The 55461-nt window shown below is 66.6% G+C and carries 57 protein-coding genes and 1 tRNA gene (2 of these 58 only partly in view); 31 read left to right on the forward strand and 27 right to left on the reverse strand.

Going from position 1 to position 55461, the window contains the following annotated elements; translation table 11 throughout:
• From OJF58_RS12545 to OJF58_RS12555, 3 genes are all read right to left on the reverse strand, one after another.
• Window positions 1-1075, reverse strand: the 5' portion of a protein-coding gene (locus OJF58_RS12545) for a nitrous oxide reductase family maturation protein NosD (RefSeq protein WP_300784741.1). Its footprint begins 236 nt before the window's first position; the window shows 1075 of its 1311 coding nt (coding positions 1-1075); the start codon lies at window positions 1073-1075; its stop codon lies beyond the left edge, outside the window.
• Window positions 1076-1079: 4 nt separating this feature from the next.
• The gene (gene nosZ, locus OJF58_RS12550) at window positions 1080-3053 is read right to left on the reverse strand and encodes a TAT-dependent nitrous-oxide reductase (protein WP_300784743.1); all 1974 of its coding nucleotides are present in this window, start codon (window positions 3051-3053) and stop codon (window positions 1080-1082) included.
• A gap of 80 nt (window positions 3054-3133) precedes the next feature.
• Window positions 3134-5368 (reverse strand): NosR/NirI family protein, encoded by a 2235-nt coding sequence (locus OJF58_RS12555; protein ID WP_300784745.1) that lies wholly within the window; start codon window positions 5366-5368, stop codon window positions 3134-3136.
• A gap of 236 nt (window positions 5369-5604) precedes the next feature.
• Between OJF58_RS12555 and OJF58_RS12560 the strand changes: the two genes are divergently transcribed.
• The 3 genes from OJF58_RS12560 (at window position 5605) to OJF58_RS12570 (ending at window position 7263) form a co-directional block, all read left to right on the forward strand.
• Window positions 5605-6453 (forward strand): ferritin family protein, encoded by an 849-nt coding sequence (locus OJF58_RS12560; protein ID WP_300784747.1) that lies wholly within the window; start codon window positions 5605-5607, stop codon window positions 6451-6453.
• Between the two features lie 25 nt (window positions 6454-6478).
• Window positions 6479-6859 carry a cytochrome c family protein gene (locus OJF58_RS12565; protein WP_300784748.1) on the forward strand — a complete coding sequence of 127 codons (381 nt, stop codon included), beginning with the start codon at window positions 6479-6481 and terminating at the stop codon, window positions 6857-6859.
• A 68-nt stretch (window positions 6860-6927) separates the two neighbouring features.
• Window positions 6928-7263: a ferredoxin family 2Fe-2S iron-sulfur cluster binding protein gene (locus OJF58_RS12570; RefSeq protein ID WP_300784749.1), complete on the forward strand. Its 336-nt coding sequence runs from the start codon at window positions 6928-6930 to the stop codon at window positions 7261-7263.
• 109 nt (window positions 7264-7372) lie between these two features.
• On the opposite strand, the gene OJF58_RS12575 is transcribed toward OJF58_RS12570, so the two are convergent.
• The gene (locus tag OJF58_RS12575; RefSeq protein ID WP_300784751.1) at window positions 7373-7849 is read right to left on the reverse strand and encodes an Rrf2 family transcriptional regulator; all 477 of its coding nucleotides are present in this window, start codon (window positions 7847-7849) and stop codon (window positions 7373-7375) included.
• A gap of 298 nt (window positions 7850-8147) precedes the next feature.
• Here OJF58_RS12575 and OJF58_RS12580 point away from each other — a divergent pair, with 298 nt between their 5' ends.
• The 7 genes from OJF58_RS12580 to OJF58_RS12615 all read left to right on the forward strand — a co-directional run bounded on the left by OJF58_RS12580 (window position 8148) and on the right by OJF58_RS12615 (window position 12600).
• The gene (locus tag OJF58_RS12580) at window positions 8148-8408 is read left to right on the forward strand and encodes a DUF2249 domain-containing protein (RefSeq protein WP_300784753.1); all 261 of its coding nucleotides are present in this window, start codon (window positions 8148-8150) and stop codon (window positions 8406-8408) included.
• A 56-nt stretch (window positions 8409-8464) separates the two neighbouring features.
• A complete protein-coding gene (locus OJF58_RS12585; protein ID WP_300784754.1) occupies window positions 8465-9820 on the forward strand; it encodes a hypothetical protein in 1356 nt (451 codons plus the stop codon).
• Between the two features lie 19 nt (window positions 9821-9839).
• The gene (locus tag OJF58_RS12590) at window positions 9840-10373 is read left to right on the forward strand and encodes a DUF2249 domain-containing protein (protein ID WP_300784756.1); all 534 of its coding nucleotides are present in this window, start codon (window positions 9840-9842) and stop codon (window positions 10371-10373) included.
• Between the two features lie 21 nt (window positions 10374-10394).
• Entirely contained in the window at window positions 10395-11045 is a 651-nt protein-coding gene (locus OJF58_RS27140) for an iron-sulfur cluster assembly protein (protein WP_366526832.1), read from the forward strand.
• Entirely contained in the window at window positions 11042-11278 is a 237-nt protein-coding gene (locus OJF58_RS12605) for a hypothetical protein (protein WP_300784758.1), read from the forward strand. The genes OJF58_RS27140 and OJF58_RS12605 overlap by 4 nt, the downstream gene beginning before the upstream one ends.
• Window positions 11279-11332: 54 nt before the next feature.
• Window positions 11333-11629 carry a DUF6522 family protein gene (locus OJF58_RS12610; RefSeq protein ID WP_300784760.1) on the forward strand — a complete coding sequence of 99 codons (297 nt, stop codon included), beginning with the start codon at window positions 11333-11335 and terminating at the stop codon, window positions 11627-11629.
• 173 nt (window positions 11630-11802) lie between these two features.
• Entirely contained in the window at window positions 11803-12600 is a 798-nt protein-coding gene (locus OJF58_RS12615; protein ID WP_300784762.1) for an FkbM family methyltransferase, read from the forward strand.
• Window positions 12601-12635: 35 nt separating this feature from the next.
• Here OJF58_RS12615 and OJF58_RS12620 read toward each other — a convergent pair whose 3' ends face one another.
• Window positions 12636-13478 (reverse strand): TauD/TfdA family dioxygenase, encoded by an 843-nt coding sequence (locus tag OJF58_RS12620; RefSeq protein ID WP_300784764.1) that lies wholly within the window; start codon window positions 13476-13478, stop codon window positions 12636-12638.
• Window positions 13479-13545: 67 nt separating this feature from the next.
• Here OJF58_RS12620 and OJF58_RS12625 point away from each other — a divergent pair, with 67 nt between their 5' ends.
• A complete protein-coding gene (locus tag OJF58_RS12625) occupies window positions 13546-14199 on the forward strand; it encodes a TetR/AcrR family transcriptional regulator (protein WP_300784766.1) in 654 nt (217 codons plus the stop codon).
• A 7-nt stretch (window positions 14200-14206) separates the two neighbouring features.
• Here the strand turns inward: OJF58_RS12625 and OJF58_RS12630 are convergent, their stop codons facing one another.
• Window positions 14207-15097: a LysR family transcriptional regulator gene (locus OJF58_RS12630; RefSeq protein WP_300784768.1), complete on the reverse strand. Its 891-nt coding sequence runs from the start codon at window positions 15095-15097 to the stop codon at window positions 14207-14209.
• Window positions 15098-15195: 98 nt separating this feature from the next.
• Between OJF58_RS12630 and OJF58_RS12635 the strand changes: the two genes are divergently transcribed.
• Both OJF58_RS12635 and OJF58_RS12640 read left to right on the forward strand, forming a co-directional pair.
• Window positions 15196-15618 (forward strand): PaaI family thioesterase, encoded by a 423-nt coding sequence (locus OJF58_RS12635; RefSeq protein WP_300784770.1) that lies wholly within the window; start codon window positions 15196-15198, stop codon window positions 15616-15618.
• Entirely contained in the window at window positions 15615-16112 is a 498-nt protein-coding gene (locus OJF58_RS12640; protein ID WP_300784771.1) for a PaaI family thioesterase, read from the forward strand. Before OJF58_RS12635 ends, OJF58_RS12640 begins: the two co-directional genes overlap by 4 nt.
• Window positions 16113-16123: 11 nt before the next feature.
• Here OJF58_RS12640 and OJF58_RS12645 read toward each other — a convergent pair whose 3' ends face one another.
• A complete protein-coding gene (locus OJF58_RS12645) occupies window positions 16124-16510 on the reverse strand; it encodes a cupin domain-containing protein (protein ID WP_300784772.1) in 387 nt (128 codons plus the stop codon).
• 83 nt (window positions 16511-16593) lie between these two features.
• Between OJF58_RS12645 and OJF58_RS12650 the strand changes: the two genes are divergently transcribed.
• Window positions 16594-17253 (forward strand): TetR/AcrR family transcriptional regulator, encoded by a 660-nt coding sequence (locus tag OJF58_RS12650; protein ID WP_300784774.1) that lies wholly within the window; start codon window positions 16594-16596, stop codon window positions 17251-17253.
• Here OJF58_RS12650 and OJF58_RS12655 read toward each other — a convergent pair.
• The 3 genes from OJF58_RS12655 to OJF58_RS12665 form a co-directional block, all read right to left on the reverse strand.
• Complete coding sequence (locus tag OJF58_RS12655; RefSeq protein ID WP_300784776.1) at window positions 17206-17907, reverse strand: helix-turn-helix transcriptional regulator; 702 nt, start codon at window positions 17905-17907, stop codon at window positions 17206-17208. The genes OJF58_RS12650 and OJF58_RS12655 overlap by 48 nt on opposite strands.
• A gap of 79 nt (window positions 17908-17986) precedes the next feature.
• Window positions 17987-18346, reverse strand: coding sequence for a DUF6285 domain-containing protein (locus OJF58_RS12660; RefSeq protein ID WP_300784778.1), 360 nt, complete (start codon window positions 18344-18346; stop codon window positions 17987-17989).
• A gap of 2 nt (window positions 18347-18348) precedes the next feature.
• A complete protein-coding gene (locus tag OJF58_RS12665; RefSeq protein ID WP_300784780.1) occupies window positions 18349-19374 on the reverse strand; it encodes a phosphotransferase family protein in 1026 nt (341 codons plus the stop codon).
• A 67-nt stretch (window positions 19375-19441) separates the two neighbouring features.
• On the opposite strand from OJF58_RS12665, the gene OJF58_RS12670 reads away from it, so the two are divergent.
• From OJF58_RS12670 to OJF58_RS12710, 9 genes are all read left to right on the forward strand, one after another.
• A complete protein-coding gene (locus tag OJF58_RS12670; RefSeq protein ID WP_300784782.1) occupies window positions 19442-19888 on the forward strand; it encodes a MaoC family dehydratase in 447 nt (148 codons plus the stop codon).
• Window positions 19889-19895: 7 nt separating this feature from the next.
• Window positions 19896-20822 carry a bifunctional riboflavin kinase/FAD synthetase gene (locus OJF58_RS12675; protein ID WP_300784784.1) on the forward strand — a complete coding sequence of 309 codons (927 nt, stop codon included), beginning with the start codon at window positions 19896-19898 and terminating at the stop codon, window positions 20820-20822.
• Between the two features lie 249 nt (window positions 20823-21071).
• Complete coding sequence (ileS, locus tag OJF58_RS12680; protein WP_300785258.1) at window positions 21072-23882, forward strand: isoleucine--tRNA ligase; 2811 nt, start codon at window positions 21072-21074, stop codon at window positions 23880-23882.
• Window positions 23879-24361, forward strand: a complete 483-nt coding sequence (gene lspA / locus OJF58_RS12685; protein ID WP_300784785.1) for a signal peptidase II — start codon at window positions 23879-23881, stop codon at window positions 24359-24361. The genes ileS and lspA overlap by 4 nt, the downstream gene beginning before the upstream one ends.
• Window positions 24362-24405: 44 nt before the next feature.
• Complete coding sequence (locus OJF58_RS12690; RefSeq protein ID WP_300784786.1) at window positions 24406-24981, forward strand: DUF3035 domain-containing protein; 576 nt, start codon at window positions 24406-24408, stop codon at window positions 24979-24981.
• A gap of 149 nt (window positions 24982-25130) precedes the next feature.
• Window positions 25131-26351, forward strand: coding sequence for a pitrilysin family protein (locus OJF58_RS12695; RefSeq protein WP_300784787.1), 1221 nt, complete (start codon window positions 25131-25133; stop codon window positions 26349-26351).
• Window positions 26348-27664: a pitrilysin family protein gene (locus tag OJF58_RS12700; RefSeq protein ID WP_300784789.1), complete on the forward strand. Its 1317-nt coding sequence runs from the start codon at window positions 26348-26350 to the stop codon at window positions 27662-27664. The genes OJF58_RS12695 and OJF58_RS12700 overlap by 4 nt, the downstream gene beginning before the upstream one ends.
• A gap of 72 nt (window positions 27665-27736) precedes the next feature.
• Window positions 27737-29569: a DNA mismatch repair endonuclease MutL gene (mutL, locus tag OJF58_RS12705; protein ID WP_300784791.1), complete on the forward strand. Its 1833-nt coding sequence runs from the start codon at window positions 27737-27739 to the stop codon at window positions 29567-29569.
• Complete coding sequence (locus tag OJF58_RS12710; protein ID WP_300784792.1) at window positions 29566-29979, forward strand: hypothetical protein; 414 nt, start codon at window positions 29566-29568, stop codon at window positions 29977-29979. The genes mutL and OJF58_RS12710 overlap by 4 nt, the downstream gene beginning before the upstream one ends.
• Window positions 29980-29984: 5 nt before the next feature.
• Here the strand turns inward: OJF58_RS12710 and OJF58_RS12715 are convergent, their stop codons facing one another.
• From OJF58_RS12715 to OJF58_RS12745, 7 genes are all read right to left on the reverse strand, one after another.
• A complete protein-coding gene (locus tag OJF58_RS12715; RefSeq protein WP_300784794.1) occupies window positions 29985-31385 on the reverse strand; it encodes an MATE family efflux transporter in 1401 nt (466 codons plus the stop codon).
• A 52-nt stretch (window positions 31386-31437) separates the two neighbouring features.
• Entirely contained in the window at window positions 31438-32055 is a 618-nt protein-coding gene (locus OJF58_RS12720; RefSeq protein ID WP_300784796.1) for a histidine phosphatase family protein, read from the reverse strand.
• A complete protein-coding gene (gene rsmD, locus OJF58_RS12725) occupies window positions 32052-32621 on the reverse strand; it encodes a 16S rRNA (guanine(966)-N(2))-methyltransferase RsmD (RefSeq protein ID WP_300784797.1) in 570 nt (189 codons plus the stop codon). Before rsmD ends, OJF58_RS12720 begins: the two co-directional genes overlap by 4 nt.
• Window positions 32621-33406 (reverse strand): pseudouridine synthase, encoded by a 786-nt coding sequence (locus OJF58_RS12730; RefSeq protein ID WP_366526833.1) that lies wholly within the window; start codon window positions 33404-33406, stop codon window positions 32621-32623. Before OJF58_RS12730 ends, rsmD begins: the two co-directional genes overlap by 1 nt.
• Complete coding sequence (locus tag OJF58_RS12735) at window positions 33403-34119, reverse strand: gamma-glutamyl-gamma-aminobutyrate hydrolase family protein (protein WP_300784799.1); 717 nt, start codon at window positions 34117-34119, stop codon at window positions 33403-33405. Before OJF58_RS12735 ends, OJF58_RS12730 begins: the two co-directional genes overlap by 4 nt.
• A 148-nt stretch (window positions 34120-34267) precedes the next feature.
• Complete coding sequence (locus OJF58_RS12740; protein ID WP_300784801.1) at window positions 34268-35527, reverse strand: acyl-CoA dehydrogenase family protein; 1260 nt, start codon at window positions 35525-35527, stop codon at window positions 34268-34270.
• An 11-nt stretch (window positions 35528-35538) separates the two neighbouring features.
• Window positions 35539-36669, reverse strand: coding sequence for an acyl-CoA dehydrogenase family protein (locus OJF58_RS12745; RefSeq protein WP_300784803.1), 1131 nt, complete (start codon window positions 36667-36669; stop codon window positions 35539-35541).
• A 66-nt stretch (window positions 36670-36735) separates the two neighbouring features.
• Here OJF58_RS12745 and OJF58_RS12750 point away from each other — a divergent pair, with 66 nt between their 5' ends.
• A complete protein-coding gene (locus OJF58_RS12750) occupies window positions 36736-37167 on the forward strand; it encodes a nucleoside deaminase (protein ID WP_300784804.1) in 432 nt (143 codons plus the stop codon).
• Here OJF58_RS12750 and queG read toward each other — a convergent pair.
• Together queG and queF are read right to left on the reverse strand one after the other, a co-directional pair.
• Window positions 37151-38329 carry a tRNA epoxyqueuosine(34) reductase QueG gene (gene queG / locus OJF58_RS12755; protein WP_300784805.1) on the reverse strand — a complete coding sequence of 393 codons (1179 nt, stop codon included), beginning with the start codon at window positions 38327-38329 and terminating at the stop codon, window positions 37151-37153. The genes OJF58_RS12750 and queG overlap by 17 nt on opposite strands.
• Window positions 38330-38350: 21 nt before the next feature.
• Entirely contained in the window at window positions 38351-38806 is a 456-nt protein-coding gene (gene queF / locus OJF58_RS12760; protein WP_300784807.1) for a preQ(1) synthase, read from the reverse strand.
• A gap of 28 nt (window positions 38807-38834) precedes the next feature.
• Between queF and OJF58_RS12765 the strand changes: the two genes are divergently transcribed.
• From OJF58_RS12765 to OJF58_RS12775, 3 genes are read left to right on the forward strand one after another with little or no spacing between them, the layout of a single operon-like run.
• Window positions 38835-40019 carry an FAD-dependent oxidoreductase gene (locus OJF58_RS12765; protein WP_300784809.1) on the forward strand — a complete coding sequence of 395 codons (1185 nt, stop codon included), beginning with the start codon at window positions 38835-38837 and terminating at the stop codon, window positions 40017-40019.
• A 41-nt stretch (window positions 40020-40060) separates the two neighbouring features.
• Entirely contained in the window at window positions 40061-41632 is a 1572-nt protein-coding gene (locus tag OJF58_RS12770) for an ABC transporter substrate-binding protein (RefSeq protein ID WP_300784812.1), read from the forward strand.
• Window positions 41633-41675: 43 nt separating this feature from the next.
• The gene (locus OJF58_RS12775; RefSeq protein WP_300784814.1) at window positions 41676-42485 is read left to right on the forward strand and encodes a methyltransferase domain-containing protein; all 810 of its coding nucleotides are present in this window, start codon (window positions 41676-41678) and stop codon (window positions 42483-42485) included.
• Between the two features lie 6 nt (window positions 42486-42491).
• On the opposite strand, the gene OJF58_RS12780 is transcribed toward OJF58_RS12775, so the two are convergent.
• Complete coding sequence (locus OJF58_RS12780; RefSeq protein WP_300784816.1) at window positions 42492-43307, reverse strand: N-acyl homoserine lactonase family protein; 816 nt, start codon at window positions 43305-43307, stop codon at window positions 42492-42494.
• Window positions 43308-43477: 170 nt separating this feature from the next.
• Between OJF58_RS12780 and OJF58_RS12785 the strand changes: the two genes are divergently transcribed.
• Window positions 43478-43744, forward strand: a complete 267-nt coding sequence (locus tag OJF58_RS12785; RefSeq protein ID WP_300784817.1) for a hypothetical protein — start codon at window positions 43478-43480, stop codon at window positions 43742-43744.
• Window positions 43745-43817: 73 nt separating this feature from the next.
• On the opposite strand, the gene OJF58_RS12790 is transcribed toward OJF58_RS12785, so the two are convergent.
• From OJF58_RS12790 to OJF58_RS12805, 4 genes are all read right to left on the reverse strand, one after another.
• Entirely contained in the window at window positions 43818-44492 is a 675-nt protein-coding gene (locus OJF58_RS12790; RefSeq protein ID WP_300784818.1) for an aspartate/glutamate racemase family protein, read from the reverse strand.
• Entirely contained in the window at window positions 44489-45121 is a 633-nt protein-coding gene (locus tag OJF58_RS12795; protein WP_300784819.1) for a glutathione S-transferase, read from the reverse strand. The genes OJF58_RS12790 and OJF58_RS12795 overlap by 4 nt, the downstream gene beginning before the upstream one ends.
• Complete coding sequence (locus OJF58_RS12800; RefSeq protein ID WP_300784821.1) at window positions 45118-45987, reverse strand: NAD(P)-dependent oxidoreductase; 870 nt, start codon at window positions 45985-45987, stop codon at window positions 45118-45120. The genes OJF58_RS12795 and OJF58_RS12800 overlap by 4 nt, the downstream gene beginning before the upstream one ends.
• A 75-nt stretch (window positions 45988-46062) precedes the next feature.
• On the reverse strand, window positions 46063-47490 hold the full coding sequence (locus OJF58_RS12805) for an L-lactate permease (RefSeq protein ID WP_300784823.1): 1428 nt from the start codon (window positions 47488-47490) through the stop codon (window positions 46063-46065).
• 124 nt (window positions 47491-47614) lie between these two features.
• Here OJF58_RS12805 and OJF58_RS12810 point away from each other — a divergent pair.
• Window positions 47615-47690 (forward strand) — tRNA-Thr (locus tag OJF58_RS12810).
• A gap of 979 nt (window positions 47691-48669) precedes the next feature.
• On the opposite strand, the gene OJF58_RS12815 is transcribed toward OJF58_RS12810, so the two are convergent.
• Window positions 48670-49020 carry a hypothetical protein gene (locus tag OJF58_RS12815; RefSeq protein ID WP_300784825.1) on the reverse strand — a complete coding sequence of 117 codons (351 nt, stop codon included), beginning with the start codon at window positions 49018-49020 and terminating at the stop codon, window positions 48670-48672.
• Between the two features lie 145 nt (window positions 49021-49165).
• Between OJF58_RS12815 and OJF58_RS12820 the strand changes: the two genes are divergently transcribed.
• Window positions 49166-49771 carry an exopolysaccharide biosynthesis protein gene (locus tag OJF58_RS12820; protein ID WP_300784827.1) on the forward strand — a complete coding sequence of 202 codons (606 nt, stop codon included), beginning with the start codon at window positions 49166-49168 and terminating at the stop codon, window positions 49769-49771.
• Between the two features lie 888 nt (window positions 49772-50659).
• Here the strand turns inward: OJF58_RS12820 and OJF58_RS12825 are convergent.
• Window positions 50660-51613 carry an enoyl-ACP reductase gene (locus tag OJF58_RS12825; protein WP_300784829.1) on the reverse strand — a complete coding sequence of 318 codons (954 nt, stop codon included), beginning with the start codon at window positions 51611-51613 and terminating at the stop codon, window positions 50660-50662.
• Window positions 51614-51940: 327 nt separating this feature from the next.
• Here OJF58_RS12825 and OJF58_RS12830 point away from each other — a divergent pair, with 327 nt between their 5' ends.
• Window positions 51941-54190: a polysaccharide biosynthesis tyrosine autokinase gene (locus tag OJF58_RS12830; protein ID WP_300784830.1), complete on the forward strand. Its 2250-nt coding sequence runs from the start codon at window positions 51941-51943 to the stop codon at window positions 54188-54190.
• 15 nt (window positions 54191-54205) lie between these two features.
• Here the strand turns inward: OJF58_RS12830 and OJF58_RS12835 are convergent, their stop codons facing one another.
• Window positions 54206-55461, reverse strand: the 3' portion of a protein-coding gene (locus OJF58_RS12835; RefSeq protein ID WP_300784832.1) for a transporter substrate-binding domain-containing protein. It continues 310 nt past the right edge of the window; 1256 of the gene's 1566 nt are visible here — the last part of the coding sequence; its start codon lies off the right edge, out of view; the stop codon is at window positions 54206-54208.

A 55461-nucleotide genomic window follows, 5' to 3' on the forward strand; every position in this document is an offset into this window, starting at 1 on the left:
CAATCCCGTCGCCATTGAGATCGAAGGCCGGATCGTCGCTCCAATAGTTGCCTCGTCCATTGTGCGACCAATCGAGGAAGCGCGTCCCGACATAGAGGACCTGCGTCTGGTTGCCGATGAAGGCATTCTCCAAGATGAGATTGCGCTCGGATCCGGCCGTAAAATGAATACCGATCCTGCAGCCTTCGAAGCTGTTGCGCCGGAATGTGTTCTTGTTCGCGTTGTAGATGAAGACGCACTTCTGGTTGCCGTGCAGCACCGCGTTGCCTTCGATGTCCGAGCCGTTTTCGTAGTTCAGCAGGATGCCGTGATCACGATCGCCGACGGAAACGTTGTTCAGGACGCGGATTCGATCGGAGTACATGAGCACATAGCCGGCATGATTGCCGACCGAGATGTTGTCGCTCACTTCGCTGTCGTTGGTGTACATGTAATGAACGGCGAAGCGAACGCCTTGTAGCCGGTTTCCCCGGAAGACGTTGTTCCGGCTGGTGACGGTGAAAATCCCGTCGCGGCCGCCGGTGATATGGTTGTCGAGGACCTGTGCGCCCGGCGCGTTCCAGACGTAGACGCCGTTGCCGTCTTCGTTCAGTCGCAAATCGGTCCGGCCAGCAATTCGATTGCCGCGGACGATCGCATCCTGTGCGCCGTGAACGTAGACCCCGGTCAGGTTTCCGTCGATGTCGTTGTCCTCCACGAGCGCGCGCGTTGCCGTTCGGGCCAGGAACACCGCGCCGTCCATGCGATCGAGGCTGGCGCCGGAACCCCGGATCGTCAGTTTGCGTATGGTGACGTCCGGAGCGGTCACCTCGATCGTGCGGCCTTTGCCATGGGCATCGACGATTGCGCCGGAACGGCCCTCGAGAATCAGCGGCCTGTCGATTGTGACCGGACCATCATGGATACCCGGTCCCACGACCAGCCTGTCGCCGGGAGCTGCCGAGGCGATGGCCTGTCGCAGACCATCGGCTCCTGCAGGCACTTCGATCGTGGCAGCCGAGGCCCAAGGGCCAGACCACAGCGATCCCGCGGCAGCAAGCGCCGCGGCCAGCGTAAGGCATCGCCGGCCGCCCATCTTGTCAGGCCCTCTTGGGCTCGACGAGCATGCGGCCCGACATCTCCATGTGCAGGGCATGGCAGAACCACTGGCAATACCACCAATGGACCCCGGGCCGGTCGGCGATGAAGGTCACGGAAGCAGTGGCCTGCGGCCCGATCTCCATGGCGATGCCGTAGCGCACGATCGTGAATCCGTGCGTGAGGTCTTCGACGTCGTCCATATTGGTGATGTAGACGGTGACCTCGTCGCCTTCGTTCACCGTGAACTTTTCGAGGCTGTAGGTCGGCGCGATGGAGTGCATATAGACCCGCACCTTCTTGCCGTCCCGGATGACGTTCGCGGCCTCTTCGAGCTTGACGCCGTCCTTGGCCGCCTGGGCGGTCGCTTCCGCCCACATCGGATCATTTCGCTTGTAGATGCTTATGGGATTGATCTTCGAGCGGTGCATGATGCAGATGTCATGCGGTTCGGCAAAGCTCGGGCCGTCGTGGACCAGCTTCATTTCCCGGCCGGAGATATCGATCAACTGGTCGTTCTCAGGCTTCAGGGGACCGACATTCAGGAAGCGGTCCTTCGAGAACTTGTTGAGCGAGATGAGCCACCGACCGTCCGCTTCCTTGGTTTCGCCCATGCTGGTGTGGTTGTGTCCGGGCTGGTAGTGGACATCGAGCTTCTGGATGACCGGGTCGACCTTTTCGCCGCGGAACGCCCGCTTGGCCTTCTCCATGTCCCACTTGACCATCTGGCTATCGATGAAGGTCGTGGTGTAGGCGTTGCCCTTGCCGTCGAAGGCGGTGTGCAGGGGGCCGAGTCCCAGTTCGGGCTCCGCCACCACAACCTCCCGCGGCTTGATCTTGTCGTTGAAGAGGTCGTCGAACTTGCGCACGTCGAGGAGGCTGACCGTGGGCGACAGCTTGCCGTTGATGGCCACATGGATCCCGTCGGGTGCCGTGTTGCAGCCGTGCGGGTTGTTGGGAATGGGAACGTAGCGGGTGTACTTGGAGCCGTGGCGCCCGTCGATCACGGGCACGCCCTGCATCTCCTTGTAGTCCTTGCTCTTTACCGCCTCCTCGATGCGGGCGATGTTGAAGATCACCACCCAATCCTGCTCCGCCGAGGTCATGTCGGCTGTCGTCACTCCCTTCTCGGAGTTGTAGCAGGTCGAGAAGGCATACTTGCCCTGATAGTCGGCGTCGCAATTGTCGAGATTGCCGTCGACCATCACCTGCCAGGCCACTTTCATGGTGTCGCCGTCGATCGCCGTGAAGACCGACCAGTAATTCTTCGGATCGTCGAGGATCTTGCCGTCGTTCGGGATCGGAATGATGTGCTCGCTGTTGGCGAAGACATAGCCCGTGCGCGGAAACTTCTGCGGTCGCATGCCATGGATGTCCGAGGCGTTCGGGACTTCGATGATCTTGTCGCATTTCATGATGTCGCAGCGGATGCGCGCGACGCGGCAATTGGCCTTGTCGTTGATGAAGACGTAGCGCCCGTCGTAGGTCCCGTCGGTGAATGACATATGCGGGTGATGGGCGTCGCCGTTCATGAAGATATCGCCGCGCGTTTTCAGGAACTCCCTGGTCGCCGGCAGCAGGCCTTCGGTCAGGATCTTGCGGCTCTCGTTGGTTTGGCCCCAGCCGGTGGCGCTGCAGCGATTGAAGACGGGGATGCGCATCAGTTCGCGCATGGAGGGAATACCGATGATGCGGACTTCCCCCGTCTGGCCGCTGGAAGAGAAACCGACATATTCGTCCAGATCGCCCGGCCGCACCTCGCTCGTCTGCTGGCCTGCCGGGGCCTGCCGGGGCGGGCGCGCCTGGCCCAGCGCCTGCCGCCCGAATGCCGCCAGGCCGGCGCCGCCGATCGTGCCTGCCGCGCCGGCAAGGCCGGCGATCTTCGCCGTATCTCCGATCAACGATCGTCTGCTGACTTCGTTGCCCTGCCGGGTTCCGTTGGCCGATGGACGATCGCTGTCATTTTTCGATGTCATGGATCTCCTCCTGCGGCGATCTGATCTGGAGCTGCCTGGTCCTCAATCGTTTCCCGATCGCGCCTCCGCCTTGATCTCGATCAAGGCGGAGGCTCGGCGCCCGCCGGTCGCATGCTCGGACTGGCCATTGCGAGCCGCTTCTCGCGGCGCAACCGCCGCTGGATGACCACCGGACACTTGTAGGCATGGTGGTAGAGCATCTGGCAGTGCAGACACTGAATGCACTCGTTGGGATTGATGTTCCCTTCGGGATGAATCGACTGGACGGGGCATTCGGTGGCGCATCGCTGGCAGGGATTGCCGCATTCCCGGTAGCGCTTCAGCCAGTCGAACATGCGCAGGCGGGCTGGAATGGCCAGCGCCGCGCCGAGCGGGCAGAGGTAACGGCAGAAGAAGCGTTCGATGAAAAGGCCCGCGGCCAGTAGCACCACCGCGAACAGGACGAACGGCCAGCTGCGTACGAAGCGCAGAACGATCGCCGTCTTGAACGGCTCGATCTCGGATGCCTGCTCGCTCCAGGACAACGAATAGAGGGACAGGCCGAACAACACCAGGAAGATGATGTATTTGATCGGCCAGAGCCGTTGGTGCAGGCCGAAGGGCACTTTGTACTGCGGCACGTGCAGCAGGCGCGCGAGCTTGTTCAGGAGCTCCTGGAGGGCGCCAAAGGGGCACAGCCAACCGCAGAAGGCGCCGCGACCCCAGAAGAGGAGTGATGCCGCCACCGCCGACCACAAGATGAAGATCAGCGGATCCATCAGAAAATAGTCCCAACGGAAATCGGTGCGCAGTGCATTGGTGAAGGTCAGGATGTTGACGACGGAGAGCTGGGCCTGGGCGTACCAGCCGATCCAGAACAGGGTGAAGGCGAGAAAGCCGAGCCGAACGCGGTCGTACAGGACGGGCCGGCGCACGAGGGCGTCCTGAAAAAAGAAAATCGCCGTGAGCACCAGCAGCGCGACCAGGAGAGTGGCGATCTCGGGAATCTGGCTGCGCCACATGCGCATCCAGAGCGCCTCATTGAGCGGCTCCGTCTGTTCTGCTTCCTGTGCGCGCGATGAGGTCGCCGCCGGCGGTTGTGATGCCGCAGGCGCAGGCACTACCGCGGCGGGCGTTTCGATCTTCAGATACTTGTTCGGCAGGCTGTACCCGAGATCGTAGGTCAGGAAAGCCTTGTCGCGCGCGCCCATGGTGCGCTGTACAAGAAGCTTGAGCCGCCACGGCTCGGTCGGATCGAAGGCCTCCCCCTCGGGGATTACGAAGAGGCCGATGTCGCGGAAGTCCGGTGCGCCGTCGGCCGCCAGGTCCCCGAGCCTGGTGTGGTTGCGGTCGCGGAAGCGAACGATGTTGTCGCCCTGGACCAGCTCGATACGGTCGAAGATGCCGCCCCGCACATAGCCGGATCCCTTGAAGGAATAGATGCCGTTGCCGGCCACGAGAATGGCTTGCTGGCCAGGCTTGAGGCGCTCTTGCAGCCGTTCGTACTCGGTCTGGCCGAGCAGGCTGAGGCCGATCGCGGGAACGCTTACCTGCGCCGCGTACAGATCGACAAAAGTGTCTTCAGCACGGCCTCGTTGCGGATAGCGCGCGGCCTCGGCATTGCCGGAGTTGGCAAAGCTTTCATTTAGGTCTCCCACCGTAATGGACAGTCGGCGTACCGAGCCATCGCCCAGCAGCGTCGTCCAATCCTCGACATTGCGATAGGAGAGGTCGATCTTCTTTGCTGCGGCCGGCGGCGCGGGAACCTGTGCCGTAGAAGCACTGCCCAAATGGCGCGATCGCGCCAAACGGATCGCGGACTTCGTGATACTGTCGCCGATCACCATCATCGTGACCGTCGCCCCGCTGACAATATCGACCGGCGGCCCGCTGGCGGCCTTCGACGGCGATTGCAGGAAGTTCAGGCCGACATAGCCGTGAATGAAGTTCTCCACCTTCTCGAGCGGGACGCCGATCAGGACGATTGGTTCATGGTGGTCGACAAGCTTCGCGCCGACGATCTTGCCGCTGAGGTCCAGCCCAACGACGATGCTGATCGGGCGTCCGGAATAGCCCGTCGAATTGACGATATCGGAATTGAGGAACACATAGCCCAACAGTGTGGTGCCTCGGTAGGCCGCCGCTGCCGGCGGATTTCCCTCGATCGGACCCAACCGGTCAGCGGACGGAAAGACATCCGGGAGTTGAACCGAATTCAGATACTGGCCGAGGCGGGACGTCTGTGCGGCCACGGGCGCGGCGACCAGCGCAAAGCCACAGACAACCATGACAACCACGCAAACGAACGCGGCTGAGCTGCGCAAACGTTTCAGCATCGATCGCACATCCGTCAGACGGCCGACAAGAGCTGGGCCGAACGCTCTCAGCCGGCATTGAAAGACGCTTGTTCAAAAAAATTGTATAGAGTTATGCTGCCCTAGCAAGCATTCTGGATGCAGGCCTCGTTCATCGGATGAGGCACCGATCCAAGGCAAGTCCGGTGGTGCAGCGAAGACGCAACACAACGCCACTGAGGGTGGAGCCCTCGATCACCATTGGATCGGTCGCCGAGATGTTGGCGGTCGCCACGGCGATGGAAGACGAGGCCGGCCGCCGCTATCGCCAAATGGCAGAGCGCATGCGCTTGCAGGGCCAGCAGACATTGGCCGCTCTGTTCATATTTCTCGCCGGTATCGAAGAGAGGCATGCCGCCCAGCTCCGACGACGATCCGAGCACATGATCGGTCGTCTTCCCGAAACGGCAGCCGTCGCGTGGGAACTGCCGGAAAAATTCGAGGAAGAGGAGGGCAGGTCTTACCTGCTCACGCCCTATACGGCGCTCGCCATTGCCGTCAGAAACGAGGACCGCGCTTTTGCTTTTTTTGCATATCTGGCTTCCCACGCGACGACGCCTGCAATCCGGCAACTCGCGGAGGAACTCGCCAAGGATGAGCTGGAGCACGCGGCCCTGCTACGCCGTGAGCGTCGCCGCGCATGGCGGAAGGAGCGACCCCGTGACTTCGTCGAGCCGGTCGAGGTCCATTCGTTCCTTGCACGCGTGGCGGCGATCGAAACGTTTTCGGCCAAGGCCCACCGGGAACTGTCCACCAAGCTCGGCCGTGAAGGCCATCCATTCGAGGCGACTTTGTTCGAGAAGATCGCAGGCGATGAGGAACGCTGCGCGGCGGACGCCGTCGAACAGGGCGCCGCTGCGCCCGTTCGACCCATCGAGGGTGTCAGGCCGGAAACCATCCGCGACGGACTTCGTTTACTGGAATACGCATTCGACCAATACGCAGAAATCGCTGAGCGGGCGAACGATGAAGCGGTGCTGAGCGCGGCCCAGGAGTTTCAGAGGCGCGCCCTTGAACGCCTTGCTTACGCCCAGGGTGCAATTGGAGACCCGCTGGTAGGCCGGTGAGCAACGACGATGACGGAGGAAGACGATGCGGCGGATGGTCGGTGTGGTAGCGATGCTTGCGTTTCTTGCGGCTGGAGATATCGCCAGGGCGCAGGACGATCACGAGGCTGAAGAGGGCGCGAAGGTATTCAAGCGCGTCTGTTTCATCTGCCACACCAGCGAAGCGGGCAAGAACAAGATCGGCCCCTCCTTGTTCGGTATCGTTGGCCGCAAGGCCGGGACAGTCCCGGGCTTCGCCTATTCCGAAGCGATGAAATCGTCCGGCATCACCTGGGACGAGCAGACGATCGACAAGTACATCGAGGATCCCAAGAAATTCGTGCCGGGTAACAAGATGGCGTACGCCGGCGTGAAGAAGAAGGATGAACGCAAGGAAATCATCGCCTATCTGAAGACGCTCCGGTGAAATGGCGCGTGGAGAGCCGCGAATCCAGGGAAAGCGATGGCCGGGGCGAAGGCCATCACGATGCTTGAATGCCCAGGATGACGTTTATCCTGCAGGACGGATCGTGCAGGGAAGTGGATGCACCAGCAGGCCTTTCGGTGCTCGAGATCGCGCAGCGCAATGGAGTGGAACTCGAAGGTGCCTGCGGCGGCTCGTGCGCCTGCTCGACCTGCCACGTCATCGTGGGCGAGGCGTGGTTCGCCAAGCTGGAGCCTGCGAGTGAGGAGGAAGAGGATATGCTCGACCTTGCTTTCGGCCTCGCCCTTACCTCGCGGCTTGGCTGCCAGATCCGCATGCGCGAGGCCCTCGATGGACTCGTGGTGACGCTGCCGGCGGCTACGCGCAACATGATGGTCGACCAGTAGGAGCGCGTGTCGGCCGCCGTCGATGCCGGCCATACTATTGGTCGGAGACGAATGGTCGGCGACGAAGAGAAGCAGAAAGATCGGCTTGTCACATGGCAGAGGCGCCGCACTACTTGCCGTCACGCGCCGCCGCCAAATGGGGGCCGCGAACGCGCTTGATCGGTCGCTTGGGTGGCAGGAAATCGTGCCGGGCGAGCGCGATGTCGGCAAGCGTATAGCGGTCGAAGACGCCGATGAACGCGTTCAGCGCTTCGTTCAATACGTTGGGCAGTTGGCAGCGCGGGGTGATCATGCACCGATTGCCAGTCGCAAAACACTCGACGAGAGCAAAGTCCGGCTCCGTCGCGCGCACAACAGCCCCCAGGTTGATGGCTTCGGGCGGCTTTGCCAGGGTGAATCCGCCGGAGCGTCCTCGCACGCCCTTGAGGTAGCCGGTTCGGGTCAGGATGTTGACCACCTTCATAAGGTGGGCCCGTGAGATCTTGTAGATCCTGGCGGTCTCCTCGATGGTGATAAGACGATCGCCTGCCGCGGCGGCATACATCAGCACGCGCACGGCATAGTCCGAAAAAGTGGTCAGCCGCATGTGACGACCCGAACCCGGCGCGACGAGCCGCTCGTTCGCCGCGTCGATAATGGCATTAGCGATCTTCCGGCGCAGACCGTCGCAGCCTGGCCAGACGAAGCAGTTAAGCGTCCGGTTTCTCTCATTCCAAATATCGTGAGTACTACGAATCCTTCTGTCTTGTCCAAAGGGCGACGGCAAAAGATATATTGACAATATATGTTTTGTAAGAAACATTGGCCAAGTGATTGGAGGCGGTCGGCGGGAGATCGCAAGCGCCGCATCGCCGTCACGACACTTGCACTAGAGGAGCTTGCACATGCCTGAGGCCGTCATCGCACCGGATCCCCACGTCATCGACGTACGCACCCTCGTGCCCGCGCAGCGACATCAGAAGATCTTTCAACTGGTCAACGAGCTCGTGCCGGGCGCGTCCTTCGTCCTCGTTAACGACCACGATCCGAAGCCGCTCTACTACCAGCTCGAGGCCGAGTATCCGAAGCAGTTCTCGTGGACCTATCTCGAGCGCGGGCCCGAGGTGTGGCGAGTGGAAATCGGCAAGCGCGCGCAGGCAGCTTGAATCCGACGCCGGGCCGCGCCGGCGCTTCGCGCCGGCGCGGCCCTCCAGGGGGTCTCATGATCGGCGTTTCGCTCTCCCGATGGACCATGTCCTATTTTGCCGCTGCGCTGCTCGCCCTTGTCGCGGCGGAGGTCATGATGGCCATAGGGTACGGGTTTCCGAGCGCGGCGCTTCGGGCGCCCGAAACGCTCATCCTCGTCCACATGGTGGCGATCGGCTGGCTGAGCCTTCTCATGTGCGGCGCACTGTTCCAGTTCGTGCCCGTCCTCGTCGCCCGGCCGCTCCACAGCAACACGCTGCCGCTGCCGACGCTGCTTTTGCTGCTCGCCGGCTTCGCGGCGCTGATCCTGGGATTCCTGCAGCTCGCCGGCGACGTCGATCCGTCGCCGCCCTGCTTCGTGCTGGCCGGCGCATTGCTGGGCCTAGGCTTCGCGCTCGTCCTGTGGAACCTCGCGCGCACGTTATGGGCAGCATCGACGCGGCCACTGCCGGCGCGCTTCGTCGTCGTCGGGCTGATCGGTGTTGCGGCAACCGCGGCCCTTGGGATCATCTTTGCGCTCGTCTTCGGGGGCGCGACGAGCTACGGGCCGTTCGTCCTGCTGATGGAGAAGGGGCTGCCCCTTCATGTGATCGCCGGCCTCGGCGGCTGGCTCACCTTCACGGCCATCGGCGTAAGCTACCGGCTGCTGGCCATGTTCATGCTGGCGCCGGAACTCGACCGGACCAGTACGAAAGCCGCGCTCCGTCTGGGGGCGGCCGCACTCGGCGTGGCGGTCTTGGGCGGGACAGCCGCGGTTCTGCTCGGCGTGGACGTGGAGTTCGTGCTGCTGGCCGCCGGTATTCTCGGCCTCGCCTCGCTGGCACTCTATGGTGCCGACGTCCTTCACCTCTACCGCACGCGCAAGCGCCGCAACATCGAGCTCAACAGCCGGATGGCGATTCCGGCTCTCGCTTCGCTTGCGGCGTCCGTTGTCCTGACGGTCGTCCTGCTTGCGTTCGGACGGCTGCCCGAGCATGTCGGTGCAGTCGTTTTCCTGATGGCCTTCGGGTGGCTCTCCGGTCTCGGTCTCGCGCAACTCTACAAGATCGTGGCTTTCCTGACCTGGCTCGAGTGCTACGGCCCGGTCCTCGGCAAGATGCAAACGCCGCGCGTCCAGGATCTTGTCGTCGAAGCCCGCGCGCTCAAATGGTTCCGGCTGTATTTCCTCGCCGTCTGGTCGGGCACCATCCTGCTCGTCGTCGGTTACGCCCCCGCCTTCCAGGCGCTCGCCGCGCTGATGCTCGTCGCGACCGGCGGGATCGTCACGGAGCTCGTGCGCACACGCCGCCTCGCCGATGTAAAGGCCGTTGCACAGCTCCAGGCCGGAATCCGAAAGCCGCGCCTTCTTTTCTCGCTTTCCCACCAGACGTGACCGAGAGGAGGACCATACGATGAAGGAAGTATTCGCAAACCTCGACGTTCGGCCGATCCTGCGCTCCGGCGGCGAGCCGTTCGAGAAGATCATGGAGACGGTGGCCAGGCTCGCGCCCGGACAGGGGCTCAGGCTCCTCGCGACATTCAAGCCCGTGCCGCTTTTCAGCGTGCTTGGCTCGAAGGGCTTCAGCCACGAGGCCAGGGAACTCGGAGACGGCGACTGGGAGGTCCTGTTTCGGCCAACGAACGGCGCGTCTTCTGCACGTTCGGTGTCCGCCGCACCGGCTGCCGATGTCTCGGACTGGCCGGCGCCGGTGCAGCAGCTCGACAACCGCGAGCTCGATCCGCCGGAGCCGATGGTGCGGATCCTCGCCGCGACCGAGACGATGAAGCAAGGTGAGGTTCTTTCAGCGCTGCTGTGCCGTGAGCCGATATTTCTCATCCCCGAGCTTGCCAAGCGTGGTCACGGCTGGCGCGGCGGGTTCGAGCCGGATGGCAAGACCTACAGGATTCTCGTGCGCATCGGCACGGCCGAAGGCGCCACCGTCTGACCGGCCGGAGTCGATCGGGCCATGTTCATCCAGACCGAAGCGATGGCGGATCCGGCACGATTGAAGTTCCTGCCGGGCCGCGAAGTCCTTGCCGATGGCGTGCTCGATCTGCGCGACATGTCGGAGGCGGCTGTTTCGCCACTGGCCGAGCGGCTGTTCTCGATACCGGAGGTTTCGGGCGTTTCCTTCGCGAAGGATTCCATCATCGTCACCAAAGGCAGCGGAGAATGGCCGCGGCTCAAGCCGGCGATCCTTGCCGCGATCATGGAACATTTTCTGTCGGGGGCGCCGCTCGTTCGGGCGGGGGCAACCGCCGGCGATCAGCCCTCCCGCTCCAATCGGGCGGCCGATGAAGCCGCTCGCATCGATCGCATCAGAGAGGCGCTGCGCCAGGTGATCGATCCCGAGCTCGGCTACAACATCGTCGATCTCGGTTTTGTCTACGATGTCGCGGTCGAGGAAGGTGGCGTGGTCCGTATCACGATGACCACCACTACACCGGGATGCCCGGCGACGGGCTATCTGAAGAAGGGCGCCGGCGAAAGTGTCAGCGCCGTGGCGGGCGTCGAGTTTGTCGAGGTCAAGCTCACACATGAGCCTCGCTGGACGCCGGAGATGATGAGCCCGGAGGCCAAGGCGATCTTCGGAATAGGGGATGGAGGCGGGAGGTGAGCCGCCACGGCGATGGTCAGGCAGAAGTGGAGCTCACGGATTCGTCCGGTCCGGCAACACAGCTGGTTGAGATTCTGGTGGCGAGCATCGAGGCACTCGCGGGCGCAGGGGAGGTGGAGACCGCCTGCCGCCTCGCGGGACAGGCCTGCATCGCTTTGAGAACGACCGATCCTGCGGCGGCACACCGGTTCGATGCGCTGCTGCACAGGCTGACGCGGACACTGACATGGTGAGGATCGCTGCCGGCGGCCATGCGAACACGACCAGTCTGGGGATCTGTGGAGGGAATGAAGATGGAACTGGAGCGAAACGGGGAGGGCTTCTCGATCGACGCCTCGTCGTTGGGTGAACTCTTGAAGGTGCCGCCGTCCCGCATCCTGGCGATGATGCGCGGGAACGAGATCACCAGCGTTTGCGAACGAGGCGAAGGCGAGCACGAAGGGCAATATCGGCTGACCTTCCTCTACAAGGGACTGCGCGTACAATTGACTGTCGACGAATCAGGCAAGGTAACGCGGCGATCGGTGATCGATTTGGGCGACCGGCCCGTCGCCGAGTCCCGCTCCGCCGGTCTTGGCAGGTAAACCCTTCCCAAGTCCACAAGGCGCACAATAGGTGTATCAGGACACGAGACGGTCACCGAACAAAGATCTCCCGGGCTGCTTCGACGGGCGTACACTGGAACGGCGCACGTGAAGCTGAGGACGTGGTTATTGCCGTGGCGAAGGCCGTCTCCCTTCGCGGGATCAGGCAAGCCGTGCGAGCGCTGCTCCCACAGCCCGTGCTCAATTGGCGCGAGGCACGCTACTTTCGAGAATACGGCGAAGTCGAGATGCGCCTCGTCGATCTTCTGTGCCGGAAAGACGAGGATGCCATCGATGTCGGTGCCAATTGGGGCGGCTATGTGCACTTCATGCAGCGGCACGCCCGCCGCGTGGTGGCCTTCGAGCCGATCCCCGAGTTTGCGAGCCTCCTGCGAGCCAAGTTCGCGAAGAACGTGACCGTCGAGCAGCTCGCCCTCTCCGACCGCAGTGGCGAGGTCGGGCTCCACATCCCGGTGATCGATGGTGTCCGAGCGGGCGGCTGCTCGACCATCTCGCCGGAAGCTTCGGCGACTTATGCGGCGCATGAAGTCGTTCCGGTCCGCGTGGGCCGCATCGACGACGTCTACAAAGGGACCGTGGGTTTCATCAAGATCGACGTCGAGGGTCACGAGCAGGCCGTGCTGAACGGTGCGGTCGGGACGATTCGAAGGTGCCAGCCGCGGATGCTGGTCGAGATCGAGGAGCGTATGTCGCCTGGCGCGGTCGCGCGTACCACGGCGTTCTTCGCCGCGCTGGACTATCGCGGCTACTATGTCCATGCCGGCAAGCTGCACGAGATCGAGCGTTTCTCCGTTGCCGATCTGCAGAAGCGGGCCGACCTTCCCATCATGACGATGGCGCTGCGTGAACGCATGCCGCTCGTCGACTATGTCTGCAACTTCATCTTCCTGCCGCTCGGTGAACGGGAGGAAACGGCGCACTCGATCCGCGACCGGCTCGCCTGCCTTTGAGCCTGAAGACCCGCCGGGTGCTGAACCGCGCAGACTCAGGCGAGCGGCACGCCCTCCAGGGTGATGCGATGCATCAGGCGGCGTTCGCCGTGATAGTCGTTGATGGCGAAGTGCCACGTCGCACGGTTGTCCCAGAAGGCGATCGAACCCTTGCGCCATCGGAAGCGCATGTGGAACTGCGGTTGCGCGGCATGGGCGTAGAGATAGTCGAGCAGCGGCTTGCTCTCCTTCTCGGTCCAGTCCTCGAAACGGATCGTGAAGGCCGCGTTCACATAGAGCGTCTTGCGGCCGGTCTCGGGGTGGCGAATGACGACGGGATGCACGGCGTCCTGGGTGGCGAGCTCGGCGTTGCCGATGCGGCCGGCCGTATCCTTGGCGTACCGCGCGGCAGCGCCGAAGACATGACGGCTCGAGTGGACGGCCCGCAGGTTCTCGAGCGTACGCTTGAGGCCGTCCGACAGTGCCTCGTAGGCACGATGCATGCTGGCGAACATCGTGTCGCCGCCATGCTCCGGAACGTCACGGGCGAGCAGGATCGAGCCGAGCGCCGGCGCCTCGTCGTAGCTGTGATCGGTGTGCCAGCTGCCGCCGATATTGGTCGTCTGGTCCAGCTCCTTGCGGACCTCGGCGATCTGCGGATGGCCGGACACGGACTGGAAGAAGCGGTTGATATTGATCGGCCCGAAGCGCTCGGCGAAGGCAATGTGCTGCTCGGGTGTCAGCTCCTGATCGCGAAAGAAGATCACGCCATATTCTTTGAGCGCCTCCCGGATCTCGCTGGTCTCCTCGGTCGAGAGCGGTCCGGAGAGATCGACGCCCAGGATTTCGGCGCCCACTGCGGGAGAGCTGGGCCGGATATCGAGGCGGAAATTGCGCACCGGTTTCCTCCATTGCCATCTTGATTAGAATTATGATTCTAATTATGATTGTGTTCGGGAGTCAATGGTGTGCGGCGTGCTGGACGAGCGGCTCATAACCGAGGTGAAGGTGGCGGGGTTTCGGCCGACGCAGCAGCGTCGCAGCCGGGCCCTGGTCGTCAGAGTGATGAACGAAGGCCTGGCGCTGCTGCGGGACCATGATTTCGAGAGCCTGTCGATCGAGACCCTTTGCAAGCGCTGCGATGCCACGGTCGGCTCGTTCTACGCCCGCTTCGAGGGCAAGGAGGCCTTCATCGACGCGCTGCAGCGGCTGGTGGTCGAGGATTCGCGCCGCAAGCTTGCGGCAGCCTATGCCTCCGAGCGGCTTCCGCGCGACAGTCTCGAGGACCTGCTGGGCTGGATCGCCAAGGGTGGGGTCGCCTGGACGCGGCGATATGAAGGCCTCGTCCGGGCATCGCTGCGCCGCGCCAGCGGCGACCGCCGGAGCTGGACGCCCATGCGCGAGCTCGGCCGGATACAGGTGGCTCACGCGCTGCCTCCCATCCTGCGTCTCCTGCCGGCGCGAGCGGGATCGGAGGCGGAGGGTCGGATCCGCTTCGCTTTCCAGATGATGTACGGCGCCTTGAACAACATGGTCCTGATCGATCCGGGGCCCTACTCCCTGCGCGATGCAGCGACGCCCCGCCTGCTGGCCGCCGCCATGCGGCGGCTGATCGAGTAGCGAGGTTTCAGGCCGGCAGCCCTCGCGCCAGCTCGATGAAGGCAAGTGTCGCAGCCGAGCGCTCGTCGCGGCGGCAAGCGAGGTTGAGCGGCACGTGCAGCGCCGGCTTGCCGCGCAACGGCCGGTAGACCACTCCCTCGAGCGGCAGGCGGCTCAGGGACGCCGGCACAATCGTGATGCCGAGTCCCGCTGCGACGAGGTTCAGGGTCGAGACGATGCGGGGCGCCTCCTGGCCGACATGAGGACTGAAACCTGCGGCGCTGCAGGCGGCGATGATCACGTCGTAAAGGCCGCGGCCGTCGGGCCGTCGGTAGAGGATGAAGGTCTCGTCGGCCAGTTCCTTGAGGCTGAGACTGGCCCGTCTGGCCAGCGGATGGCGCGCCGGCAAGGCGACGGCTGTGTCCTCGTGCAGGAGGGCGTGCACGTCGACCCGCTGCGGCTCCACCAGGCCCGAACGGATGAAGGCGATGTCGAGCCGGCCGTCGCGCAGGCCGCTTACCAGGTCGCCGGAGCTGCTTTCCTCCAGCGCAAACGAGACGTCGGGCCACTTGAGGCGGAACTCGCGGATCGCCCGAGCGACCAGGGGATGGAACGGCGCCGAGGTGGTGAAGCCGATCGCGATGCGGCCCGTCTCGCCGCGCGCGGTGCGGCGGGCGCGGATTTTGGCCTGCTCGGCCTGCGCCAGGATCGCCTCGGCGTCGACGAGGAAGGAGCGGCCGGCATCGGTCAACGTCACGCCGCGCGGATGGCGCACGAACAGGGTCGCGTCGACCTCGCGCTCCAGCGCGCGGATCTGCTGGGAAAGGGGCGGCTGCTGCATGTTGAGCCTCTCCGCGGCGCGGGTGATGTGGCCTTCATGAGCGACCGCGACGAAGTAGCGGAGGTGGCGCAGTTCCATCGGCATATCTTCTGCATATGAGGAAACGCTCCATCATACACGATGTCGCGCATCGGCGGCGGCTTGGATCGATGGCCGGCCGCAGCTAAACAGGCGTCGTGTCTATTCCGCCAGGTTTTCGCGAGCTGACCGAAGCTTCGGGCTTCGCCGCGGCCAACGGGCCGTGGTTCGAGAAGATCGAGAACGGCCGCGCCGTCCGCGCTTTTCGTCCCGGCCCGCAGCATGCCAATGCGCTCGGCATCGTGCATGGCGGCATGCTGGCGGCGTTCCTCGATTCGGCGATGGGCACGGCCGTCTGGCACGGGCTCAGGCGGCGCGCGGTGACGCTGCGCCTGTCGCTCGACTATCTCGGCCCGGGACGCGTCGGCGACTGGCTGCAGGCGGAGGGCGAGGTGGTGGGCCATGACGAGCATGTGGTGCAGGTGCGCGGCCGTCTCTATGGTCCGCGCCACGATGTGCTGGCGGGGCTGGGCGCCTTCGCGCTCCTGAGCCGACAGCGTTCGTTCGAGACCCGGAGTTGACGTTGCTTCCCGACAATCCGCCCGAGGGCTTCCGGCGCATCGATTTCGATCGCGATCGAGCCGACGCCACCTTCAACACCCATATCGGCACGCTCTATGCCAAGCGCGGCGCGAAGGGCTCGTCCGACGAGTTCGTGATGGGCTTCCGTGTGCAGGCTCATATGTGCAATCCAGTGGGCGGCCTGCACGGCGGCATGATGATGACGGTGGCCGATCTCGTCGGCACGATGGGCGGCGGCACGCTGGCCGGCCTTCGCAAGTTCCTGCCAACTGTGAGCATGACCTTCGACTTCGTGGCGCCAGCCGGGGTCGGCGACTGGGTCGAAGGCCGGCCGGAGCTGGTGCGTGTGACGCGCTCGCTCCTTTTCACCAACATCTATCTGACGGTCGGCGAGCAGAAGATCCTGCGCGCCTCCTCGATCGCCAAGATTCCGTCGGGCGAGGGCCCCGCCTTCGGCAAGGCGCGGCTCGTCCGCGAGCCGGCGGCGGGCTGACCGAACCGGCGCTACACCATCTCGAAGCGCGGCGCGGCGCCGCTCTTTTCCCAGACGACATCCTTCGTCAGGTCGAACTGCGGCGTGAGGATCGCGAGGAACGCGATCGGTCCTTCCCTGGTCGATACCGTGCCGTGCACCGCGTTGCGCGGCACGAAGACGAAGTCGCCGGGCCGGACGGAACGCACCTCGTCGCCGACGCGGATCTCGCCCTCGCCCTCGATCACGATCAACAGCTCCTCGTGGTTCGGCTGGCGGTGGAGTCCGCCCTCGGCGCCGCCCAGGCGCACGATCGCCGCGCCAGCGAACTCGCCGCGGGCCAGCGGCTTGACGGGGGCTGCGCCTGCCTCGGCGCTCATGCTGCCCACGATTTCGGCCAGGCGATGGAAGTTGCCCATGTGCTCTTCCTCCAATAGGGTCGCTCGATCTTGACTCGACGGGAGACAAGTTACGTACAGACAGTACGTAACATACAGACAGTATGTCAACGGCAAATCGACAAGCCGAACGGTCGGCTGCGACCCGGCAGGCGCTGATCCGCGTGGCGCGGCGGCTGTTCGCCAGGCTCGGCTACGGCGCGACCGCGACCGAGGAGATCGTGCGCCAGGCGAGGGTGACGCGCGGCGCGCTCTACCACCATTTCCGCGACAAGCAGGATCTCTTCCTCGCCGTCCTCGATCAGGAGCAGAAGCGCCTCGCCGCGGCGGCGGCCGCGGCAGCGGCCGCCGAGAACGATCCGTGGCGAGCGATGATGGCGGGCACCGCCGCCTTCCTCGACGCCTGCCTCGATCCGGCCGTTCAGCAGATCGTCATCGTCGACGGGCCGGCGGTCCTCGGGCCGGAGCGCTGGCGCGAGCTCGACCAGAGCTACTATCTCGGGAGCCTGAAGCAGCTCCTCGAGGCGGCGATGGCGGAGGGGTTGGTCGAGAGGCAACCGGTCGATACGCTCGCGCATCTGATGTTCGGTGCCGTGCATGAAGCGGCGTTCGTCATTGCGCGTGCCGACGACAAGGGGGCGGCGCGCCGCGAGGTCAGCGAGGTCCTGGCGAGGCTGTCCGCCGGATTGCGGCGCACGCCGGCCGACAGCGAGGGTTCAGGAGAGGCTCGTGCCGAAGTGACTGGAAAGGGCGCGCCGACCTGAATCGGTGAGCCGCACCGTGCGGCCGCGCCGCATTCGTTCGGCCCAGCCTTTCTTGAAGAAGGTATCGGCAATCGCCGATCCCAGCGCGCCGGAAATGTGCGGCCGCCGCTCGCTCCAATCCAGGCACTGCCGGGCGAAGTGGCGGGTGTGCGCCGCCCTGGCGCCTGCGAGGTCCACGCCCAGTCGAGTGCAGAAGATCTCGCCCGAGGGCGTGAGCGACCAGTCGCGCGCGCCTTTGGGCTCGAGATGGCCGTGCCGGGTGAGCGAGTCGGTGACGGCAAGGCCAATTTGGCCGGCAAGATGGTCGTAGCAGGTGCGGCAGAACCGCAGATCCGGATCGCGCCGCCATGCCGCATTCCTGGAAGCCGGTGCGGCTCGGGTGCCGGCGAGCGCCATCAGGGTCTCCATGGCGTGCGCCACGTCGCCCGAGGCCAGCCGATAGAAGCGGTTGCGGCCCTGGGCGCGGGCAGCCAGCAGGCTGGCGTCGACCATGCGTGCGAGATGGCCCGAGGCGGTCTGGGCGGTGACGCCCGCCGCCAGGGCGAGCTCGGAGGCCGTGTGCGCCCGTCCGTCCATCAAGAGCGACAGCATCGACGCGCGCGCCGGGTCGCCCATCAGGGCGGCGATCTCGGAAACGTTGTTCACGGTGACCATGCGTTCAATCTAGGCTCGCGCGCGCGGACCCGCCATGGTCAATAGTTCGGCGGCCGCCGAAGGATGGCCGGAACTGGCGTCAGCGCCACTTGGGGTTGGCGATGGCGATCTTGTCGGCGACGGTGGCTTCGAGATGAGCCATCAGGCCTGCGTCGCTCTCGTCGCGCTCGCCGGTTCGTAACTGGCGGGCGAGCTCGCGATTCAGCTTCTCGAGCGTGCCGCCGCGGCCGAGCAGGCGCACGAGCCGGGCATGCTCGCGCGCATCGGCGGCGGGGCCGAGCCGTCCCTCGCGTTCGAGGATGGCGAGCGCATTGACGGCGACGCGCATCTGGAAGCCCAGACGCGGCTCGATGCGGTCGAGCGCCGGCGTCGCTTCCTCGCGCAGGAAGTCGGCGATGGCGGTGAGGAGTTCCGAAGCGGTCGGCAGGTCCTGCGCCACGATCAATGCTCCGCTTTCAGGAGTTGCAGGAGGTCGACCTCGGTCTCGACGGCGCGCCGTCCGATGGCGGCATGTTCCATCGACTTGATCGAGCCGGATAGATGCTTCCAGGCCTGGTTGAGGCAGATCACGCCCCAGTGGACCGTGCCGAACACCTCCCACCAATGCGCGCGCGCAGGATCGACCTTGCGGCCGCTTGCGCGCTCGTAGGCGTCCCACAGCTCCTGGCGGCTGCCGAAGCCGGCCGCGGGCTTGTCGACGGCGCCGAAGCGCCAGCTCTTCACGCAAAGCCAGCCCAGATCCTCCAGCGGATCGCCGAGATGGGCCAGCTCCCAGTCGAGAATTGCGGTCACGCCCGACTCGTCGGCAAGGTAATTTCCAGTGCGGTAGTCGCCATGCACCAGCAGCGGCCGGTCGAGCGGCGCAGGCTTGCGACGGTCGAGCCAGGTGAGCGCCAGCTCGAACACCGGCTGTGCCGTGCCGAGAAGATCCAGAGACTGGCGCAGGCCGGCGACATGGTCCGCTGCCTCACGACGCGCGAGCGGCGGCAGGGCCGAAGGATCGGTGGCGTGGATGGCCGCGGCGATCTCGCCCAGTTGGCGCGCGATCCGGCCGCGCGCCGCCGCATAGGGCGGATCGCGCAGCAGCTTGCGTGCGATGGCCGTGCCGCCAACCCGGCGCATGACGTAGGCCTCGCCCAGCCCGTCCTCCGAGACCAGTTCGAACAGCGGCTCGGGCGCGCGCACGCCCGCGCGATGCGCCGCCTGCAGCACGCGGAACTCGGTCGCACGGTCGATCGAGACCGACCGTTCGCGGTCGGTCTTGCCGTTGGTCGGAGGGTCGCGGCGCAGGATCAGCGCGTGCCGCTCTCCCTCCAGCAAGGCGTCGAAGCTCCAGGTTTGGCGGGAGGCGCCACCGGACTGCCGCACCAGGTTCTCGATCCTGGCCATCCCGCGGAAATGGCGGCCGGCGGCGGCGGCGAGGGCGGATCGCACCTGGTCGGCCTCGCTTGGCGTATGAACGGTCATTCACCGGACTGTGGCACAGACCCCGGCCCATGGTAAGAGGGCGCGCCAAAATCGGGAGACCCGGCGCGTGACGCAGACATTCGAGGCCATGAACGGCCTCTTCCTGGAGGATCTGAAGGTCGGCCAGTCGGCCATGTTCGGCCGCACCGTGACCGATGCCGATATCGCCGCCTTCGCCGGCGTATCGGGCGACACCAATCCCATCCATTTGCACGACGGGTTCGCGCGTACGACCCGCTTCGGCCAGCGCATCGCCCACGGCATGCTGAGCGGCAGCTTCATCTCGACGGTGATCGGCACCAAGCTGCCGGGTCCCGGTGCGGTCTATGTCTCGCAGACCATGAACTTCATGGCCCCGGTGATGATCGGCGACACGATCACCGCGGTCGCCACGGTGTCGGCCATCGACGACAGGCGCCGGCGCGTCACGCTCAAGACGCAGTGTCTCAGCGGCGAGAAGGTCGTGATCGACGGCGAGGCCGTCGTGCTGGTGCCCCGCCGCACCACCGCCTGATGGCCTGATGATACCCGTCTTCGAAGAGTGGCAGGGCATTCCCGCACCGTGGAAGGGCGGGGCGGTGGCCCTCGGTAATTTCGACGGCGTGCATCGCGGCCACCAGGCGCTGATCGCGCTCACGGTCGAGCAGGCGCAGGCGCTCGATGCACCCGTGCTCGCGCTCACCTTCGAGCCTCATCCGCGGCGCTTCTTCGTGCCCGATACCGGCCCCTTCCGCCTCACCCTGCCGCCGGCCAAGGTGCGCCTCCTCGAGGAGCAGGGGGTGCAGGCGGTGCTCGCCCAGCGCTTCGACCAGGCGTTCGCCGGGCTTTCCGCCGATGCCTTCGTCGACGAGGTGCTGCTCAAGGGGCTCGTCGCCCGGCACGTCGTGTGCGGGTACGACTTCACCTTCGGCGCCCGACGCGGCGGCAATGTCGAGAAGCTGCGCAAGCTCGGCCGCGAGCGCGGCTTCGGCGTCACCATCCTCGATCCGGTCATGCGCGAGGGCGAGATCTATTCTTCCACCAGCATCCGCGAGGCGCTGCGCGCCGGCTGGCCGAGCGAGGCCGCGGAGCTTCTGGGCCGGCCCTGGGAGATCGAGGGCGTGGTCGAGCAGGGCGACAAGCGTGGCCGCACCATCGGCTTTCCCACCGCCAATGTGGCGCTCGGCGAGCATTTGCGGCCGCGCTTCGGCGTCTACGCCGTGCGCGCGCTGGTGGACGGCACCTGGCGCGACGGCGTCGCCAATGTCGGCAGGCGTCCGACTGTCGGCAAGCTGCAGGAGAATTTCGAGGTCCACCTGTTCGACTTCTCGGGCGATCTCTACGGCAAGACCTTGCGCGTCGCGCTGATCGACTTCATCCGCCCCGAGATGAAGTTCGCCGGGCTCGACCAGCTCAAGGCCCAGATCGCCGCCGACGCCCAGGCTGCCCGTTCCATACTGGCGGGATGACGTGTTCGAGGCCTGCATGCGCGGTTTGCCGCGCCTTGACCCCCAGCACCCCCCTCCCTAGATTGCCCGCTTCATGAGATCGAGGGCCATTCGGGAGCGAATTAGCCGCCCGGTCCGCTAGCTGCGGCCGGGTCTTTTGATGCCCCCTGGCTTGCCGGAAGGGTCCGGTGCCTCCCGTTCGAACCCGATGAGTTCGCTGTGACAACCGACTACAAATCCAGCGTTTTCCTGCCCAAGACCGAATTTCCGATGCGCGGCGGCCTGCCCAAGAAGGAGCCCGAGCTTCTGAAGCGCTGGGCCGATATGAAGCTGTTCGACCGCCTGCGGGCCGAGAGCAAGGGCCGACCGAAATTCGTGCTGCATGACGGCCCGCCCTACGCCAACGGCAACGTCCATATCGGCACCGCGCTGAACAAGATCCTGAAGGATCTCGTGACGCGCAGCCAGCAGATGCTGGGCAAGGACAGCCACTATGTGCCGGGCTGGGACTGCCACGGCCTGCCGATCGAATGGAAGATCGAGGAGGAGTACCGCGCCAAGAAGAAGGACAAGGACGAGGTGCCGGTGGTCGAGTTCCGCCGGCAGTGCCGCGCCTTCGCCGAGCACTGGATCGGCGTGCAGCGCGAGGAATTCAAGCGGCTCGGCGTCGAAGGCGACTGGGAGCACTACTACTCGACGATGAAGTACGAGTCCGAGGCCACGATCGCCGCCGAGCTCGGCAAGTTCCTGATGAACGGCGGTCTCTACAAGGGCTCCAAGGCGGTGCTATGGAGCGTGGTCGAGAAGACGGCGCTGGCCGAGGCCGAGATCGAGTATCACGACCATGTTTCCGACACGGTCCATGTCCGCTTTCCGGTCCTGAAGTCGAAGGGCGGCAAGCTCGACGGCGCCTCGGTCGCGATCTGGACCACGACGCCCTGGACCATACCGGGCAATCGTGCGCTCGCCTTCGGGCCCGAGATCGCCTACGTCCTGATCGAGGTTGCGGCGGCGGCCGAAGGCAGCCGGGCCCGCGTCGGCGAGAAAATGGTGCTGGCGCGCGATCTGGTGGGCGCCGTCACCGAAGCCGCCAAGTTCACGCCAAGAGTTTTGGCGCAGCTCGGCACAGCCGATCTCGAAGGGCTGGTGGCGGCCCATCCCTTGCGCGGCCAGGGTTACGACTTCGACGTGCGTCTCCTGGCTGCGGCATTCGTGACGGCTGATGCCGGTACGGGCTTCGTGCACATCGCGCCGGGCCACGGCGCCGACGACTATGAGCTGGGCATCGCCAACGGCGTGGAAGTGCCGGACACGGTCGCCGAGGACGGCAGCTACTATCCGCACGTGCCGCTGTTCGCTGGCCGGCGCGTCTACACGTCCGAAGGCAAGAAGGGCGACGCGAACCGCGCTGTCACCGAGGCGCTCGACAAGGCGGGCAGCCTTCTCGCCACCGGGCGTATCACGCACAGCTATCCGCATTCCTGGCGATCGAAGGCGCCGGTGATCTTCCGCAACGCGCCGCAATGGTTCATCGCCATGGACAAGCCGATCGCCGCGATCGGCGGCACCCTGCGCGAAAAGGCGCTGGAGGCGATCGACGTCACGCGCTTCGTGCCGCGCGCCGGCTACAACCGCCTGCGATCGATGATCGAGGCGCGCCCCGACTGGTGCGTCTCGCGCCAGCGGGCATGGGGCGTGCCGATCGCGGTGTTCGTCGACAAGAAGACGGGCGAGCCTCTGCGCGATCCGGAGGTGATGGACCGTGTCGTCGAAGCCTTCAGGGTCGAGGGCGCCGATGCCTGGTTCGACAGCCCGCCGGAGCGTTTCCTCGGCAACAAGCACGATGCGCGGGACTTCGAGCAGGTGAGGGACATCCTCGATGTCTGGTTCGACTCGGGTTCCACTCACGCCTTCACGCTCGAAGGCAACCCCGATCTCAAGTGGCCGGCCGATCTCTATCTCGAGGGCTCCGACCAGCATCGCGGCTGGTTCCATTCCTCCTTGTTGGAGAGCTGCGGTACGCGCGGGCGAGCGCCCTACGAGGGCGTGCTCACCCACGGCTTCACGCTCGACGAGCAGGGCCGCAAGATGTCGAAGTCGCTCGGCAACACCGTGGCGCCCCAGACCGTGTGCGACCAGTACGGCGCGGATATCCTGCGGCTCTGGGTGGTGGGGACCGACTACACCGAGGACCAGCGCATCGGCCCGGAAATCCTCAAGCACCAGGCCGAGGCCTATCGCCGCCTGCGCAACACGTTGCGCTATCTGCTCGGCAGCCTCGACGGCTTCTCGGCCGCGGAGAAGATCGGTTTCGACGCGCTGCCGGAGCTCGAGCGCTGGGTCCTGCACCGGCTGGCCGAGCTCGACGCGATGTTCCGTCCCGCCGTCGAGGACTTCGATTTCCACAAGATCGCGACCGAGCTGCACAATTTCTGCGCCGTCGATCTTTCGGCCTTCTACTTCGACATCCGCAAGGACGCGATCTACTGCGACGCACCCGGCGCGTTGCGCCGGCGTGCCGCGCGCACGGTGATGGCGGAGCTGTTCTCCTTTCTCACCGCCTGGCTTGCGCCCATCGCCTGCTTCACGGCGGAGGAGGCATGGCTCGCCCGGCCGCAAGACGTGCCCGACGGGGCGGCCGACAGCGTGCATCTGCGGCTCTATCCCGCGATCCCCGATGGCTGGCTCGACACCGCGCTCGGCGAGAAGTGGAAGACGGTGCGGGCGCTGCGCCGCGTCGTCACCGGCGCGCTCGAGCTCGAGCGGGCCGAGAAACGGATCGGCTCGAGCCTGCAGGCGGCGCCGCACGTCCATGCCGCGCCCGAGTACCTCGCCGCGATGAAGGGCATCGATCTCGCCGAGATCTGCATCACCTCGGCCGGTGACCTGGCGGCCGGCGAGGCGCCGGCCGGCGCTTTCACGCTGCCCGATGTGGTGGGTGTCGCGGTCGTTCCCGCCCTGGCCAGTGGCGAGAAATGCGCCCGCTGTTGGCAGGTCCTGCCGGAGGTCGGCCAGTCGCCCAGCCATCCCTTGCTCTGCCGGCGCTGCGAGGCGGCGGTGGAAGGGGCAAGCCGCGCATGAGGCCGATCGATCGGCAGGCCATGGGCCTCGTCGCACTCACCTTGATCGTCGACCAGGCTTCCAAGGAGGTGATACTGCGCTATCTCCTCAAGGTCGGCGGCCTCAAATCGGTGATCGAGGGCTTCTTCCAGCTGGTGGTCGTGTGGAACCGCGGCGTGAGCTTCGGTCTGCTGAGCGGCGATCGGACGGTGCCGCCCTGGGCGCTGTCGGGCGTCGCGATCGCGGTCTGCATCGGCCTGTTCCTGTGGCTGCGACGAACCGACCGCCTGTTGACGGGATGGGGCATTGGTCTTGTCATGGGCGGCGCCATCGGCAATGTTATCGACCGAGCGCGGTGGGGGGCGGTGTTCGACTTCGCCGATTTCCACGTGCGGGACTGGCATTGGCCGGCCTTCAACATCGCCGATGCGGCGATCGTGGTCGGTGTCGGGCTGATGCTCGTCGATTCCCTGATCGGCGAAAGACAGCGCGCCCCCTGACGGCCATGATCGGCGGATAGAAGGCAGTTTCCCAAGGAATGGCAATGCAACGGACGATCCTCACGCCTGTGACCCTGCTTGCGCTCGGTGCGATGGCGCTGGGCGGATGCAGCGCCTTCGAGAATTTCGGCGGCGCGAAGAAAGTGTCGCCGGACGAATTCAAGATCGTCTCGCACTCGCCGCTCACCATGCCCCCGAATGCCGATCTGAGGCCGCCGCGACCGGGCGAACCGCGGCCGCAGGAGGTGAGCCCGGCCGATCAGGCCAAGGAGGCCTTGTCGCCGACGCTGGCCGGCCGCGTGCAGCAGCAACAGGCCGCCAAGGAAGGCACGGCCGGGGACGCCTCCGAGCGGGCGCTGGTCGCCAAGGCGAGCAAGGGCGGCGTCGACCCCAATATCCGGGCCGAGGTCAATCAAGAGACTCGAACGATCGCCAATCAGGACCAGGGGTTCATCGACAGCCTGATCTTCTGGCAGAAGGCGCCGCAACCGGGCACGATCGTCGATCCCGCCAAGGAGCAGCAGCGCCTGCGCGACGCCCAGGTGAGCGGCCAGCCGTCCACCGAGCCGACGCCGACCATCAAGCGGCGGCAGCGGGGCTGGCTCGAAGGCATCTTCTGACCCGGGTTTCGCTCCCGCGTCGCCATCTTCTCGCCGCAGGCGTCGGCGGCGCGGTTGGCGCGCTGGCCGCGCGGGCGCAGGCAAATCTGCTGGCCGTCGGACGACAGCCCTGCGAGACGTTCACGCTCGCCAACGGGCTGCAGGTCGTCGTGCTGCCGTCGGCGCGGGCGCCGGTCGTGACGCAGTTCGTGGTCTACAAGGCCGGCAGTGCCGACGAGACGTTCGGTCGGACCGGCCTCGCGCATTTGCTCGAGCACATGATGTTCAAGGGGACGGCCGCGCTTTCGCCCGGCCAGTTCTCGCGCACCATCCAGCGCAACGGCGGGCATGACAACGCCTACACGACTTTCGATGTCACCGCCTACCATCAGACCATCGCGTCGGACCGGCTCGAGCTCGTGATGCGCCTGGAGGCCGACCGCATGTCCGGGCTGCGCATCCTCGAGGAAGAATTGGCACCCGAGCGCGAGGTCGTGCTCGAGGAGCGCCGCATGCGGATCGACAATGTGCCCGCGGCCCTGCTCGACGAGTCGGTGCGCGCCGCCCTGTTCGGCGCGCGCAATCCCTATGGCATGCCGACGGCGGGCTATGTCGACGACGTGAAGAAGCTGGGCGCCGAGGAGCTTTCGACTTTCTATCGCCGCTTCTACGGTCCCGACAATGCAGTGCTCATCGTCGCGGGCGACAGCACGGCCGACGCGGTCCGGAGACTGGCCGAGACGCACTATGGCCCGATCCCCGCGCGTGGCCTCGTGGCGCGGCATCGACCGGCCGATGGCGGAACCGGATTGCCGCGGCGGCTGACGAGGACGGACCGGCGGGTCGCCGAACCCGGCTGGTCGCGCGACTATCTGGCGCCCTCCTATCGGCTGGGCGAGGCCCGCCACGCCTATGCGCTGCAGGTGTTGGCCCGCCTGTTCGGCGGGGGCGAGACGAGCCGGCTGTGGCGCGCCCTGGTGGTCGAGCAGCGTCTCGCCCTTTCCGCCAGTGCCGACTACGATCCCTCGCATCTCGGTCTCACGAGCTTCGGGATCAGCGTCCATCCCGCTGCCGGCCGTGACGTGTCGGAGATCGAGACGGCCGTGGCCGGCCAAATGAAGAGCGTCCTCGATGGTGACGTGACGGCCGAAGAGGTCGAGCGCGCGCAGAACCGGCTTCTTGCCGCCGCCATCTATGCGCGGGACTCGCTTGCCAGCGGACCGCGCCGCTACGCGGCCGCGCTCGGCACGGGCAACAGCGTGGCCGATATCGACGCCTGGCCCGAGCGCATTTCCGCCGTTCGCGTGGCCGACGTGGTGGCGGCCGCGCAGCATGTCTGGCGCGACGATCGATCGGTGACGTCCCTGCTGCTGCCGGAGGCAGGTCGATGAAGCGCGGCCTGCTCGTCCTGATCGCGGTCGTGGGCATGCTCGTTGCCACGCGCGCCGGCGCCATCGATATCCAGGAGGTCACCACGCCACGCGGCATCAAGGCCTGGCTGGTGCAGGACAAGACCGCGCCGCTCGTGGCCCTGTCCTTCTCCTTTGCGGGAGGAACGGCGTCGGAACCGCAAGACCGCAAGGGCGCCACCAGTCTCATGGCGCTCATGCTGACCGACGGGGCCGGAGCGCTGCCCGCGGAGGCCTTCAGGCTTCGCGAGGAGGATGCCGCCGCCGCCTTGCGCTTCGGCGCCTCGTCGGATCGGCTGAACGGATCGCTGCGCGTGCTGACGGCCAATCGCGAGCAGGGCTTCGAGCTGCTGCGTCTTGCCCTCACCGCACCGCGCTTCGATGGCGAGATGCTGGAGCAGCGTCGCAGCCAGGCGATCGCGAGCTTCAACCGCGCCGAGCAGCGACCGCGCGCGGTCGCCGACCGGACGATGGCGCGCGCGATGTTCGACGGTCACCCCTATGCGCAGGATTTCGAGGATCCACGCCAGAGCCTGAAGACGATCGCGCCATCGGATCTCAGGGCGCGGGCCGCCGCGTTGCTCAGGAGAGACGGCCTGATCGTGGCGGCGGTGGGCGATATCGATGCGGCTGACCTGGCGTCGGCACTCGATCGGGTGTTCGGCGATCTTCCCGTCGGCGAGCTGCCGGCGGCCATCCCGGAATGGACGCCGTCCCATAGGCCACGCACCATCGTGGTCGAGCGGCCGGTGCCGCAAAGCGCCATCGTCATGGCGATGCCAGGCGTGCTGCGCGCCGACCCCGACTGGTACGCTGCCCTGGTGCTGTCCCAGATCCTGGGCGGGGGCCAGCAATCGCGGCTCTTCGATGAAGTGCGCAACAAGCGCGGCCTGGCCTACAGTGTCTCGAGCGGCCTGCGCCCCATGGCGAAGGCGTCGTTGCTGGTGATTTCTGCGGGCAGCGCGAACGACCGGGTCGCCGAGACGGTCGAGGTGATCCGCGGCGAGATCGCGCGCCTGCGCGAGAAAGGGGTGGACGGGCAGGAGCTGGCCGATGCCAAGACCCAGCTCACCGGCGCCCTGGCTCTGTCGCTCGATTCCTCGCGCGCCGTTGCCGGTCTCCTGCATGGCCTGCAGGTCGATGGCCTGCCGCGCGACTTCCTCGACCGTCGCGCCGGCTTGATCGCCGCGGTCACGAAGGCGGACGTCGATCGCGTTGCCCGCCGTCTGCTGCGCGACGACGCCATCACCACCGTCGTGGCCGGCAAGCCTCGCGGCCTTGTTCTTGAACGATAGCGCGACCGCTCGCTTTCGACGGCCCCTGCCCACAGTATCTTTCCCGAAGGGGAAGGTCGTAGACTGGACGGCATGAGCGCGCTTTCGCGTCCTTTGCGCCGCCTGCCCTCGACCCTCGTCAATCGCATTGCCGCGGGCGAGGTGGTGGAGCGGCCGGCCAGTGCCGTGAAGGAGCTGGTCGAGAACGCGATAGATGCCGGCGCGCGCCGGATCGCCGTCGTCCTGAAGGACGGCGGCCGCAGCTTCATCTCCGTGGCCGACGACGGCGTCGGCATGTCGCCCGGGGAGCTGCAGCTCGCGGTCGAGCGCCATTGCACGTCGAAGCTGCCCGACGACGACCTCGACGGCATCCGCACGCTCGGCTTCCGCGGCGAGGCGTTGCCCTCGATCGCCTCCGTGAGCCGTTTCACCATCACCTCGCGGCCGGCCGGCGCCGACACCGCCTGGAGCCTCGACATCGAGGGCGGCGTGAAGCGCGCGCCGCGGCCGGCGGCGCATCCGGCGGGCACGCGGGTGGAGGTGCGCGACCTTTTCTTCGCGACGCCTGCCCGGCTCAAGTTCCTGAAGGAGCCGCGCAGCGAGACGGGCCATGTCGCCGACGCCATGCGGCGGCTCGCCATGGCGCATCCCTGGATCGCCTTCCGTCTCGAAAGCGAGGACCGCACGCTGTTCGACCTGCCGGCCGCCGACCCGTCGCTGCTCGAGACGGCGGACGCCGCGCGGCTGGCGCGACTGGCGGCGATCATGGGCCGCGAGTTCGCCGACAACGCGCTCACGATCGACGCCAATCGCGAAGGCTTTCGGCTCACGGGCTTCGCCGGCCTGCCGACGCTGAACCGCCCGACGACCCAGCACCAGTATCTTTTCGTCAACGGCCGGCCGGTGCGCGACAAGCTCCTGGCTGGTGCGGTGCGCGGTGCCTATCAGGACTTCCTGGCGCGCGACCGCAATCCGATGGTGGCGTTGTTCCTCGAGGCGCCGACCGGCATGGTCGATGTCAACGTCCATCCGGCCAAGACGGAGGTGCGGTTCCGCGATGCCGGGATCGTGCGCGGCCTGATCGTGGGGGCCTTGCGCACGGCGCTCTCGGCGGCCGGCCATCGCGCCAGCACCACCGTCGCCGAGGCCGCCCTCGGCGCCTTTCGTCCGCACACGGGCCAGGCGATGGCGCTGCCGCTGGGACGCAATCCCGGCAACGGATATTCCTGGTCGGCGCCGCCGCGTGGTCTGGCCGAAGCTGCAGCCGCATTCATGGCGCCCTTCACCGAACCGTCGGCGCGAGTCGACACACCGTCGTCCGAGACCGCCAATGGTAACGGCGGCGCCTATCCGCTGGGCGTGGCGCGCGCACAGCTGCACGAGACCTATATCGTGGCGCAGACCGAGCAGGGCGTGGTGATCGTCGACCAGCATGCCGCGCACGAGCGGCTCCTGCACGAGAAGCTCAAGACCCAGCTCGAGACCGACGGGGTGAAACGCCAGGCGTTGCTGCTGCCCGAGGTCGTGGACGTGGGCGAGGATGGAGCGCACCGTCTCGCCCAGCGTGCCGCCGAGCTTGCCGAGCTGGGGCTGGTGCTGGAACCGTTCGGGCTGGGCGCCGTCGTCGTGCGCGAGACGCCGGCGCTGCTGGGCGAGGCCGACATCCAGGGCCTGGTGCGCGACCTCGCCGACGAGCTGGCCGAGCTCGGCGATCATCTATCGCTCAGGGAGAAGGTCGAGGAGGTGTGCGGCACGCTTGCCTGTCACACCTCGGTGCGTGCGGGACGGCGCCTGACGGTCGAGGAGATGAACGCGCTGCTGCGGCAAATGGAGGCGACGCCGCATTCGGGGCAGTGCAATCACGGCCGGCCGACCTATGTCGAACTCAAGCTGGCCGACATCGAGCGGCTGTTCGGACGACGATGAACAAGACTTGGCCGCTGCTGCTCCTCCTTGCCTCGACTGCCATTGTCCATGCCCAGCCTGCCAATCCGCTCGACGGGACGTGGCGCGGCCGCAGCGATGGCGGCTCGTGCAACGCTCCGCTCGACTATGCGATCACCATCGAGGACGGCTTCGTCGATGGCACCGCCTTCGACACGACCGCGCACGGGCCCGTTCCCAACCTCAGGAAGGCGCCGCCACCGCCGCCCGGCCCCGGGCTCTGGCAGATTCACGGCATGGCCAAATCGGCCTCGTTCCGGTTGCTCGCCGTTGCCTCCGTGAAGCACGGCGACCGGCGCACAGAGCGCCTGAACGCGACCGCGCAGGCTGGCGTGCTTGTCGTCACCGAGGACGGCGGCTGCGGCCGCACGGCGCGGCTCGAGCGCAAGTAGGACCGTCAGGCGGCGCACGCGAGCAATCCCAGCCGATCGCGGCGAAGCCATCGCGTCAGCAGCAGGATCGCCACTGTCGTCAGTCCCGCCGCAAGACCGATCCAGATGCCGATGCCCTGCAACTCGACGACGAAGGCAAGGACCACGCCCACGACCAGTCCGATGCCCCAGTAGCCCAGGGCGGCATAGATCATCGGCATGCGGGTGTCGTGCAGGCCGCGCAGCACGCCGGCGGCTACCGCCTGGCCGCCGTCGACAAGCTGGAACAGGGCAGCGAGGGCGAGAAAGGACACGGCGAGCCGGGCGACAGGGGCGTTGCTCGGCAGGTCGAGATCCAGGAAGGCGCCGATCAGCAGGCGCGGCATCGTGACCATGACGAGCGCCGCCATGGTCATGAAGCTGGTGCCCATGGCCAGCGCCGTCCAGCCGGCACGGCGGACACCGTCTGCGTCCTTCGCGCCGAAGGCGCGGCCGACGCGCACCGTGGCGGCCTGGCTCAGCCCCAGCGGCACCATGAAGGAGAGCGAGGCGATCTGCAGCGCGATCGAATGGGCCGCGATCGACTCCTCGCCGATCAGGCCCATCAGGAAGGTCGAAGCATTGAAGACGGCGACCTCGAACACCAGCGTGGCGCCGATCGGCATGCCGAGCCGCCACAGCTCGACGAAGCGCGGCCAGTCGGCGCGCCAGAACCGGCCGAAAAGACGATAGCGGCGGAACTTGCGGTCGAGCGAGATCACGATCGCCAGGGTTGCGAACATGAAGAGGTCGGCAAGCGTCGTGGCGATGCCGGCGCCGACGAGTCCGAGGCGGGGCAGGCCGAGATGGCCGAAGATCAGGCCCCAGGCGGTGAAGGCGTTGACCGCCACCCCGGCAACGCCGATCACCAGCCCCCACTGCGGCCGCTGCAGCGCCGAGATGAACGACCGCAGCACCAGGTAGAAGAAGAAAGGCAGGACCGACCACTGCAGGGTCCGCACATAGTCGCCGGCCTGGAGCGCAAGGTCGGGCCGCTGGCCCATCGCCAGCAGGATCGTCTCGCTATGCCAGAGGACGATCCAGATCGGCACGGCGATCACCACGGCCGCCCACATGCCCTGGCGCACGGTGCGGCGTACATCGCGCACCGAATGGCTTTTGCGCCCGAGCTCGCGAGCGATCATGGGTGCGGTGGCCGTGGTCAGGCCGAGCCCGAACATCGTGGTGGCGAAGTAGAGGTTCGACCCCAACGCACCGGCGGCGAGCGCATCGGGACCGAGCTGGCCCATCAGCAGCACGTCCGTGGTCGTCATCGCCGTCTGCGCGAGATTCGTCAGGATCAGCGGCCAGGCGAGCACGATCGTGGCACGCGCTTCCGCGCTCCACGCTTGCCATCTGCTTGCTGTGATCGCGCCGACGCCGTTCATCGCGCGCTTTTAGCCGGTGTCCTCCGGCGAGGCGAAGCAATCCTGCCCGGCGTCAGACGCAGGCCTCGCAGGCGATGCGCTCCTCGTCGCCTGCGGTCAATCGGAAGAAGGCATCCTGCGGTTTCTCCAGGACGAACATGGCCTTGGCATCGAGGCCAAGATTGATGCCGCGCAGCACGGCACCACTCACGCCATGACCGACGATGACCGTGCGCATGCGTGACGCGACGATGTCGGCCAGCACGGCCGCCGACCGCCGCCGCAACTCGAAATGCGTCTCGCCGCCGGGTGGACAGAAACCGTGCGGATCGGCCCGCCAGTCGGCCAGCGCACCGGGACGATGAACCTCGATCTCCTTCCAGGAGAAGCCTTCCCAGTCGCCGTAGCTGAGCTCGGCGAGCCGCCGGTCGTCGCGCCACTCGTCGGGGTCGAGGCCGAGCTCGCGTCCGACGATCAAGGAAGTCTCGCGCGCCCGTCCGAGCGGACTTCTGAGGAAGATCGTCGGGCCGGGCTCGCGCGCCAGCTCGCCGGCGAGGGCGCGGCCCATCGCCCGCGCCTGGGCTCGGCCGCGCACGGTGAGGTCGGAGTTGCGGGTGCCCTGCATGCGCCGCTCGAGGTTCCAGGCGGTCTCGCCGTGGCGCAGCACGTAGAGGGGACGGTCGAGCTTCATGACGCGTAGCGCAGGATCACGATCTTGGCCGCACCATAGCGCCTCTCGTCGAGGGCTTCGAATCGTGGCGGCGGCGGCAGATCCTCGGCACGGGCAAGCTCGATCGTGGCAATGGCGCCCGGCTGCAGCCAACCGGCGGCGGCCAGCGCCACGAGTGCCGACGCCGCGAGGCCGGACCGGTAGGGCGGATCGAGGAAGACCAGATCGCAGGCTTCGCGTGCGGGCGGCGGGCGGGTCGCATCGGCGCGCACGACCCTGGCTGTCGCTGTCTCGCCGAGCTTGCGCAGATTGTCGCCGATCAGCTTGATCGCTGTGGCATCGCTGTCGAGGAACGTGGCATGCGCGGCGCCGCGCGACAGCGCTTCCAGGCCGAGTGCGCCGGAGCCCGCAAAGGCGTCGAGCACGCGGGCGTCGATCAGAGGCGATGTGCCATCCGGGCGCCAGTTGGCATGGGTCAGGATGTTGAACAGCGCCTCGCGCGCCCGATTGGAGGTCGGCCGCGTCGTCGTGCCTTCGGGCGTGGCGATGGTGCGGCCACGGTGCTTGCCGCCGACGATCCTGAGCATCAGCGGTGCGGACGTTTCGGCTGGCGCGCCCGCGGCCGGGGCTTTGCCCAGCCTGGTTTGCGCGGCACTTTGAGCCCCAGGAGATTGTCGAGCGCCTGCGACGGAATCTCCTCGACCGCGCCGCGCGCCAGCTCGCCGAGATAGAACGGTCCGAAGGCGACACGGATCAGCCGCACCACCGGCAGGTCGAGATGGGCGAGCACACGGCGCACCTCGCGGTTCTTGCCTTCCGTGAGCGCGATATCGAGCCAGGCGTTGGTGCGCTGCTGGCGCTCGAGCCGTGCCTCGATCGCGCCGTAGCGCACGCCTTCGATGGTGATGCCGCGGGCAAGCTCGGCGAGTCGCGCCTCGTCGACGGCGCCGTGCACGCGCGCACGATAGCGCCGGGTCCAGCCATTGGCCGGCAGCTCCAGCCGGCGCGCGAGCCCGCCGTCGTTGGTGAGGAGCAGCAGGCCCTCCGACATGAAGTCCAGCCGGCCGACCGTCACGACGCGCGGCATCCCCTTGGGCAGCGAGTCGAAGATGGTGCGCCGTCCCTCGGGATCGCGCACTGTCACGAGCTCACCGGGGGGCTTGTGATAGCGCCAGAGCCGCGGCCGGTCGGCCTCCGGCAGCGGCCTGCCGTCGACCTCGATGCGGCTGGCGTCCGTGACGACGAAAGCCGGCGTCTGCAGCACCTCGCCGTCGACCTTGACGCGGCCGGCCGCGATCCAGCGCTCGGCATCGCGGCGCGAGCAGAGTCCGGCGCGGGCGAGGCGCTTGGCGATGCGCTCGGGTTCGCTCACTTGGCGGCCGCCGCCCCCAGGAAGGCGCGAAAGAGCCTGGCGTCGCCTTCGGAGATCAGGAACTCGGGATGCCACTGCACGCCGATGCAGAAGCGGTAGGCCGGCGCCTCGATGCCCTCGATGACGCCGTCCGCGGCGGTCGCGTTGACGACGACGCCCTGCGGCGCATCGGCTGCGGCCTGATGGTGCGCGCTGTTCACGGCAAGCTCGTCGGCGCCGACGATGGCGTGGAGCCGGGTGCCCCGCGCGACCTTCACCGTGTGACCCGGTTCGTCGCGCGGATTGGGCTGCTCGTGCGCCAGCGCATCGGCGATCGCATCCGGGATATGCTGGATCAGCTTGCCGCCCAGCACGACATGCAGGAGCTGCTGCCCACCGCAGATGCCCAGCACCGGCTTGTCGCGATCGAGTGCGCCCCTGGTGACGGCGAACTCGAAAGCGGTGCGGCGGTCCTTGGTGACGACCGTGGCGTGGCGATCGCCGCCGCCATAGTAGGAAGGATCGACGTCGAAGGCGCCGCCGGTCACGACCAGCGCATCGATCCGCTCGAGATAGTCGCCGACACGATCCGGCTCGTGCGGCAGCGCCACCGGCAGGCCGCCCGCCGCGTCGATGGCGTCGAGATAGTTCTGGCGCAGCGCATACCAGGGAAACCTGGAGTAACCGCCGGGCTTTTCCGCATCCAGCGTGACTCCGATCAGGGGGCGAGGCATGAAAACGACGATACACCATCCACCTCACCCTGAGGAGCGCCCGCAGGGCGCGTCTCGAAGGGTGGGCAACAAACACTGTGTCTGCTCGCATGCTTCGAGACGGCCGCTACGCGGCCTCCTCAGCATGAGGTCTTCTTTTTGGCGACGGCTAGGACGACACGATGTTCCGCGGCACGTCCTTGAACGGCTTGTTGGTGTCGACGCTGGGCTCCTTGGGCATCTTCAGCACGCGCTCGGAGATGATGTTGCGCTGGATCTCGTCGGTGCCGCCGGCGATCGAGGTGGCCGGCACGGAGACGAGGATCTCGGCGATCACGCCGTCCATCGGGCTGTCCGCGCCACTGAGCAGTGCGTCGGCGCCGCTGATATAGGTGTGCACGCGTGCCGCCTGCCGGGCGATGTGGCTCGAGACCAGCTTGCCGAGCGACCCTTCCGGTCCCTGCGGCCGGCCCTGCTCCTGCGCGGCGCGGGCGCGGCGCGCCGTCCATTCGGCCGACTTCGACATGATCAGGAGCTTGGCGATCTCCTGGCGGATCACCGGATCGTCGATCTTCCCGGTGGCCCTGGCGCGCTCCATGACCAGATCGACGCGGCCGGCGCGCTGCGGATACCACTTGTAGGGCTCCATCGTGGTCGCGATCTCGGCCCGCTCCTCGTCGTAGATGCGGCCCTTGCGGTCGGAGCCGACGGCCCACGAACGCAATGCATCGGCGCCGCGACGCTCGTGCATCAGGGTCGTCGTCGCGACCGTCCAGCCGTCGCCCACGTCCGATACAAGGAACTCCGGCTCGACGATCGCGTCGGTGAAGAAGACCTGGTTGAACGAGGCATGGCCGTTCATCTGCTTCAGGGGATGCACCTGCACGCCGGGCTGCTTCATGTCGAGGATGAAATAGGCGAGCCCCTTGTGCTTGGGCACATCCCAGTTGGCGCGCGCCAGCAGCAGCCCCCAATGCGCCTTGTGCGCCGAGGTCGTCCAGACCTTCTGACCGTTGATGACCCACTTGTTGCCCTGGCGGTCGGCGCGCGTCACCGCGCCTGCCATGTCCGAGCCGCTGCCCGGCTCGCTGAAGAGCTGGCACCAGGTGTCCTCGCCGGTGAGGATGCGGCGCAGGAACTTCTCCTTATGCAGGTCGGTGCCGTGGGCGAGGATGGTCGCCGCCGCCAGCGTACGGATGCCCGCCTTGGCGACGCCGACAGCGCCGATGCGCGCGAACTCCTCGTCGACGATCGTGGTGAACTTCACCGGCAGATCGCGGCCGTACCACTGCCTGGGCCAGTGCGGTGCGCCCCAGCCGGAGTCGACCAGCTTGTTGCGCCATTCGACGAGGCCGTAATCGGGATTCCAGTTGGCCTCCAGCCAGGCACGCACGTCGCTGCGGACGCTCTCTTCGGTCGGTTCGCTCATGGTCGGGCTCCTCAGTGCGTCCAGTGCTGCATCATCTTCTCTCGATGCTCATTGGCATCGCCGAACAGGATCTCGCTCGACTTGGCGCGCTTGAACCAGAGATGCGTGTCGTTGTCCCACGTGAAGCCGATGCCGCCATGCATCTGCACGGCATGGATCGCTGTCTGCAGACAGGCCTCCGCGGCCGACGCCTTGGCGAGCGAGGCGAGGGCAGGCAGGTCGTCATCGCCCTCGTCCAGCGCGGCGGCGGCATAGTAGGCGGCCGACTTCGCCAGCTCGACATCGACCAGCATGTCGGCCGCCTTGTTCTTGGTGGTCTGGAAGGAGGCGATCGAGCGGCCGAACTGCATGCGCATCTTCACATAGGCAAGGGCGTCCTCGCGCAGCCGCTCGGCGCCGCCCACCATCTCGTTGGCGAGGCAGATCAGCGCCTGCTGCATCGTTGTCGCGAAGGGCGCGGCGGCGGCGCCTTCCGGGCCCAGGAGCCTCGCCTCGACCGACCGGAAAGTGAGGCGGGCGAGCTTGCGGGTCTCGTCCATCGTCTTCAGCGCCCGCCGTTCGAGGCCCGGTGTGGCGCCCTGGACGGTGAAGAGCGACAGCCCGTCATCGCCTTTGCTGCCCGGGCGGCGCGCCAGGACGACGACGAGGTCGGCCGTGTGGCCATCGAGAACGAAGCTCTTCGTGCCGTCGAGCCGATAGGCGCCGCCCGACGGCGCGGCTGTCATCGCGACGGCCGATGGCTCGTTGCTGCCGCCTTCCTCGGCGAAGGCGAGCGTCGCCGTCATCTCGCCGGAGGCGATCGGCGGCAGAAACGCGCGCTTCTGATCCTCCGTGCCGCCGTTCAGGATCGCGCTCGTGGCCAGAACGGCGGTTGAGAAATAGGGAGCGCAGAGCAGGCCACGGCCCATCTCCTCCAGCACGATGCCGAGCTCGGTGAAGCCGAAGCCCTGGCCGCCATAAGCCTCGGGAATGGCAAGCGCCGTCAGCCCCAGCTCCTGGTTGAGCCGCCGCCAGCCCTCGCGCTCGAAGCCCGCTTCGGTCGCCATCAGGCGCCGGACCTCCTTGGTGGGCGAGCGCGCTTCCAGCGCGCGCCTCAAACTGGCCCGGAACTCTTCCTGTTCCGGCGTGAAGCTGAACCGCATGATTACTCCTTCCGGCCCGTTTGCGGTATTTTCCCCGATATGGTCGCAACGACAAGACTCTCGCCCATGGAGCGCGCGCTCCGCGAAGCGCATGCAGCCGCAGAGCGGGGCGAGGTGCCGGTGGGCGCGGTGATCGTGCGATCCGACGGCACGCTGCTCGCGGCGGCGGGTAACCGGACGGAGGCCGATCGCGATCCGACGGCGCACGCCGAGCTGCTTGCAATTCGCGCCGCCGCGGCCGCACTCGGCGCGCCGCGCCTGGTCGATTGCGATCTCTACGTCACGCTGGAGCCCTGTCCAATGTGCGCCCAGGCGATCTCCTTCGCGCGGCTGAGGCGCCTCTACTACGGCGCCTCCGATCCCAAGGGCGGCGGCGTGGAGCACGGGCCGCACCTTTTCAATCAGCCGACCTGCCATCACCGGCCGGAAGTCTATGGCGGCATCGGCGAGCGCGAGGCGGCGGCGCTGCTTCAGGCATTCTTCAGGGAGCGGCGATAGGCATCGCCCATTCGCGTCGGACCGAGTCGTCCACCTCCTCGATCGTGGCGCGCCGTCGCCGGAACTCGTCCGGGGCGAGGCGCGACAATGCCCATACGGCGGCGCCTCTCACCAATGGCGATGGATCGGCGAGCAGTCGGTCCACGGCGATGAGGGCTGTCTCTGCTGCATCGCTATTGCCCAGGGCGTAGGCGACATTGCGCAGGAACCGGTCGCGGCCAATGCGCTTGATCGCCGTACCGGCAAAGTGTTTGCGGAACGCGGCGTCGTCGAGGGCCGCGAGCTCGGCAAGCGACGGAGCGTCGAGGTCGGGACGCTGCCACAAAGAGTTTTCATGCGCCGTCCGCGCGAACTTGTTCCACGGACAGACCGCCAGGCAATCGTCACAGCCATAGATGCGGTTGCCGAGCAGCGGTCGCAGGTCGAGATCGATCGGCCCCTCGTGCTCGATCGTGAGATAGGAAATGCAGCGTCGCGCCTCCAATCGGTAGGGGGCCGGGAATGCCCCAGTCGGGCAGACATCGAGGCAAGCGTGGCACTGGCCGCAGTGGTCAGCCTCCGGGGCATCGACGGGAAGCTCGGCCGAGAGCAGCAACTCGCCCAGGAACAGCCAGGAGCCGAACCGGCGCGAGACGAGATTGGTGTGCTTGCCCTGCCAGCCGAGGCCGCTCGCCTGGGCGGCCGGCTTCTCCATCACCGGGGCCGTATCGACGAAGACCTTGATCTGATGTCGATAGGTGTCCCAGATGAAACGGCCGAGCGCCTTCAGCTTGCTCTTCACCACGTCGTGGTAGTCGCGGCCCTGGGCGTAGACGGAGATTGCGCCGCGTTCGGGTGCGGCCAGGGCCGCGCGCGGGTCGCGGCCCGGCGCATAGTTGAGGGCGAGCGATACCACCGTGCGCGCCTCGGGCCAGAGCGTCGCGGGATCGACACGCTGCTCGGAGCGCTCGGCAAGCCAGCCCATGTCGCCGTGGAAACCCTGTTCCACAAACGAGGCGAGATGCGCCAGGCGTTCGCGGCGGATCTCCGGCGCGAGAGAGGCAGGGGCGAAGCCCACGGCGTCGAAGCCGAGCCGCAACGCCTCGTTGCGGATGGCGTCGCGCAGCTCGATCGCAGTCGCGGGCCTGGGTGGACGCTTGGGAACAGGCGGCCGGCGGCTCATCGCCACCCTCCCGTCATGGGCCTATCGGCCGCGATAGCCCGGCACACCCTGATCGGGAAGCCACAGGCCCTTGGGCGGTTGGCCGGTCTGCCAGAAGACGTCGATCGGCATGCCGCCGCGCGGATACCAGTAGCCGCCGATCCGCAGCCAGCGCGGCCGCAGTGTCTTCACGAGGCGCTGGCCGACCGCGAGCGTGCAGGCTTCGTGAAAGTCGGCATGGTTGCGAAAGCTGCCGAGGAAGAGCTTCAGCGACTTGCTTTCCACCAGCTTGGCGCGCGGGGCGTAGTCGATCACGAGGTGGGCGAAGTCGGGCTGGCCGGTCATGGGACAAAGCGTCGTGAATTCGGGCGCGGTGAAGCGCACCAGATACAACGCCCCCGGATCGGGATTGGGCACGGCCTCGAGGACCGCCTTTCCGGGCGAGGCGGGCAGCGACACAGGCCGGCCGAGCTGGCGCAGGTGAGGATATCTGGACATGGCGGCATCATATGCTAAGCGGGCCGCCATGACTCATCGGGTTGCCATCGTCGGAGCCGGACCGTCCGGCTTCTATGCGGCGGACGGCCTGTTGCGCGGCCAGCCGGACCTCCGCATCGATCTGATCGATCGTCTGCCGACGCCGTTCGGCCTGGTCCGGTCGGGCGTCGCGCCCGACCATCAGGGCACGAAGGCCGTGGTCCGCCAGTTCGAGCGCCTGCTGGCCCAGCCGGATGTGCGCTTCGCCGGCAATGTCGACATCGGCCGCGACCTTTCCTGGGACGAGTTGCGCGCGGGTTACGACGCGGTGATCGTGGCCACCGGCATGGTGATCGACCGCAAGCTCGGCGTGCCGGGCGAGGAACTGCCGCATGTCTGGGGCTCGTGGAAGTTCGTGGCCTGGCTGAACGGCCATCCCGACTTCCGGCAAGGGCCGGACCTCTCTGCCGTGAGGCGGGTGGCCGTGATCGGCAACGGCAATGTCGCGCTCGATGTCGCGCGCCTGCTGGCCAAGGGGCCGGAGGAGATGGCGAGGACCGATATCGTGCCCGAGGCTGCGGCGGCGATCGCGGCGGCACCCTTGGCCGACATCCATGTGATCGGCCGCCGCGGCCCGCAGCATGCGTCCTTCACCAACAACGAGCTGGCCGAGATGGGCCGCCTCGGTCGGGCCGTGGCATTGGCCGATGCCGCGGCGCTTGCCGTCGAGGTGCCCGCCTCCGATCCGACGCCCGAACGGCTGCGCAAGACGAAGAATCTCGAGATCCTGCGCGGCTTCGCCGCCAACGTGCCCGGCGGCAAGCCGCTGTCGGTGCATTTCCGGTTCAATTCGGCACCGCTCGCCATCCGGCCCGGCGAGATCGAACTTTCGAGCGGAACGCTGCCCGCGGATCTTGTCATCACGTGCATCGGCTATCGCGGCGAGGACTTTCCGATGGGCGAGGGCGTGTTTGCCGTCGGCTGGGCGCGCCGCGGGCCCACCGGCACGATCCCCGCGAACCGCGCCGACAGTCACGCCGTCGCGCGCGAGGTTCTCGCCTGGCTCAGGGAGCGCGACCCCAAGAGCGGACCCGACCCGATGCCTGCGTCGATCGACGTGGCCGGCTGGCACCGGATCGACAAGGCGGAGATCGCCACCGGCGGGCCGCTCGGCCGCCCGCGCATCAAGCTGATCGACTGGAAGTCGCTTTTGGACATCGCGCAAGGCGACTGACCGGCCTAATCTGCGCCCGCTTCTTCGAGGGGAAAACAGTCATGCTCACCATCGCTCGTCGCGTCCTCTGCGCCTTCGCAGCGGCCTTTGTCCTGGCAGGCGCCGCACACGCCGAGACGGTGCTGCGCGTCGCCCTGCATTCGGACCTCAAGATCATCGACCCGATCTGGACGACGGCTCTGATCACCACCCATCACGGGCACATGATCTACGACACGCTGTTTGCGGTCGACGAGAAGCTGGAGGTGAAGCCGCAGATGGTCGACAAGTGGGAGACATCGGCCGACAAGCTCACCTGGACCTTCACCCTGCGCGACGGCCTGAAATGGAGTGACGGCACGCCGGTCACGGCCGAGGATTGCGTGGCGTCGATCCGGCGCTGGGGCGCCAAGGACACGATGGGCGAGAAGCTCATGAGTGTCGTGGGCGAGCTTGGCGCGCCCGACTCCAGGACCATCAAGATGGTGCTGAAGCGGCCCTACGGCCTGGTGCTCGAATCGCTCGGCAAGTCGAGCTCGAACGTGCCGTTCATGATGCCAAAGCGCGTTGCCGAGACCGACCCCAACAAGCAGATCACCGATACCACGGGCTCCGGTCCGTTCGTCTACAAGAAGGACGAGTCGCGGCCCGGCGAGAAGACGGTGTACGTGAAGAACCCGTACTACAAGCCGCGCAGCGAGCCGGCCTCCGGTCTCGCCGGCGGCAAGGTGGTCAAGGTCGACCGGGTCGAATGGATCTCGATTCCGGACAGCCAGACGCAGGTGAATGCGCTGCTGAACGGCGAGGTCGATCTCGTCGAAATCGTGCCGCCCGATCTCCTGCCGCTTCTCGCCAAGGAGAAGGACATCAAGATCTTCGTCACCAACCTGGCGGGCCGCCAGTACGCGATGCGCTTCAATGTGCTGCACAAGCCGTTCGACAATCCGAAAATCCGCCAGGCTGTCCTCTACGCACTCGACGAGAAGGAGTTCCTCGACGCCAATATCGGCAATCCGGCCTACTACAAGGTCTGCAAGTCGGTGTTCCCCTGCGGCTCGCCGCTCGAATCGACCAAGGGCTGGGAGGACAAGCTCTCCGGCAATACTGCCAAAGCGAAGCAGATCCTGCAGGAGGCGGGTTATGACGGCACGCCGATCGTGCTCCTGCACCAGACCGATCTGCCCAATCACAACAACCTCGCGACAGTCGCCAAGCCACAGCTCGAGCGGGCGGGCTTCAAGGTCGACCTGCAGGCGATGGACTGGCAGACATTGGTGACCCGCCGCGCCAAGAAGGATCCGCCGGCACAGGGCGGCTGGAGCGCCTACTTCACCTCGTGGGGCGCGACCGACGTGTTGAACCCGGTAACGACCGCGTTCCTGAGCGGCGCTTGCGACAAGGCGACGTTCGGCTGGGCGTGCGACCCCGAGCTCGAGAAGCTGCGCGATGCCTACGCCTTCGAGACCGATCCGGCCAAGCAGAAGGCGATCGCCGAGCAGGTGCAACTTCGCGTCATCGACTATCCGACCCACGTGCCGCTCGGCCAGTTCACGACGCCGACGGCTATTCGCAGCAACATCGTCGGGCTCCTGCACACGCCGGCGCTCGCGCTCTGGAACATCGAGAAGAAGTGAGTTCGCATGCGTCCGCAATCGCATGGCCCGCCAGGGGAAGATCATGACGAGCACCGATACCGTCTTCACCGGCTCGATTCCGGCGCTCTATGACCGCTATCTGGGCCCGCTCCTGTTCGAGCCCTATGCCCGGGAAACCGCGGCACGCCTGGCTGACTTGAAAGCTGGCGCGCTGCTCGAGACGGCCGCCGGGACCGGCATCGTCACATCCATGCTGGCCGAGCGTTTGCCGGCCGCGGTCGATATCGTCGCCACGGATCTCAACCAGGCCATGCTCGACTTCGCCGGCGCCAAGCCCGGTTTGGCACGCGTCAGGCTGCGCCAGGCCGATGCGCTCGCTCTGCCCTTCGAGGACGGCATCTTCGATGCTGTCGTGTGTCAGTTCGGCGCGATGTTCTTTCCCGATCGCGTGCAGGGCTATCGCGAGGCTCACCGCGTGCTGCGGCCGGGTGGGCGTGCAGCGATCGCGATCTGGGACAGCCTCGCGCACAATCCCATGACGCGCTGCGTGGTCGACGCGATGGCGGCCCGCTTTCCGGCGGATCCGCCGCGCTTCCTGGCTCGGACACCGCACGGACACTTCGACCAGAAGGTCATTCGCGCGGAGCTCGCCGAGGCGGGCTTCGATCGGGTGGCCATCGACGTCGTCACCCTGCCGAGCCGCGCGCCTTCCCATCGCGATCCGGCGATCGGCCTTTGCCAGGGGACGCCCATGCGTGGCGAGATCGAGGCTCGCGCGCCGCAGGGCCTTGCGGCCGCAACCGACGCCGCGGCCGAGGCGCTGGCGCGCGAGTACGGTGAAGGCCCGATCGAGGCGCCGATGCAGGCGCTTCTGATCGCGGCAGGGAAATAGCGGCCGTCAGTCGAGCCGCACGCAGACGCCTTCCAGTCCCTTCCTCGAGGCGGGAAAGCGCTTGGTCACCTCGGCGTCGTGGCCGGGGATGATCATTTCGGTCCGCCCCTCGGCGAGCTTCCGGAGCTTGTCGTAGCCCGCCAGCATGTCGGCCACCGAGAAGACGATCGAGAAGAGCTTGTCGTTGTTGACGCCCCAGAAGTAGTGCGAGGCGTCGGAGGCCAGCACCAGCCAGCCGTTGCGCGTGTTCACCCGCACCGACTGGATGCCCATCGTATGCCCGCCGATCAGATGGACGGACAGGCCGGGCTGGATCTCCTCGTCGCCGTCGTGGAACACGACGCGCTGGCCGTAGAGGGCCTGCACCATGCCGACGATATCGTCGCATTCGTAGGCATGGCGGAAGGTGCCCTTGCACATGTGCCGGCCGGTGGCGAACTGCATCTCCTTGTCCTGGAGGTGAAAGCGCGCCTTGGGGAAGCGGTCCCAGTTGCCGATATGGTCGTAGTGCAGGTGGGTCACGATCACGTCCTCCACCTCGTTGGCGTCGATGCCGAGCTCGCCCAGAAGATCGGCCGGGTTCTTCTTCACCTCGCGGCCGCGCTTCTTGCCGACCTGGGCGTTGAAGCCGGTATCGACCACGATCGGCTTGGCGCCGATCTCACGCTTGCCTTCGCGATCGAGCGGCAGCGCGACCCAGACGAAATAATCCATCGGGAAGTCGGCGTCGTGGGGGTCCGGGTTGATCTGCACTTCCCAGGCCTTGCGCGGCAGGTGGGCGTACTTGACGGCATGGACCTCGTAGATCGGCACCGAGCGCATGTTTGTTTCCTTCCCGTGGTTCAGCGGCAGCCGAGGGTAGCGTGCGAGGGACGATCCGCGCTATAGTGCTGGCATGGACCGCATGGACCTCCTTGGTCGGCGAATTAGCACCCCGGTTTGCACCGCAGACCGGTTCGTCGCTGTTCGTCCATCTTCCAGGGAACCCTTCCATGTCCGCCCGATCGTCCGCCGTCCTGGCGCTCAAGCGTAACTCATCCACCGTCCGCTACTGTTTCGAAGCCGACGCCGAGCCCGGCGTGCTGCCGCGCGCGCTCGAGCTTCTGGCCAAGCGCGGGCTCGTTCCGGCGCGCGTCTTCGCGCAGGCCGATGCCGACCAGCTTTCGGTCGAGATCGAGGTCGAAGGGCTCGAGGCCGATACTGCCGACCACGTCGGCCGCTGCCTGGGCGAGATCGTGGGCGTGCGACAGACGTTTTGACATCCTCATGCGGACCGCGCGCATCCTGCGCGCTCGTGAGCGGGCTGGACGTCCGCGGTCCAGAAGTCGTGAACTACGCCAGCCGCTCGACGATCGTCTCGATGTGCAGCCGGGCGACGTCGATCGCAGGGAAGCCGGCGGTCGCTTCGTCGAACATAAGGGCGAGATCGGTGCCGGCGAGCAGGATCGCCTCGACGCCGTCGCGCCGCTGCAGGTCGGCGGCGATGCGACGCAGGCCGGCGGCATCCTCGGGATCGGCCGCCTGGGTGTCGAGCAGGCGCTGGTAGGCGGCGCCGATGAACTCGAGCTCCTCGGGCAGCGCCTTCACGATCTCGACGCCGTCGAGTTGCCCCCACAGACTGCCTTGCATGGTGAAGATGGTGCCGAACAGCGCCACGCGCCTGATCCGGCGTGCCTGCAGCGCTGCCTTGACCGGGGCGACGATGTCGATGATCGGCAGGCGGACACGCTGCCGAAGCTCGCTGATGCAGATATGCGGCGTGACGGCGGGCAGCACGGCGGCATCGGCGCCGGCGCGGCCGAGCCTCTCGATGAAGGTCGCGAGATAGTCGGCCAGCGCGTCGAGCTTGCCGGCGCGGACAAGGTTCTGGCCACGGTCGACATCGGCATGCACGAAGACCAGGTCGGGTATCACGCCGCGTGCTTTGCACATCGCCGTGATCTTCTCGTAGTAGTGCATGGTGGCGCCGACGCCGAGGCCGCCGACGATGCCGACGCAGGCGGTCATGCCGGCCAGTTGCGCGTCCAGACCGGACGGAGCTCGGGCACCTGGTCGGTGTGGCGGGCGATCGCGAAGAGCTTCGGCGCCTCGATCTCGAACCAGCCGCGCTTGGGCCGCCAGCGCGTCATGACGGCGATGTAGATGTCGAGCGCGGAGAAGCGCTGGCCGAGGAAATAGGGCGCGCCCGCCTCGCCGTTCAACTGCCGCCAGAGTCTTTGCGCATAGGCGTCGGTGGCGGCGCGGAAGGGATCGCGCGCGGCGTTCACCGAGACGAAGCGCGACGGATCGTCGGCATAGGTGAAGGTGGGGTAGATGTTGGCCACCAGGAAGACCAGCCAGCGCAGGAACCTTGCGCGTTCGGGCGCGCCCGGGCGCGGCACCAGCGAGTCCTGGCCGGTGATATCGGCCAGCAGGAGCGTGATGGCGGCGCTCTCGCTCATCACGCTGCCGTCCGGCATCACCAGCGTGGGCACCTGGGCCAGCGGGTTGACCCTTTCCAGCCGGGCGCGCGCATCGGGCGATTTGAAGAGGTCGTCGACCGGCTCGAAGGCGAAGGGCAGGCCGTACCAGACGAGCTGGGCCTCGACGATGGTCGAGCCCCAGCCGGCACGACCGTAGAGCCGGTAGTCGCTCATGGCTTCTGCAGCGGCTGGATCAGACTCGACGTGTCCCAGCGACCGCCGCCGCGCTCCTGGACGCGGGCATAGAACTGGTCGACCAGCGCGACCAGCGGCATCTGCGCCCTGGCCCGCTTTCCCTCGGCGAGGCAAATGCCGAGATCCTTGCGCATCCAGTCGACAGCGAAGCCGTAGTCGAACTTGCCGGCAATCATGTTCTGCCAGCGATTCTCCATCTGCCAGCTCTGCGCCGCGCCCTTGGAGATGGCGCTCATCACCTTCTCCATGTCGAGGCCGCACCGCTGGCCGAGATTGAGCGCCTCGGCCAGGCCCTGGACGATGCCGGCGATGCACATCTGGTTCATCATCTTGGTGATCTGGCCCGATCCCGGCGGGCCGATCAGGGTGATCGCCTTGGCATAGGAATCGGCCACGGGCCTCGCCTTGTCGAAAGGCGCCTGCTCGCCGCCGCACATCACGGTGAGCTGGCCGTTCTCCGCTCCCGCCTGACCGCCCGAGACCGGCGCGTCGATGAAGTCGATGCCGAGCTTCTTGCCTGTGGCATGCAGCTCACGCGCGATATCGGCCGAGGCCGTGGTGTTGTCGAAGAAGATCGAGCCCCTGGCCATGCCGGCGAAAGCGCCATTCTCGCCCAGCACGACCGAGCGCACGTCGTCGTCGTTGCCCACGCAGCAGAACACGATCTCGCGGCCGGCGGCGGCCTCGCGCGGTGTGCGGACCGCCTTGCCCTTGTGTTTGCCGGTCCAGGCCTCGGCCTTGGCGAAGGTGCGGTTGTAGACCACCACCTCGTGTCCCTTGGCGGCAAGATGTCCTGCCATCGGAAAGCCCATCACGCCGAGACCCAGAAACGCCACCTTGGCCATCGCCCGCTCCAATGCTGTCTTGAGAGTTTCGGGCGCGATCATAGAACCAAAACCGCGCGGCGCCAGAGCCGCTGGCTAGGCCTGCGGGGCGACGAGGAGAATGGCGACCACGGCAAGTCCGGCGATCATCGGCGGCAGAGCGAGAGGCCAGGCGCGGCGATAGAGCTCGGCGTCGGAGGCGGCGAGACCGAGGATCGCCGCACCCATCGACACGCGGATGGGCGAGAGCATGGTGAGGTTGGTGCAGACGCTGTTCTGCACGGCCGCGATCCAGGAGGGGTCGAGCGCGAGCGCGTGGGCGAGTGCGGTCACCATGGGCATCAACATCGCGTTGGCGGCCGCGCCGCCGCCGGTCAGGAAACCGCCGACGGCCGCGAACAGCGGCACGCCCAGTGCCGCCTCGCGGCCGATGGCCGCCTGCAGCGACTGCGCGATCAGAAGCGCCATGCCCGAGCCGACATAGAGCTCGGCCATCACCACGAAGACGAGCGTCACGGCGCAGGCCCGCCAGGCGCTGCGGGCGGCCTTGGCGATCACCCGGGCAAGCGACACGCGCGCCGCCAGCACCACGATGACGCCGATCGCCACCAGCCAGAAGCCGGGCGCGTAGAGCGGGGCGAAGGCGGGCTGATTGTCGAACGGCTTCAGGGCCCAGAGCGGGCGCAGTAGGTCGCGCAACGGCGGCACCAGTCGGGTGGCGCAGAGCGCCACGGTGAGCGCGACGTAGGACGCGTTGATCCTGAGCGCGCTGGCGAGGCGTGTCCGGTCGGGCCGCTCGTCGCGCCAGAAACGCACCGCCGCCAGCAAGGCCGTGGGTGCGGCGCCGGCGATCTCGACGTCGCCATAGCGGTTGGCGAGCCAGACCAGCAGCAGGAGGAGCGCGGTCCAGCCGAGATCGTCGAGCTTCTGCATGGACGGCACCGGGACGCCGGCGGCGCGGGCGAAGCGCCAATAGAGGAGAAGGTAGAGGCCATGGATCGGCATCTGCAGCACGGCGGAGCCGAGGCCGAGCGCATTGGGGGTAAGCCCCGCCAGCGTCGCGCCCACCGTCGTGCCGATGGCGAGCGCGCCCCACGGCACCAGGGACTGGCTGTAGAGCCCGAGCAGGAGGGTCGGCAGGCCACCCAGCCCCAGCCGCCGCAGGGCGGCCAGCGCGATCATGTAGCCCACGCCGAAGCCCGTCACCGATTCGGCGAAGGGCGCGACCAGAAAGCAGAGGGTCCACAGGCGGCGCGGAGTCGCCTCGAGGATGCCGTCGGCCGTCGCGGCGCCGCGCGCCTGCTGGCAGTGATGGAAGAAGATTCCGGTGGCGATGATCGCGATCACCTGGCCCGAAAGCCACAAGCCGGCCGGGACCTCGCGCGCGAGGAGCGCGGGCGAAGCACCGGAGACGACGACCGTGGCGGCCAGCCCCACGAGCCCCGCGACCAGCGCCCCGGCGCGGCCGGAGGCCAGCAGGGCAAGGACCAGCAGCAGGGGCAGGAGGGCGAGCGCCGTCGGCATGGGTCTCGTCTATAGCCGCGCCTTGGCCGTGTCCGCCCCGGAGGAATTCGAATGACGCCCCAAGGAAAGCCGGCTCGAGCCCCGGCTTGCGCCGCTTCAGCCTTTCCCTTAAACCCGCCGCCGTGCCCCGATAGCTCAGCTGGTAGAGCACGTCATTCGTAATGATGGGGTCGGCGGTTCGAATCCGTCTCGGGGCACCAGTAAATTCAACGTTTTGTCGATGTCGCTGCCCGTACTCCGAAGTACTGGGGACACTGGGGGACACATCTGCGTGAGCTTCGAGGCTCTGCGATTGTGCGGCTTGGCCAGATCCATTTTGGGCACCGCCTGCCAAATGATGGCTGACGGCTTCCTTAGCCCCCGGCGATGCGTCCCTTCGGGTCGCGAGTCCCGTTCGAGCGAAGGCGTTGGACAGGAGCCCTCATGCCCCAAGGCTGGAGAAACGTAGTCACAGTCTCCATCATAATAATTATCGTCCTAATGTTGCTCGGACTCATGATGATGGGAGGGAGCTAGTCCCTTGCTGCGCAGGGCCCGTTCAGCAACAGTCTGATTTTTCGCGGTAGAGGAAGGCCCGAGCTTGTTGGCGCGCGCTCCCTCAGAGATTCGGCAAGCGATCATGTAGCGTCGCTCGCTCAGCGGGGTCTATGATGCGGCCATAAGTTCTTCAGTCCCGTCTCTCCTGGAAGATGCTCCGATAGGGAAGCCGGGGTCATCGCCTATCAATATGCTGGCAGGTATCCTGGAGGGCGGCAGGTGCCGCTTCGAGGTTGCTGGGAGTGCTTTCGGGCAAGCCGCTTGCGCTGGCGTCAGCCTACCGCCGACAGATGGTGCATGCGGCCGCGCGAGGATAAGCCGAAGGACTTCCTTGTTGGCAGTGGGCTGGACGTTACGGATTGAGGAGCGTTCCAATCAACCGCAATAATTCCTGCTTCTCCGGACCCTGGCCGCACTGGCTGAGAAAGGTGCCGATGTCGATATCGGAAATCTTGCCGCCTGAAGCGAGATTGGGTTCATGTCTGACGAATACGCACGCGACCTCCGGATCGTGGGCGAGACATCAGCGGTCCCCATTGGCACCATGATAAAGCTCTCGGGTCTGAATGCTCATTGGATTGCTCCCTGTACCGGGGGTTGCCGCCGGCTGATGTCGTCTCCTGCGGTGGATCACCCTTGAGGTCAAGTTAGAGCGACCCATTCGCTGGCCGGCTCGGCCTGAACTTCCGCGAAATCCCTGCGCAGAGCCTCAATCGAGGCAGGCGTAAGGCTCCCTTCGGGCATTGCAGGGCCGATCGTTCGGCGGTCCATTCGCGCCTCGGCCAGAAGCCCTTCCGTCCAGGCGTGCTGATAGTGGCCGCGGCGCAGATGATCGATCGCCAACTCGATGTGATATCGCTCATAAAGTCCGTCAGGCCGCGCGCCGCTTTTGATCAATGTCAGCACATGGTCAATTGCTACTTCAGCGATTTTCTTTCGTCTGTGAGCAGGCAGGGCACCAATGTAGGCAGCGGCGTTCCGGGTCACGGTCATCTTGTGCCTCTCCACAGTTAGGCAGACACATGGGGGTCCGCACCGATCACTACAAGGGTTTCATGGCTGCGATGACGCGGGCCTCGGTCCAGGTCAGATGCGTCACCTCGATAACCACCTTGGACTGAAAGCCCAATGGACGCGCATGGAAACGCCCACGAACATACCCACCTCGGTTCGGCTATCGAAGATGCTGGATCGAGCAGAAGATAGCGAGGTGTCGATCGGTTGGCTGGTCGAGCAACTCGGCCGGCGCTCCTTCGGCCTGACTTTCCTTGTGATGGCGGTGGTCGCGTTGCTTCCCGGTGCATCGACGATTGTCGGCCTGCTGGTTGCCTGGCCAGCCGTCCAGATGGTCCTCGGACATGATGTGGTCATGCTGCCGCGCTTGATTGCTCGCAGAATGGTCGGCGTCGACAGGCTGGCTCGGCTAATTGGCATCGTCACGCCGCGACTCGCATGGATCGAGCGCCTGATCCGGCCCCGCTGGCCACTACCGTTCGAGACGGCCAAGCGGTTGACGGGAATCGTCATGCTGTTTCTCGGGTTGACGATGACTTTGCCTGTGCCGTTGGGCAACGTCCCGCCGGCGCTCGCCATCATGCTCTTGGCGCTGGCCTATCTGGAGGAGGACGGAATCGCCTTCCTGATCGCGATGATCGCCGCACTTGCTTCGCTCGCGATCACAGCGGCGATGGTCTGGGGAACTGTCGAAACGATCGATTTGATCGACCCGGCACGGCGCAGGTAGAGCGTCCGTCCTCGCGCTCAGACCGCCAAGCCATCCTCGCGGCGTTCCCAAATCGAGCTTGTGGGAGCTTGCCAGCCTCCCCATGTATAGTGGGTGCTGCGCATACGCCCAGCATATCATTATCCGACTGCCTGCTTTCTCTGCGACCCGGGTTGGTTCGCGGTCGGCTGCAACTTGCCCCCAACAACAAGGCATTTTATGCGCCCGGACCTTATCCTCGACATCGAACGACGCGTCCGCAACGAGCTCGCGCTGCAACGGTTGCTCGCAACGGCGCGCCGCGCCGCATCCGTCGTCATGCCGATCGACAGCCGAACCGGGCCGCAGCTAGATCGTACCGCAACCGCACCCGCGCGGCTCAAGCCAGGTCGGTGACCTGGGCGCATGGCGCGTCACCTGCATTGCGCTCACTGACGCAGGATCCGCCGGCCGGATCCCATAGCGGCCCGAACGAGAGCGATCTCGTGGGCAGCCCACTACCGCGCTGGCTTTACTGGGTTGGTCAGGCGTCGAGATAAGTAAGCAACAGCATGCCAAGCACGACGCTTACAAGTGCGAAGGCAATGGCAAAGGCCATCCGCCATCTCCTCGGACCCGGCGGGTCAAAAGCTCCACTGGAATGGCTGTCGACCAGATGCGTTCCTAGCGACCAGCCTGCCCATGCACCTATGGCTCCCAACACAAGCAATATACCGACGATGATACTCAAATGACGCCTCGTCTGTGCGCCTGAGAGAGGCGATGGATGGCTGGTGGTGACGAGGCCGGTCACGACGGCAGGAGGAGCGCCGAGCACTTCCAAGTAAGAGGATAGTGTATCCTTTATTTCGGTTGCGCCTGTGACCAATGGGCGAACACGGTTAAGTGACCAAGAGATGGCACCAAACACTAACGGCTATAATCCGTCTCGGGACACCACTCCTGCTTTTGCTGCAGGGCGCCGTCGCCCTTTTCGAGCGCCTCGGCCGTGGCTTCCTTCTGCCGCTCCAGCTGCTGGCCGATTTCCACGAGGACGGGGGCGCTGCGCAGCGCTTCGTCGATCGCCACCATGCCGACGATGTTGTAGCCGTTGTCGACATGCACGATCTCGCCGGTAATGCCCTGGCCGAGGTCGCTGATGAGGCTGAGGGCCGCCCGACCGACATCGTCGATCGTCGTGTTGCGCCTCAGCGGTGCATTGATCTCGGCCCACTTGATGAGATGCCTCATTCCCGAGACGCCGCTCGAGGCGAGCGTCTTGACCGGCCCTGCCGAGATCGCATTGACGCGGATGTTCTGTCGGCCGAGATCGACGGCGAGGTAACGCACGCTCGCCTCGAGGGCGGCCTTGGCCACGCCCATGACGTTGTAGTGCGGCACGACGCGCTCGGAGCCCAGATAGGTCAGCGTCAGCAGGCTGCCGCCGTTGCGCATGAGGGGCGCGATGCGCTGGGCGACGGCGGTGAAGCTGTAGCAGGACAGGTCGAGCGCGAGAGCGAAGTTGCGGCGGCTGGTCTGGAGGTACGGGCCGACGAGCTCGGTCTTGTCCGAATAGGAGACGGCATGGACCACGAAGTCGATGGGCTTGTCGGGCCAGAACCGCGACAGGGCCGCGACCATCCGATCGAGGTCCGCATCGGACCCGACGTCGCATTCGAGGAGCTCGACGGCGCCGAGCTCCGGCGCCAGATTTCTGACCCGCCGCCCGACCGCTTCGTTGGGATAGGAGAGCGCCAGGAGGGCGCCGTGGGCCGCGGCCGTCCGGGCAATCCCCCAGGCCAGCGAGCGCTCGTTGGCAACGCCCATGATCAGGCCACGCTTCCCGCGCAGCAATCCTCCGGGGGTAACGCCACTGTCCGGCATGCAGTCTCTTGTTTCTGGTTGCGGGTTCGCCTCGCCCTTTTACAGCGTTCAGCGATGAATATTCTTCACGTTTGATTACGATTTGTGTCGATTGCACTGGGCCCTCGCGCTCACGGCCATGCGCTCTGCCAAAGTGGTAACCCCATAGATCAGACGGCGGCAGATTGTTCTCCCACGGCCATCTCCGTACGCTGATGTCGCCCTTTCAGCTTTGGACTCGCCCGAGCACCGCTCCCTCGAGCCCACCGTAGCTTTCGTGGGCCGCCTGGATGCGCTGGCGGGCTTTTGGGGACGGCGATGATCAATGAACGGCGAAGTTTTCCGTTGGTGAGCCGCAACGCGACGGATGCCGTGCCCTATAACGCGGCGGCCAAGTGGCACGAGCAGCGGGTGAAATCCGCATTCGCGATGATGGGCCGCCGCCTCTGGCTCATCGCGGCCTTCTCGATCGTTGGCCTCGGAGCGGCCGCCCTCTACCTCGCCTACGCCAAGCCGCAGTACAGCGCGACAGCCCTGGTCCAGCTCGACACGCACAGCAAATACTCGAACTTCGACAGTGTGGTGAGCGGTCCGCGCGAGGGCGACCCCATCGCCATCCGCACCGAGGTCGAGGTCCTCCGTTCGGAAGCCATCGCTGAGCGGGTGGTCAAGGCGCTGGGCCTGACCGAGGATCCGGAGTTCAAGCCGCAGCCGCATTCGCGACTGGCCGATCTGCTCGGCGATGGACTGGCGACCGATGCGCGGAAGCTTCTCGTGTCGCTCGGCCTCCTGCAGGACGTGTCGGACGAGGACGAGCTCGCCCTCACGACCAAGCAGGTGAGGCGGCATCTGTCGGTCGATGCCGACGGACGCTCCTACATCGTCACAATCAGCTTCTCGGCGTCGAACGCGGACAAGGCGGCCAAGATCGCCAATGCCTTCGCCGAGCAGTACCTTGCCAGCCAGATCGACGCCAAGACGGCAATCACCGCCAAGGCGAACGAATGGGCGAAGTCGCAGCTCGATACTGCCGGCGAGCAGCTTCGCGAGGCCGAGGCGGCAGTCGAGCAGTTCCGCGCCAAGCACAACGAGATCGTCGAGGTGGGGCCCGGAAACTCCGTCGCGGCGGCCCAGCAGCTTGCCCAGATCAATGCCCTGCTGGCGTCCGCGACCGAAGCGCGGATCGCGGCGGAAACGCGGCTGGCGGCGGCCAAGAAGCTCGCGGCAGCGGGCGATATCTACGCCATTCCGGAGGTCCTGTCCTCGCGGCTGATCCAGCAGCTTCGGGTCGAGGAAGCGCGGGCAACGGCGCGGCGGGCCAACCTGCAGAGCCGGCTGGGCGTGCTCTATCCCGATCTGAAGGCCGCCGACAACGAGCTGTCGCACATCCGCGGCACCGTCAACGAAGAGGTGAAGAAGATCGTGGCGAGCCTCGGCTCCGACGTTCAGTTCGCCCGGGCTCGCGAGGACGAGCTGGCGGCCAAGGTCCAGGCGCTGCGCAAGGATGTCGGCGATGTTTCCCGCCTGCAGTTCCAGCTCGCCAATCTGGAGCGCCGCGCCGATGCCCGCCGCACCTTCTATTCCGCGCTCGAGAAGCGCTATGTCGAGACCTCGGCACTGCTGCACGGCGTCTATGCTGATGCCCGCATCGTCGCCTCCGCCACGCCGCAACCGTTGCGGTCGTGGCCCAATGTGCCGGTGGTGATTGCCGCCGGGCTGTTGCTCGGGGCGGCGCTCGGTGCAGCCCTTGCCGCACTGCTGGAGCTTGCCGACAAGAGCTTCCGCACCCCGCCGCAGTTGGAGGAAGCCACGGGCCTTGCCTGCCTGGGCATTCTGCCCGAGATGGGGCATGCCTTGCGCCGGACGATCGGTGGCGATCTTTCCAGCCAGGACACGCGGCTGTTTCGGGAGGCCGTGCGCTCGGTCTGCATCGCCATGGACGCCGCTGTCGGCCTCAAGGCAAACAAGGCGGGCCGCGTCGTCGTGGTCACGTCGGCCGTTCCCGAGGAGGGCAAGACGGTCTCCAGCGTCGCCCTGGCGACGGCCTTGGCGGCGCGCGGCTCGCGGACCCTGCTGATCGACGCCGACCTCCGCCGGCCCCAGGTCGGCGGCTACCTGGACGTCGTCTCCCATTCGCGGGACCTCGCGGCGATCCTGGCGGACGGCGAAGGCTGCCAGGCCGCCACCGCGGTGGCCGACAACCTTTACGTCATCCGCGGCGGCGAGGGGCACGAGAATGCCCAGCAAGTCTTCCTGTCGCCGCAATTCGGCACGTTTCTCGAGGCGGCGCGAACCCAGTTCGATGCCATCATCGTCGACAGTCCGCCGGTCATGATCGTTGCCGATGCCGCGGTTCTCGCCCGGTTCGCGGATGTCGTTCTACATGTCATCCGCTGGGGACGGACGAGGCGGTCGATGGTGCTGGACGCGATCAACCGCATGCGCCGCGCGAACGGCGAGGCGGTGGGCGTCACGATGCTCAACCGTGTCGATCTGTCGAAGTATCGCAAGTACAACCGCGACAGCAGCTGGAGCTTCAAGTACTCCAACTACTACCAGCCGGCGATCGGCGTTGCCGGCAAGAAGCAGCTCCGATAAGGCGCCCGGATTGCGTCAGGCATAGCGCCAGCCTTTGGCGCGCAGGCTTATCGCCACCATCCGGGTGGCGAAGGCGCCGAGGATGGTGACGACGACGGCCAGCCCGATCTCGTTCGACCGCAGCCGCTCGGCCTCCCAGCGCAGAAACAGGGCGAGGGCGAGGCCCCAGACGGCGGCGATCTCCGGGTAGAGCTCGCCGCTCAGATTGGCGATCACGCGATCGTTGCGGAAGAGGTCGCGCAGCAGTCCGCCGAACGAGCTGGTCAGGACGGCCGCGACCGGTCCCCACAGCCAGAGCGGCTGGGCCGAAGCGTCGAGCGCCACGACGACGCCGGTGACGGTGAAGGCGGCCAGCCCGATCGCGTCGAAGACCTCGATCAGGCGGGCGGCCGAGGCGCGTGCCTGCAGATACCGATTGGCAAGCCGACCGTGGCTCCACGACATGACCTTGATGACCAGCAGCCCGGCCAGCACCGTCCCGAAGACGCCGAGCAGCGCCTCGGGACTGCGCACGATGCCGAGCGGGCTTCGCTGCAGCAGGAGGTCGCGCACCACGCCGCCGCCGACTGCCGGCAGGGTGGCGAGGATCAGGGCGCCGAACACCGTGTATTTGCCCTCGTAGGCCAGCACCACGCCGGACAGGGCGAACGCAACCAGCCCGATGAACGACAGGATGCGGAACCATTCGCGGTCGAGCGTCTGGTTGATCAGCACCGGCAGGGCGTAGGTATAGGCGATGCGCCGCAGCTCGCCGCTCTGCTTCAGCTCGTCGATGGCATTGTCGAGACGCGCCAGCATCTGCGGCGTTTGCGTCGCGCGACTCAGCATGAAGCGGATGTCGGTCGAGAAATGCAGCGGGTGTACCTCGATGAGCGAGCCTTCGTGGCGGCGCCACGCCGTCGTGGTCGCGGTCATGCGGTCGGCAAGGAAGCCGTCGATCACCCCGGCCAGCAGATTGCGCAGGTTCTGCGCGTCGCTGTCGGCGGCGACGATCTGACCGCTCCTGGCGGCCTTGGCGACGAAGGCGTTGACGCGGCTGTCGGCATAGACGAAGCCCGCGACCACGCCGAGGCGGAACTTCTCTTTCGAGAAGGTGGCGAGCATCTCCTCGACCGAGCGGAAGGGATAGCGGCTGCTCATGCCTCGCGGCAGGATCAGCACGTCCGTCTCCGTCCGATAGGGCTTCGAGAAATAGGCGTAGCGGGCGCGCGCCTCGCTTTCGGTCGCCCCGGCTGCAATGTCGGCGGTGCCGGCGGCGAGTGCCGCGAGAT

It is taken from the genome of Enhydrobacter sp. (assembly GCF_030246845.1).
GTDB lineage: Bacteria > Pseudomonadota > Alphaproteobacteria > Reyranellales > Reyranellaceae > Reyranella.

Excerpts from the sequence above, each read along its gene's own strand:
- nosZ (WP_300784743.1), bottom strand. The coding sequence starts at position 3,053 with ATGACATCGAAAAATGACAGCGATCGTCCATCGGCCAACGGAACCCGG.
- OJF58_RS12555 (WP_300784745.1), bottom strand. The coding sequence starts at position 5,368 with ATGCTGAAACGTTTGCGCAGCTCAGCCGCGTTCGTTTGCGTGGTTGTC.
- OJF58_RS12560 (WP_300784747.1), top strand. The coding sequence starts at position 5,605 with ATGTTGGCGGTCGCCACGGCGATGGAAGACGAGGCCGGCCGCCGCTAT.
- OJF58_RS12565 (WP_300784748.1), top strand. The coding sequence starts at position 6,479 with ATGCGGCGGATGGTCGGTGTGGTAGCGATGCTTGCGTTTCTTGCGGCT.
- OJF58_RS12570 (WP_300784749.1), top strand. The coding sequence starts at position 6,928 with ATGCCCAGGATGACGTTTATCCTGCAGGACGGATCGTGCAGGGAAGTG.
- OJF58_RS12575 (WP_300784751.1), bottom strand. The coding sequence starts at position 7,849 with ATGCGGCTGACCACTTTTTCGGACTATGCCGTGCGCGTGCTGATGTAT.
- OJF58_RS12580 (WP_300784753.1), top strand. The coding sequence starts at position 8,148 with ATGCCTGAGGCCGTCATCGCACCGGATCCCCACGTCATCGACGTACGC.
- OJF58_RS12585 (WP_300784754.1), top strand. The coding sequence starts at position 8,465 with ATGATCGGCGTTTCGCTCTCCCGATGGACCATGTCCTATTTTGCCGCT.
- OJF58_RS12590 (WP_300784756.1), top strand. The coding sequence starts at position 9,840 with ATGAAGGAAGTATTCGCAAACCTCGACGTTCGGCCGATCCTGCGCTCC.
- OJF58_RS27140 (WP_366526832.1), top strand. The coding sequence starts at position 10,395 with ATGTTCATCCAGACCGAAGCGATGGCGGATCCGGCACGATTGAAGTTC.
- OJF58_RS12610 (WP_300784760.1), top strand. The coding sequence starts at position 11,333 with ATGAAGATGGAACTGGAGCGAAACGGGGAGGGCTTCTCGATCGACGCC.
- OJF58_RS12630 (WP_300784768.1), bottom strand. The coding sequence starts at position 15,097 with ATGGAACTGCGCCACCTCCGCTACTTCGTCGCGGTCGCTCATGAAGGC.
- OJF58_RS12645 (WP_300784772.1), bottom strand. The coding sequence starts at position 16,510 with ATGGGCAACTTCCATCGCCTGGCCGAAATCGTGGGCAGCATGAGCGCC.
- OJF58_RS12650 (WP_300784774.1), top strand. The coding sequence starts at position 16,594 with ATGTCAACGGCAAATCGACAAGCCGAACGGTCGGCTGCGACCCGGCAG.
- OJF58_RS12655 (WP_300784776.1), bottom strand. The coding sequence starts at position 17,907 with ATGGTCACCGTGAACAACGTTTCCGAGATCGCCGCCCTGATGGGCGAC.
- OJF58_RS12665 (WP_300784780.1), bottom strand. The coding sequence starts at position 19,374 with ATGACCGTTCATACGCCAAGCGAGGCCGACCAGGTGCGATCCGCCCTC.
- OJF58_RS12675 (WP_300784784.1), top strand. The coding sequence starts at position 19,896 with ATGATACCCGTCTTCGAAGAGTGGCAGGGCATTCCCGCACCGTGGAAG.
- ileS (WP_300785258.1), top strand. The coding sequence starts at position 21,072 with ATGCGCGGCGGCCTGCCCAAGAAGGAGCCCGAGCTTCTGAAGCGCTGG.
- lspA (WP_300784785.1), top strand. The coding sequence starts at position 23,879 with ATGAGGCCGATCGATCGGCAGGCCATGGGCCTCGTCGCACTCACCTTG.
- OJF58_RS12690 (WP_300784786.1), top strand. The coding sequence starts at position 24,406 with ATGCAACGGACGATCCTCACGCCTGTGACCCTGCTTGCGCTCGGTGCG.
- OJF58_RS12700 (WP_300784789.1), top strand. The coding sequence starts at position 26,348 with ATGAAGCGCGGCCTGCTCGTCCTGATCGCGGTCGTGGGCATGCTCGTT.
- mutL (WP_300784791.1), top strand. The coding sequence starts at position 27,737 with ATGAGCGCGCTTTCGCGTCCTTTGCGCCGCCTGCCCTCGACCCTCGTC.
- OJF58_RS12710 (WP_300784792.1), top strand. The coding sequence starts at position 29,566 with ATGAACAAGACTTGGCCGCTGCTGCTCCTCCTTGCCTCGACTGCCATT.
- OJF58_RS12715 (WP_300784794.1), bottom strand. The coding sequence starts at position 31,385 with ATGAACGGCGTCGGCGCGATCACAGCAAGCAGATGGCAAGCGTGGAGC.
- OJF58_RS12720 (WP_300784796.1), bottom strand. The coding sequence starts at position 32,055 with ATGAAGCTCGACCGTCCCCTCTACGTGCTGCGCCACGGCGAGACCGCC.
- rsmD (WP_300784797.1), bottom strand. The coding sequence starts at position 32,621 with ATGCTCAGGATCGTCGGCGGCAAGCACCGTGGCCGCACCATCGCCACG.
- OJF58_RS12735 (WP_300784799.1), bottom strand. The coding sequence starts at position 34,119 with ATGCCTCGCCCCCTGATCGGAGTCACGCTGGATGCGGAAAAGCCCGGC.
- OJF58_RS12740 (WP_300784801.1), bottom strand. The coding sequence starts at position 35,527 with ATGAGCGAACCGACCGAAGAGAGCGTCCGCAGCGACGTGCGTGCCTGG.
- OJF58_RS12745 (WP_300784803.1), bottom strand. The coding sequence starts at position 36,669 with ATGCGGTTCAGCTTCACGCCGGAACAGGAAGAGTTCCGGGCCAGTTTG.
- OJF58_RS12750 (WP_300784804.1), top strand. The coding sequence starts at position 36,736 with ATGGAGCGCGCGCTCCGCGAAGCGCATGCAGCCGCAGAGCGGGGCGAG.
- queG (WP_300784805.1), bottom strand. The coding sequence starts at position 38,329 with ATGAGCCGCCGGCCGCCTGTTCCCAAGCGTCCACCCAGGCCCGCGACT.
- queF (WP_300784807.1), bottom strand. The coding sequence starts at position 38,806 with ATGTCCAGATATCCTCACCTGCGCCAGCTCGGCCGGCCTGTGTCGCTG.
- OJF58_RS12765 (WP_300784809.1), top strand. The coding sequence starts at position 38,835 with ATGACTCATCGGGTTGCCATCGTCGGAGCCGGACCGTCCGGCTTCTAT.
- OJF58_RS12770 (WP_300784812.1), top strand. The coding sequence starts at position 40,061 with ATGCTCACCATCGCTCGTCGCGTCCTCTGCGCCTTCGCAGCGGCCTTT.
- OJF58_RS12775 (WP_300784814.1), top strand. The coding sequence starts at position 41,676 with ATGACGAGCACCGATACCGTCTTCACCGGCTCGATTCCGGCGCTCTAT.
- OJF58_RS12780 (WP_300784816.1), bottom strand. The coding sequence starts at position 43,307 with ATGCGCTCGGTGCCGATCTACGAGGTCCATGCCGTCAAGTACGCCCAC.
- OJF58_RS12785 (WP_300784817.1), top strand. The coding sequence starts at position 43,478 with ATGTCCGCCCGATCGTCCGCCGTCCTGGCGCTCAAGCGTAACTCATCC.
- OJF58_RS12790 (WP_300784818.1), bottom strand. The coding sequence starts at position 44,492 with ATGACCGCCTGCGTCGGCATCGTCGGCGGCCTCGGCGTCGGCGCCACC.
- OJF58_RS12795 (WP_300784819.1), bottom strand. The coding sequence starts at position 45,121 with ATGAGCGACTACCGGCTCTACGGTCGTGCCGGCTGGGGCTCGACCATC.
- OJF58_RS12800 (WP_300784821.1), bottom strand. The coding sequence starts at position 45,987 with ATGGCCAAGGTGGCGTTTCTGGGTCTCGGCGTGATGGGCTTTCCGATG.
- OJF58_RS12805 (WP_300784823.1), bottom strand. The coding sequence starts at position 47,490 with ATGCCGACGGCGCTCGCCCTCCTGCCCCTGCTGCTGGTCCTTGCCCTG.
- OJF58_RS12815 (WP_300784825.1), bottom strand. The coding sequence starts at position 49,020 with ATGACCGTGACCCGGAACGCCGCTGCCTACATTGGTGCCCTGCCTGCT.
- OJF58_RS12820 (WP_300784827.1), top strand. The coding sequence starts at position 49,166 with ATGGAAACGCCCACGAACATACCCACCTCGGTTCGGCTATCGAAGATG.
- OJF58_RS12825 (WP_300784829.1), bottom strand. The coding sequence starts at position 51,613 with ATGCCGGACAGTGGCGTTACCCCCGGAGGATTGCTGCGCGGGAAGCGT.